We start from the raw sequence: 43,616 nt of genomic DNA, 5'->3' as shown, positions 1-43,616 counted from the left end.
GACAGGGCAAATCAGCCATACCAGGACCAGCGACCAGACCCCGTTCAGGGCCTATGAATAAATATAGGGGCACCCCCGTTACCTTTTAAGTAGCCCCACCATCCGTCAGGATAGAAGGGCTCGCTGGCCTGAGGACTCCGGCATGATTGATGCCCCCAGTCATCATGATCCGGGGGGTGTAGTCACCGGGGTTCGAAGGCACCAGGGAAATCGCTGATAGGGGCCAGAACCACTGGCAGAACACATGCCTTGAGCCCGACCGTAACGTGGATGCCGAACCCAGGAGCCACCCAGCACCACCGGCCAGCCGAACCACAACCAATATCCGGTCACATGAGTCGAAGAAGATGAGTGACATGATTACCAACCACGCTGACATCGACGTATTCATCGGCATCGATGTCGGCAAACACAACCACCACGCCGTCGCACTCGACCGTGACGGAAAACAACTCCTGTCGAAAGCCCTGCCGCAGAACGAAACGAAACTGAAGGCCCTGATCACCCGCCTGCGCAAGCACGGGAGACTGCTGGTTGTTGTCGACCAGCCCGCCACGATCGGGGCGCTGCCCGTCACGGTCGCCCAAGCCCAGGGCATCATGGTCGCCTACCTGCCCGGACTGGCGATGCGCCGCATCGCCGATCTCCACCCGGGTGAGGCGAAGACCGATGCCAGAGACGCCGGCATCATCGCTGAAGCCGCCCGGACCATGCCCCACACGCTGCGGGGGGATCCGGGTTGCTGATGAGAATGTGGCCGAGTTGTCGATGCTGTGTGGCTATGACGATGACCTCGCCAAACAAGCCATCGCGACGTCGAACCGGATCCGCGGGCTGCTCACCCAGATCCACCCCGGCTTAGAGACCGTCATCGGTCCCCACTTGGATCATCCCGCCATGCTGGCCCTGGTGGCGAAGTATCCGACACCACAGTCTTTGCGGCATGCCGGCAAACGGCGTGTCGAGACGCTGCTGCGTAATCAGGCGCCCAGGGCGTGGAAACGGTGGGCGGCAGCGATCTTCACTGCGTTGGATGGGCAGACGGTGGTGGTGTCGGGCACCGATGCGGCCGGACTCGTCTTGCCCCAACTGGCGACGTCGTTGGCGCAGACACGCCAGTCGCGAGACGAGGTGTTCGCCCGCATCGAGGGCCTGGTCCAGGCCCATCCGCTTTTCGGACTCCTGACGTCGATGCCGGCAGTCGGCGTCAGGACAGCGGCGAGGATCCTGACCGAAGTGGTGGGTAAGGACTTCGAATCAGCCGGGCATCTCGCGTCTTATGCCGGCCTGGTACCAGTGACATGGCGGTCGGGAACCTCGATCCGAGGAGATCATTCCTCGCGTCGGGGCAATAAGGTCCTCAAACGAGCCCTGTTCCTGTCAGCGTTCGTCGCGTTGAAGGACCCGTTGTCGAGGGCGTATTACGACAAGAAACGTGCCGAGCATAAGAAACACAATCAGGCACTGATCGCGTTAGCGCGCAGGCGCTGTAACGTGCTGTACGCGATGCTGCGCGATGGTGCCTACTTCCACACACCCGAGGTGGCCACTGCTGCCTGAACCAGCCTGTAGCGAGGTGCCCGATCAGTCTGAGAGGCAGTTCCCGGACAGAACATCCCTGCCCTTCGGGCCTCACCGAAGAGACTACAAGATTCTGCCCGTTGCCCATTGACTTAAACCATAGGGGCACCCCCCGGCAGTAGAGCTGGCGAGAGAGCTTGAGAACCCGACACGACGCCGCGACGGGGGATAACGACGGCGGAGAGCTCTCTCACGAGCGGGTAGAGCCTTTTGACGGCAACTTCGGCTGCGACAAGTAGGCGGCTGCCCGGAGGACGACTTTGTTCTATTGCTCTAGCAGGCGAGACCGTCGCCGTAGCGCGCGAAGCTGAGCCGACTCGTCGGTGGTGGTGCCGAACTTGTTGCCGGCATCGATCTCGGCCTGGCGGATCCAATTGTTGATAGTACCTTCGTGGATGCCGAAGTTCTTGGCGACCTAGAAGATCGTGGTGTCCTTGTCCCGGCCTACTGCTACGCGGATGACGTCATCGCGGAAATCTTTCAAATAGGGTCGGGGTATGGTGTTCATCCATCCAGACTTGCCTGTGAACAAGCCAGATCAAATGTCGCCAATTCTCACACCATTCCCTTCAGGATAATCCGCCACCGAGCGGTTGCAGACCAGACGAGCGGCTCAAAGGCACTGTGACAGAGCGCGCGGTCGTGCCGCAGGCCTTTTGCTGGCTTCGCCAGAACCTGTCCGCCCAGCTCCTCGACCTATGTTCGATCGCACTTTGATCAGAATGCCAAAAAGTATCCTGCCCGCAACTATATATTGAACATTTCGCCTGGGGCCGCCTGACCGGTGACGCTCATTCGTCACAACTGAATGTACTCCGCGCTGATCTGGTCGTTATCATTCATCATCGACACAACAGTGGGTCAAGGACCGAGGTACGATAGAATAGCTATGACGATAATTCTTTCGCACTACAATAACGATGCGCCGGAGCCAGCGGACGATCTTGTTCTTTGGCGCTACCTGGATTTCCCAAAGTTTCTTGATTTACTCACGACAAACACTCTCAAAATGCCTCGCGCTTCATCAATGGAAGACGGTTACGAAGGAGTACTCGGCGAAGCAGCTACCGACACACAATTAAAAGCCTGGAAAAGGAGGGGCGCGCCGAGCTATCTTAGGCATGCCCTCTGGAATAGGGAACTCAAGGAAACATTTTTCTGGCGCGAGCGCACTTATATTTCTTGTTGGAACTCTTTTCCGACCGAAAACGCTGGGCTCTGGAGGATCTACGGCGACGACAAAGGTCTTGCAATCAAGACCTCATGGAAGAAGATGAAGGAATCGCTCATCAAAGGCGATTGCGTCGACAGGGTGTTTTATGGCCGCGTTGACTACAAGAATTTCTCTACGGAGGGCGCAAATTCCGATTCATACACGGATCAATATTTTTCTAAACGAATTGAGTTTTCTCACGAAAATGAGTTTCGACTAGTAGCCCATGACGCCTCTAAAGACCACAACTACAACGATGAAGATCTGACAGCGATACCGAAATTCGCGACAGTTACCTGCGACTTGAATATTTTAATCGATGAGCTGATAATCAGTCCACGCCTTGGAGGGTGGGTCAAAGGGAGCGTCGAAGAGGTTTGTCGGCAATTTGGAAATGACTGGCGCATCCTCCAGTCAAACCTGTATGAGATGCCTGAACGCATTTCCAATAAATTCTAGTTTCAGAGTCTTCCTTTACGGTTCCGTTCTGGCTCCTAAGAAGGGGAGAATTACGGCTTCCCAACGCAGCCAAGCGGAAATTTCCAGTCTTCCGTTCTGCTCATTATAGTTTCCCTTTACAGGTTCTTCGCAGTTGAGGTCAAACAAATGCGCGATTACACACGCGACGACGCCACATTCGACCTTCGAGGAGAATTGACCAGGGATCCGGCGTGGCCGCCCCCGATCCGCGATAGCAGCGGGAGTATCGTCGCAGGAGTCTCGCTGTCAGCCACACGTCCCTATATGCCGAAAGATCGGATGCATGCGCTTGTCCCGGTGATGAAGGCCGCCTCGAAGGAGATCTCAGTGAAGCTGGAATACCAGCAGGAATAATTGCCCCAGCGGTCTACTTATCGTCAACCGGTGTATGAGGACACCGAATACACTTTGACCGCTCCCGCCTCATTGCCCTTCAGCAACAGGTGCGCTGCGTACCAGCTGTACTCATCGTCCGGGTCGATCGTCTCGCCTGGTCCCTTCAGTCCGCAGATGACGTCGCCGGGCTCGATGGAATCGGAGCCCAAACCGCCGATTGCTTCCATCAGTTCAACACCATTGCTCATGGTGTAGCCCCCGTATTCCTCGTCCACGACTCCGATGAGTTCGCAGGTATCGACTTCGGTCCCGTCCTGGAGAGCCACGTTGCGGTACGTCAGCGGTGGGTTCGCAGATGCGTCCCCGATGACCGTATCCAGATCTCGCATCACCTCATCAGTGGCCATCGCACCGGCGGTGTCATCGTCGCCTTTCGCGGCCGCGTCGATGAACTTCTGAACTTCATCGACCTCCGGGACCCGGACGGTCGCTCCGTCAGCGTTGAACAGCACATCCTGAGGTTCGTAACCTCCCTTCGACCATGCGAAGCGAAGCTCTGCCTCCCCTGTGCGCTCTGCCGCGTTGTAGTCCTCGTCGCCATAGACGGCGATATTGCTCAGCGTCGCTGTCATATAGGGTCCGGTCATATCGACGGCAGAGACGATGCTGCGGTTGAAATCGGCAAGCTGCTGAAAGTCCGAATCCGCGCCCCACGGCTCGATCGAGGTCACCAGGTCGAGCTTCTGATCATAGACACCGACCGAATCCGTCACCCAATTCCCACCCGGATAGCAGACGAAGTCGATCGCGACCATCGGCTTCGGTGCGGCCAGCGACGTTGTCACGTCATTGATGGCGATCGATGACCCGTACTCCCCTTCTGCGGCCTTGCCGTCTGTGAACTCCTGCTTCGCTCCCTCGGCCATAGTCAAGTCTGCACAAGCAGGAGGGACCTCCAACTTCGCATTCCGGATATCGTCCTCCGACGGAAGCTTCGGTGCCGGCAGGGCCGAAATGCTCTCATCGAATCCTTTGTCGGCCGTCACTGAATCGTCGTCCGATGAGTCTGTGAAGTCGAACGAGCTCACTGCCCCCTCGTGCTGGATGCGCAGCTGACTGCCGGTGACCGCGAATCCGTCGGTCGGTGCGGACACTGCCCACAATTGGTCACCGGTCGAGACATCGAGGCCTTTGACCCCGTCCGAGGTTCCGATGATGAGAACATCGTCGACCGCCGCCCACGACGGGGTGACGCGTATGTCACCGAGTCCGGTCACCTCGGCGGCGGAGGAATCGAGATCCTGCGTCCATAGGACGCCGTCGGAATCGACGGCGGCAAGAGTCTGACCATCGGAGACCACCCACGGTCCGGTCTCCCCCGCCTGAGCACCGGCGATCATCGAGGCGTAGGCCTCCGGATCGAGGTTCAGACCGTCATAGGCCTGATCGTCCGGCCCGGTCACTGCCCCTTCGTCATCGGCTTCGAGAGGGACCCGCGACGATGCGGGATCGGGGTCGACCTCGGCTGTGCTCTCTGCCTTCGTCATCGACCCGTCGCTGAGTGCGACCGTTCGGTTCCCGCACTGGACAGCGCCGCTGGAGATTCGGCACGCGGCAGGAGTGCCCGCCAGCTTCTCCTCTTCGTCGGAAGTGTCTTCGGAGGACTCCGGGTCGAGCGCCTCGTCGAGCGGCTCGGTGTCGCCGGTGTCGATGTCCTGGTGCGGGATCGACACCGTCCAGGCAGGCGTATCGTCGTCACCCACTCGGGTGAGAATCGATGTGGTCGATCCGATGAACCGCAGGATCTGAGAGGAGGTCTCAGTCGTTTCGGCTGAGGCGGTCAGCGGCGCACCGTTTAGATGCATGTCTTGGCTCAATCCACTGAAGTCCATGACATCGGACTGGCTGGGAGTCTGCGCGTAGTCGGGTTCCGGATCACCGAAGGGGTTGTACCCGGAGAAGTAGGCGAAGGAGCCTCCGGCGATGAGCGCCACGACCGCGACCGCGGCAACGCCGAGCAGGACGGGTTTGGATTTCGATTTCTTCGTCGCGCCCGGCTCAGTAGGGGGCAGCTGTGGCTCACGAGAATATGGGTGGTCGCTCATACTCAGAGAATCTAGCAGGAAGCCCTGACGCGACTACGTGAACTGTAGTGAATGACTGAAATGTTGTCAGATCGCAATTGTCGTCAACGATGTCGAGGAGCCCACGTCTTCATCGACTCGATGACACTGCGCTGCTTGACACACCCACGAACTCCCGGATCTCCGGCAACTCGCACCGCGCTTGGGAGAGACCCATACGGTGGGCGGCGGCCAGGCGCGAGAGGTCGCGGGTGCTGTTGTCGACCGGCATACGTTCCGGAGCGAACACGTGCGCCTTCCCTTCGGCCTCGAGTGCGAAGATGCGCTCACGGGTCTCGTTGTATCTCTTCCACCTCGTCAGCAGCGCCTCCCCCAGCGCCGGGTACCGGCGGAAGATGCCGCGGTAGATCGCAGGGAACCGCTGCGGGGCCTTCCGGTACGACCGCTCCTGAGTGAGGACGATGACGAATTTCTCGAACCCTTCGCGCTGGGCCTGGCTCAGTGCGATCCCGCCGTCGTCGCCCATAGCGCCATCGACGTAGACGTGCCCGTTGAGGTGCACCGGCGGCATGAGCCCAGGCATCGTCGACGAGGCGCGCACGCGGATCATGAGGTCGTCGATGCGCGGGGTGTCCTTGCGCGACCACACGACTTCGTCACCGGATTCGGCATCGAAGGCGATGACCCGCAGCTGGCTCGGATTCGAGTCGAAGGTCTCCCAGTCGAACGGCAGCGCTTCGTTCGGTCCGCCTGCCTTCTGGTAGATGTACTCCGCGTTGAACATACCCTGTCCGCGAGCGAAGTAGCGCAGACCGCCGAACTGCTCGTCGGCGGCGAACTCGACGAAGGACCTGCGGGCACGACGGGCATCGTCGGACAGATAGTTCACGGCATTCGACGCCCCGGCGCTGATGCCGGCGACCCAGTCGAAATCGAGACCGGCGTCGAGGAGCGTGACGACCATTCCGCTCGTCAGAGACGCCCGCATGCCACCACCTTCGAAGATCAGAGCCGTGTCGGTGATACGAGTCGTGTTCGTGGTCGTCGGTTCCTGCCCTTCTTCTGTCATAGTCGCCATCCTAACCAAGCCGCCTGCGTGGATCACCGACAGCCAGATCCGGAACGTTCGACGTCTTGCAGATGGTGGTGCACCCGCTTCGGGACTTGGCCAACCGCCGTGGAAGGTTGAAACAAGTCACCAGCCATCGATGGTGTCGATCATCTTCCCGAGGCCGACAGCACGAACACGGATGCGAACGGTGTCGAAGTCCGCGTCGGCGGCTGGTTCACCGTTCGCATCGTCGTCCGAAGCCCGACGGTCGAGGGGAAGCTGGTCGATCGTGAACAGATCCATGTGACTACCTCGGCGCTCGGCGAAGCCGGTGAGGCAGAAGGCCATGCCGGTGGCAACATCGTCCCGCTGTTGCCGGAGGCGTGCGGCCGATCAGAAGCACGCGATCTCAAACGCACGGCACACCCGACTGGATTCGCTCTCATAGCCGGACCGACTACGATCATCCGTCTGGTCATCCCGCTCCTGGGGCTCGGCGCTCTGCTGTCCTTACTCGCGAACCGGTCAAAGCTTGGCTGTCTCGACATCTCACGCCGCTTCTCGAGCCGGTCATGAACTGGCTGACGCGTATGCTCGAACCACTCGGATCCCTGCTGTCTGCCATCGGCCGCTTCTTCGGCTGGCTGTTCGATATCCTCTTCGGCTGGCTGCCCAGCATCGACCTCCCCTTCGATATCCCGGACTGGGTGTGGACGACAGCGAAGATCAGCGTGCTCGCGCTCATTGCCGTCTCGGTCAGTCGAGCCAGCCTCAAGCGCCGGAAGAAGCTGTTCGAGGAGGCGAGCGCAGAGGCCAGGCGATGACTACCAGTGACGTCCTGGGCCTTCGGCAAAGTTGGGCATCAGCGCCGTCGGAACCGTTCCGGACTGATGGAACGAGGGTCGACTCCCGACGGCGTTCCCGGTTGGCCCCTCATCTGTCGAAGAACAATCGCCGAAGTAATCGGAGCTAGAACCAACCCTTGCTGGCCGTGCCCAGTGGCCACCGACAGCCCCGGATCGTGGGTACGTCCGACAACAGGCAGCCCATCGGCAACGCACGGACGAAGTCCTGCCCAAGTTTCGATGACCTCGCGAGACGAGAGGCCAGAAAAGACACTTTCGCCGGCTCTGATCATCGCACCCACGCGTCTGTGGTCAACAGAACTGTCCGATCCTGTCAGCTCCATAACTCCGGCAAGTCGGAGGCGATCGGGATACGGAGTGGCGACGATCATCTCGTCCTTGATGCCTATCGGGAAATCCGGGTCGGTTGAGGACTTCGCGAGATCCACGACATATCCTTTTCCGTTGATCAGCGGCAGGTGCAAACCACTCGGCCTGAGTAATCGCTTCGACGGCTCGGCTGCTGCTACAACTGTATGTTCTGCTTTCAGATCGCGGTACTCGGTACTCACACCTGTGGTGACGTTGTTGCGTTGGATCAGATCTTCTGCAGGTTCATTGAAGTGGAACTCAACGCCGAGCTCGGCTGCACGCTCTGATACGACCCGGACATATCTGTATCCATCGCAGTGTGCATCTCCTGTGGTGAGCACTCCGACTTCCATACCGACAGCCGTCGGAAGCTTGTTGGCAAGCTGTGCGGCGTTCAAGACAGAGAACGCAGGGCGCAATGGGTGACGGTGGAGATCGTCGATCGTCGAGCGTGCAGTGGCAGGCTCTCGGTAGACATCGAGCAGACCGGCCTGTCGAAATCCGGTGGCGAGTCCTGATTCCGCCATGGTTCGATGAATAGCTGTGCTCGCCCCGCTCAGGCGACGTTGGGTGTCGATCGCTCTCCCGTGTTCACGTGGCAGAGAAGCCAGCAGAAAGCGAGCGATCCACCTGACATTCTCGGGGCTCGGGACCAGCCTGAAAGGGCCATAGGGATTCGCGATGTTGTCTAGGCCAGCGCGGACACTGCTGAACCCAGTCAGAGGATGTGCGTGACTGGGGGCGAGGAGGCCAGCGTTGGCATAGGAGCATCCTGCCCCCACCTCGGACCCCGCCTCGATGATCGCTGTCGACAACCCTTGTTCTGCAGCATCCTTGGCGATCGTGACACCGATTGCGCCCGCTCCGATGACAATGAGATCGTAAGTTCTCTCACTCATCGGCGGGGGTCCCCGTGCTGGTGTTCCCCGACCGTTTCCATTTCGGAATATCTGAAAAGCGTGTTCCAGCAGAAACGAAGCCCGAGTGCTCCAACGTAGGCAACCCAGATGATGATGGCGAGGGGGATGACGATGAATGCTGCTGCGAGAACGATCATGATGTGACCACCTTTCCTACCTCAGTCTGGATGTTCTTCGGCCTATCGATCAGCATGTAAGTAGAAGCAAGGACGGCGATGTTCACCGGTAGAGCCACGATGATGGCGTTGATGTCGTTCGGTGCGCCGAGTACGAAGGTCCACACGATCGCAACGGTGACTCCGGCCAGCATCGAAGAGACGATCGCAACGGGGGCCCGCCGCTTCGACATGATCGCGAAGACGAATGGTACGACGACGGTCGGACCCCACAGTCCATAGGTGAGCATGAGCGCATCTACGATGGTCTCTGCATTGAGAGCGAAGAGCAGAGCACCGAAGCCGATGAGGAAGTTGCTGGACCGTTCGACCCAAAGAAGCTGTCGCCCGCTGAGGTTCGGTGCGATGAAGCCTTTGACGAGATCATTGGACAGAACCACTGACGCTGAGTTGAGCAGGGAATCCGCCGTTGACATGATGACCGCAACGAGCGAGGCAGCAACGAGGCCTGCGATTCCGATGGGAAGCATGTTGATGATGATCGTCGGAATCGCATCATCGGGCGTGATATTCGGGTAGAAAACGAGTGCAACTAAGCCAAGGCTGGCGCTGACGAAGTAGAAGACCAAACCGAACGCGCCGGCGCGGGCATACCCTTTTCTCGCCGATAATGGGTTCTGCGCAGCCAGAGCACGTTGTGCATAGGGCGGAATGAGAGCTTCTCCGAGGGCGAAGGCGATGAAAATGGCGGCGAACTCCCAGAATCCGTAGGCACCGAAGAAGTCCAGATGCGTGTCCGGAATCCTTTCGATAAGACCCATCGGACCACCAGCGCGGAATACGCCGATGAGTAGTCCCACTGGAAGGAACAGTCCCAAAAGCACGAATTGGAACACATCGGTCTGCACGTCTGCCCACATGCCGCCGGCAGTGGAGTACACGAGAACGACTCCCATGCCGATCACGATCCCCAGGGTGGCGTCGAGTCCGAAGACAACTTGGAAGATCGAGCCCAAGGCGAGTCCTTGAGCACCCAGAATACCGACTGTCACCAGCAGTCCGAGGACACCGACGATGAGACGAGCCAATTTTCCCGAGTGCAGGTCGAATACATCGCCGATCGTCACGGACTTCGTATAGGCGTTGAGTCGAGGAGCAATGAACCAGCCTGTCAACACCGTCTGCACGGGGAAGGCGATCGCAGCAATCATGAAGGCGTATCCGACCTCATATGACTCACCGGCACGTCCGAGCGTGGCTCCCCCGCCGAGGAATGTTGCGGCCAAAGTCGAGAAGACGACTGGCCAGATAAGGCGACGGCCGGCGACCGAGAAATCGTCGGCATTTTTGATGCGTCGAGCGGTTTGGAACCCAATGAAGAGGATAACGAGGAAATACAGTCCGACGATGATCAGGTCGAGGGGCGAGAGAGTCATGATTCGCCTTTCTTTCAACGCTGGAAGATTCGACTTGCTCACCACTGTCGAACGGTCTATACGATAAGTCCAATACCGTTATTTGATGATCCCCATAGGATAAACATATGTCTGAATTGACACTGAAACGCCTTGAGTACTTCTCCACGGTCGCTGAGGAGGGAAACGTCACCCGCGCTGCACGACGTCTGCACATCTCACAACCTGCCCTGAGTCTTCAGCTCAAGATGCTTGAGGAAGCGGTCGGGCGTCGTCTTATCACGCGCACCCCCAGAGGCATTATGCTCACCTCGGCCGGATCCGCTCTCAAAGCCGAAGCTGAGACTCTGCTCAACCAAGCTCAACTGCTGAGGCAGCGAGTAGACACCGCTGGAGAACAGGGTCGCGGAACTCTGACTCTCGGAGTCAGCCCGGTGGCATGCGAAAAGTTCCTTCCCTTCGTTCTCGGGCGGTTTCGCCGCAGATTCCCCGGCATCGACGTACGCGTGTCCGAAGGCGATGCCGCCACACTCGCAGACAAGCTCCAGGCGAAGACGATCGACCTCGCGCTAACCAGGCAACGCCATGAGATTGTCGGCAAAAGGAGCGACTCCAGCTTCGAGACGACTGTGCTGCTCGAAGAGAAGCTCATCCTGGCTGTGCCACGGGACAATAGTTTGGCGGCTAAACGACCTGTGGTCCTTGCAGACCTAGCCGAGCAACGTTTGATCATGTACGGGCGCAGTCGAGGTGCTCGGTACTTTGATGCTCTGGTCACTGCCTGCCGAGACCGAGGAGGATTCGACCCAACCGACATCGTCGAGGCCGAGTCGATCGGCGCTCAGATCGCACTCATCGCCGCGGGTTACGGCGTCGGATTTGTCACCGATCTCAGCGCCCTTCGCGCCGGCGGAGACGTGGCTTTCTTGGAGTGCCAGGATCTCAATATCGGATCACCGACAGTGATGATTTCTCGCAGAGCAGCAGCCTCAGCATCTGCCTTCAGCGAAGTTGCTCTAGACGCTGCATCAGAATTCGTCGGCACGTTCAGAGAACAATTGATCGGTGGTCTCGCAACACCGCGAGACCACACTGGTCGAGGCGGAGCCAGGTAACGAATAGGGTCCGCGGTGCGGCCACCGGATAGCCCCGACTGCATTCGCCGGTACGAGGAATTGTCAGCTGCCTGCGCCCCTGTTCTGAGGCTGCTCGTCCCGGATATGTCCACACCCATGAATAGAGAGACTTGCTGCAAGCAGTGCACCGACTCGGACAGGAAACAGAACGGATTGCCGCAGATTCCGACCGTTTTCGAGACCGCGAACGAGGGGAATCTCGCGCCCGAGGAGATCTTTGTTCGCCTTCGTCCGTCTGTCCTATAGTCAACACGTCGGCCTCACCCGCCGCAGAACGATTCGAGTCGAAGGAGACTTCATGCGCTATGTCGTCGGCATCACCATGGACAAACGCGGACGCGACGCGGTCTCGCTCGCCCTCACCCTTGCCCAGTCGACGCTGTCGTCCCACCCCGTCGAACTCAACCTCGTCCATGTCCTCCGCGGAGTCCCGCCGGAACAGGCAGCGACGAAACCCGAACGGGAGTATCAGAAACTCTGCCTCGACGAGGCCGAACAATGGCTGGCCAAAACGCACGACCTCATCCCGAAGAGCATCCGCTCGACGACCTCGGTCCATTTCGCCGATTCCATGGCGGCAGGCCTGATCGACACCGCCACGTCACGTCCCTGCGATCTCATCGTCGTCGGCGCGGCCAGCCACGGCCCGCTGCGGCGCTTCACCGTCGGATCGGTGGCCAATGCGCTCCTCCACTCCTCCCCCGTTCCGGTCGCTCTCGCTCCCTCGGGCTACCTGCCGCCCAGCCGCCTCACCCGCCTCACCTGTGCCCTGGGCACGCGCCCCGGCGCCGAGGTGGCCCTCAACGTCGCCATCCAGTCCTCGGTCCGGCACGACGTCCCCCTGCGGTTGATCTCCCTCATCGGCCTCGACTCCCGAGCCGACACCGATGAGATCGCGGAGGAAGCCCGAACACATGCAAAGAACCTCCTCCTGCGCGCCTCTCAGTCCGTCGACGACGCCACGGAGGTCATGGTCGACGTCGCCGAGGGCCGCTCCATCGAATCGGCCATCGACAAACTCTCCTGGGACGAGGGCGAGATCGTCCTCATCGGCTCCAGCAGACTGGCCCGAAGCCGCTCCATCTTCCTCGGCACGACCGCGAACAAGATGCTGCGCAGCCTCCCGGCTCCCATGGTCGTCGTCCCCCGCTACCCCGCTCCCGATATCGCTCCCGACAAAGACCTCTCCGTCTGAGCTGCGACACCTATGACCTCCCACGACCACAGCACCGAACCCGCCACCGGCCGCACGGCCCGGTCACCGATCGAGATCTCCCCGGACTCGAAGGAGCCGCTCTACCGGCAGCTGCGCCACGCACTCGAACACCAGATCCTGTCCGGAGGGATGAACCCGAATGTCCCGCTGCCGTCCTCCCGCGACCTGGCGAACGAACTCGGTCTGTCCCGGAACACCGTCAATGCCGCGATCCAAGAACTCGTCGCCACCGGCCTCATCGAAGCCCGCCCCCGCAGCGGACACTTCATCAACACCACCCTGCTCGCCGACGGCCCGGAGAAGGACGAGACGACCCGCCTCTCCGACGGCTCCATCGACTGGGAGGCGAAGATCCGTCCGATCCCGGACCGGCATCTGCCGCAGATCACGAAGACGAAGAACTGGCACACATATCCTTACCCCTTCGTCGCCGGCCAGGTCGACCCGGACGAATTCCCCCGACTCGCCTGGGCCCGGGCCTTGCGCACGGCCATGGATCCCGAGCACCTGCCGTTCTCCGTCCGCGACGCCATCGACGAGGACGACCCGCTGCTCATCGACCTGCTGTGCCAACGGGTCCTGCCCAGCCGGGGCATCCACGTCGCCGCCGACAACGTCCTCATCACTGCAGGATCCCAGCAGGGGCTCGACCTGCTCGCACAGCTCCTCGTCGGACCCGAGACCACCGTCGGCGTCGAAGACCCCGGCTACGTCGATGCCAAACACGCCTTCACACGCGTCGGCGGCCGACTGGTTCCTCTGCCCGTCGACAACCAGGGCATGATCCCACCCGAAGACCGGCTCGACATCGTCTATGTCACTCCCAGCCACCACAGTCCCACCAATGTCACCCTCGATCCCTCACGCCGGCTGCGGCTGCTCACGCACATGCGTGAGACCGACTCACTCATCATCGAAGACGACTACGACTCGGAGTTCAGGTACCGGGGCAAACCCACCCCCGCGCTCAAAGCACTCCCCCACTCCGAACACGTCATCTACCTCGGCTCATTCAGCAAATTCCTCGCCCCGGGGCTCCGGCTCGGCTACATCGTCGCCGAACCCGAACTGATCGAACGAATGCGCACCCACCGGCGCTACTCCATCCGCCACGTGCCCGGCCACACGCAGCGCGCCATGGCCCTGCTCATCGACTCCGGACAGTTCCATCGCACGATCTCACGTCGCCGCAACCACCTGCGCAGGAAATGGGAGACGCTCACGGCTGCGCTCGAGAAGCACCTGCCGTGGACAGTGCCTTTCCCCGCCGGAGGCGTGAGCGTGTGGATCGAAGCTCCTGCCGGGGTCGACGGCCGTGCCCTGGCCGAAGAATGCCTGCGCCGAGGCGTCGTCATCGAACCCGGCGACCCCTTCTTCCTCACCCCGGAAGACAACCTCAATCACTTCCGCCTCGGCTTCGCTGCCATCGACCTCGAGGACATCGAACCCGGAGTCCGCCTCCTGCGCGAGGCGATCGACGAGCTCAGCTGATCGACTGGCACCAAAGAACTCGCAACGGACTGGGACTTCATTCGGAACCAGATCACCACGAGAGTGATGTCAAGCACACCAACGAAGGAGTGCCGGAGTCGGGACGCCTCGACGTACCGACCCAGACAGTTCGAATGGAGGGTTCGCGTGACGATCTCGGATTATGCAAATCGTGCCCAGCAGCATCTTTTTCCCCACTTCACCACCGGCAAAGTGTGGAATGACGACGATCTTCCGATCATCGTCGAAGGGCACGGGAGTTACCTCACCGACGAACGAGGCGATCAGTACCTCGACGGTCTGGCCGGACTGTTCTGTGCGAACATCGGCCACGGACGCCAGGACATCCCTCAGGCGGCCTACGAGCAGATGAGCAAGCTCGCGTACTGGACGAACTGGGGTTCGGCCCATCCGGCGGCCGTGGACGCAGCGACACGCATCGCCGGCCACGCCCCCGGTGACCTCGACACCGTCTTCTTCGTGAATTCGGGCTCCGAGGCCGTCGAATCCGCCGTGAAATTCGCCCGCCAGTACCACCGCTCCCAGGGACAGCCCGAACGCACGAAGATCATCGCCCGGGACATGGCCTACCACGGCACCACCCTTGGCGCCCTCGCCGTCACCGGCATCCCCGGCTACAAGGAGCCCTTCGGCGAGCTCATGCCCGGAGTCTTCCACGTACCCAACACGCTCGGAGAAGAGGTCCCGGCAGGAGGCACCGCCGCCGATCTGCCCTCGATCCAGGCAATCAGGGAGCTCATCGAGCGGGAAGGTGGAGACACCTTCGCCGCCCTCTTCGCCGAACCGGTCCAGAATTCGCGCGGAGCTCTGGTGCCGCCGGAGGGCTACTGGCAGGAGCTGCGGAAGATCTGCGACGAGCACGGAATCCTCCTCGTCGCCGACGAAGTGATCACCGGGTTCGGTCGGCTGGGCGAATGGTTCGGCTCGATCAAGTTCGACGTCGTCCCGGACCTCATCACCTTCGCCAAAGGCTCGACCTCGGGCTACATGCCCCTCGGCGGAGTCATCATCCGCAAACCGATGGCCGAGGCCCTGCTCGACTCGCCCAATGCCGGAACGTTCACCCACGGCGCCACCTGGGGCGGCCATCCAGTCGCGACTGCGGTGGCCACAGCGAACCTCACGGCGCTGGCCGAGGAGAACATCCCCGGCAACGTCCGCAGCCTCGCGCCCTACTTCCAGAACGGCCTCGACCGGATCACCGACTCCTACCGCTGCATCAAGGAGTACCGCGGCACCGGGTTCTTCTACGCCATCGAGATGATGGCCGACCGCGACACCGGCGCCGAACTGACTCCTGAGGCGTCTAAGCAGGTGCTCACCGAAGTGATCCCGAAGTCGATGAAGGAGGCCGGACTCATCACCCGCCCCGACAACCGCGGTGCCACGATGCTCGTGCTCTCACCGCCGCTGGTCGCCGATCAGGCCGTCCTCGACGACCTGCTCGACAAAGTCGACCACGTCATGGGCACCGTCGACAAGCACCTCGGCGTCTCGACACTGTCGGCCGCGGTCTGAGAGACGGATCATGTTGAAGACGCCGGCAGCGCGCGAAGGCACCGACCCCCAGGGCACGACCATCGGGACCGATCACGGGTCCGTCAAGATCGACCCGATGCTCCTTGAGCGGGTGCTCGTCCTGTGCGAGCAGGGACCCCGGCCGAGGGCCGTCCTCGCGGAGTCCCACGACGAGCGTGTCCTCCGCGCTGCCGGCGTCCTCGCCGAGGTGGGCGTCCAGCCCGTCCTCATCGGAAACGGTCCCGAGATCCGGGACCGTGCGAAGCGGCTGGGCATCGCCGACACCGACGGATGGTCCGTCGAAGACCCGGCAGTGCTCGCCGCCGGACCCGCCGGTGAGAGAATCCGCAGCAGCGCAGAGAGGAAGCATCCCGAACTCGCCGAACAGTGGCTCGCCGATCCCGTCTTCCTCGCCGCCGCAGCCGTCAAAGAGGGTCTGGCCGATGCCGCCGTCGCCGGGGCGGACCGCCCCACCGCCGATGTCATCCGGGCGGGGCTGTCCATCGTCGGACTCGCCCCGGGCTCGTCTCTGCTCAGCTCCTCGTTCCTCATGCGGCTGCGCGACGGACGGTACCTGGGATTCGGCGACTGTGCTGTCATCCCGGTGCCCGATGACGAGCAGCTCTCAGCGATCGCCATCGCCACTGCGCAGACCTTCGCCGCGATCACCGGCCAGCCCCCATCCGTGGCGATGCTGTCCTTCTCCACAGCAGGTTCGGCCCAGCATTCCGACATCGATCGGGTCCGAGCGGCCACCGAGCACATCCGCAGCAGCTGCCCCGAACTCGATGTCGACGGCGAACTCCAATTCGACGCGGCCATCGTCGAATCCGTGGCGAAGTCGAAATGCCCCGAATCCGCCGTCGCGGGCCATGCGAACGTGCTCGTCTTCCCGAACCTCGCCGCCGGCAACATCGGCTACAAGATCGCCGAGCGACTCGGCGGGGCCGATGCGTTCGGTCCTCTGCTGCAGGGGCTGGCCTCTCCGATCAACGACCTGTCCCGTGGGGCGAGCGTCTCCGACATCGTCAACGTCGGACTCATCACCTGCCTGCAGGCGCTCACTCCCACGGCGCGCGCCCCGCAACCGACGAAACTCACTGCCCATACCTTCACAGCGAAGTGACGAAAGTAAGGTGCCATGTCGAAATCAATAGAGAACCCAGCGCAGAATGTCGCCTCCGCGCCGTCGGGGGTCAGCGACGGTCAGCAGCCGGAGAGGATGGCGAAGACGCTCAAACCGCGTTGGGTCTTCGCCATCGCCCTCGGCTCGGCGGTCGGCTGGGGGGCCTTCATCCTCCCCACGGACTGGCTGGCGACGGGAGGCCCACTGGGCACACTCGTCGGCTTCGCCCTCGGTGCCGGGCTCATGCTCGTCATCGCCGTCAGCTATGGATTCCTCATCCGCACCTTCCCCGTCTCCGGCGGTGAGCTGGCCTATGCCCTCATCGGGTACGGCAGAGTGCATGCATTCTTCGCCGGGTGGTTCCTCACCCTCGGCTATGTATGCATCGTCGCACTCAACGCCTCGGCCCTGGCCCTGCTGTTCCGCAAGATCATGCCCTCGGTCATCGAACAGGGCTATCTCTACACCGTGGCCGGCTGGGACGTCTATCTGCCGGAGATCATCATCTCGATCACGGCACTCGTCGTCTTCGCCGTACTCAACATCCGCGGCACCGCACTGTCCGGACGAGTCCAGTATTGGGCCTGTGTGCTCATGATCATCGCGGTCGCCGCGATCATCATCTCCGTCATCGCCAGCCCGACAACCCATTTCGGCAATATGTCCCCGGCACTGCCCGACGGTGTCAGCCCGGTGGCCGCGATCATCGCGATCGTCGCCATCGCCCCGTGGGCGTTCATCGGTTTCGACAACGTTCCGCAGGCCGCCGAGGAGTTCGACTTCTCACCGGCCAAGGCGCTGCGTCTCATCGTGCTCGCCATCGTCACTGCCGCCGCGCTCTACATGGCGATGCTCGTGTCCGTGTCGATGGCCGAGCCCTGGCAGGCGCTGGCGAATTCGGGATCGGCCTGGGGCACCGCCGACGCCATCACCGGCGTCATCGGCGGCTCGGGTCTGCTCCTGCTCGCGATCGCCATCACCATGGGTGTGAGCACCGGTCTCAACGGCTTCTACGTCTCGGCCAGCCGCGTGCTCATGGCCATGGGCCGTGCGCAGATGATCCCACCGATCTTCGCCCGCCTGCACGCGAAACACAAGACTCCGCACTACGGCATCATCGCGGTGCTCATCGTCTGCCTCATCAGCCCCTGGTTCGGTCGGGCGGCGCTGACCTGGGTCGTCGACATGTCCTCGATCGGAGTGACCATCGCCTACCTCTACACCTGCCTATGTGCCTTCCGGATCTTCCGCCCCACCCATGAGGCACGAGATCCCGAGGCTCTGCCCGGAATGTACTCGACGACGAAGAAGGTGCTGTCCGGTGTGGGAGCGGTGATCGCGATCATCTTCATGCTGCTCCTGCTCATCCCGGGCTCGCCCGGTGCGCTGGGACCACAATCGCTCATCGCCCTGGCGGTCTGGATCGTCATCGGGGTCGTGTTCTTCCTCTCCCGCATCCGGCACAACAGGAAGCTCACCGATCTGCAGGTCGATCGCCTCGTCCTCGGTGACGAGCGTCCTGCCGTCACCCGATTCAGCGAACGCGCTCATCTGCGTCGCGAAGGACGGTTGACCACGGAAGGCTGAGCCGAATCCGGGATACCCGGACAGCACGGCTGTCGGCCCGCTGCCAAGACGTACCGGCAGCGGGCCGACCGCTGTCGTCGGTTCGACCACCGAACGAGACGAAGGTCATCCCTCGTCGGGGCCGTCTCTCGCACGGTTCATGTTCGCAGCGCCCGCAGCAGCCGAGGACTGTCCTCACGCTCGCAACTCCTTCATCGGACGGGGTAGGCAGACAGTTGTTCCCGCATCTCGACGGCTGCGTTTTGAATTTCGCGTTTGCTTGTCACAATGCTGATCTCAGACCGCTTTGGCAATTGCGGCTCAAGCGGAGGCGCAGCAGCTTCATGGCTCAGCACGATCGTTAACTCTGCCTGCGATTCTGAAAGGCTGACGACCGCCAAGCTCAGGTTCGGTTCAGTGAATGTCAGCCACTCGGCCACCTGTCCATCTGCGTCTGTATTCGCTGTCGCCGTTGTGGCTTCCGCCGCGGTCTGTTGCAGCCAATCAGACAATTTAGCGACTTCCCAGGTGGTCAGGCACGGGTCCCGGAAAGTCCACTGTATGCCATCGCTCGCTCGCACTGCCCCTTCCACAACTAGCCAGTTGGAATCCCAGGAAGCGTCCGCCGGTCCGTCTGCAGTCTCCTGAAGCACGAACTGGTACCCGGCGATCCGTAGTTCCAGCTCCGTGGTCTCGTCGTGAAGTCGCACACTATCAGGGTACGACCTCATACAGATCCGCAACTCTGGCACTTGCAGTGCAAGAATCTTGAGATCATCAAGCTCATGACCCACCGCCGGATAATGAAACGTAGACTAGGCTGAAATGCGATTTCAGAAGACTGCGCTTGGTGCTGCCGCACTTGCATGTGCGCTGGCCTCACTGGCTGGTTGCACACCGGAGTCGAACGGTCCGCCAATCGAGGATGCAGAGCCCACGGAGAAGCGGACGTACTCCAAACCGACCGAAGAACAACCGCCACCCACTGCTGCGGCCAATGCTTGCTCGATTTCAGGCGACGGTCTTCGCGAGCCGGTGTGGACTGACAGCGGCGACGTCAACGTCAACCTTTCGCCAGTATTCGCGGGCGAGCCAGATATGGATGCCGTGTCCTATGACGACAGTCGCGCAGACAGCTACGACAACTACTCAGAAGAATTTGATCCCGAACGTCTGATCGTTGTCGTTCTCAAGCAATCCGATCTTCCCCTCAAGGCCGACGACCTCACCGATTTCGAGTTTCAGCCAGCCGAGGCAGAGCCAGGCACCAAGGTCTGCGACGATCCACTTGACACCGATGTGCGTTACATCGGCGCTCGCGACGCAGGTGATGGCGAATCGGCCTCCATATGGGAGGTCTCATCCGACGAGCCGTTCTTTGACAATTCGAATCTCGCCAAAGTCACTCTGGACGTTCGCCAGGCCCATATCGAAGCGTGGCCGGATAGGTACGTCAAGCGTCAGGAGCACGTCGAAAACGATGACCCCAGGGGCCCGCGAAGAACTCCGGCGTTCGAGGATCTTGAGTTCTACTACGAGAACCGCTGACAAGTGAGGAAAGACCAAGGCGGAAGGTGAGCGGCAAGTCCGAGAAGCCATTTGCGCTCCTTGGAATAGCAATTCCGACACCCGTCGTTATACCGACCACTCCAAGGACGCGCTTGCTGGTTCAGTCGTCAGCGAGCGAGGACGGTGCGGAGTCCGTCGACGATCGCCCGCACCGAGGTCCGGTCCCCCAGAGAATCGGCATCGAGTTCGACGCTGGCGGGATAGATGAGACCGGGATCCGTGCCGATGCCGACACCGAGCATCCCGATGTCGCCGGACCGTCGCAGACCGGCCACCGTGGTCTCGAGGTCACGAGCGAGGTAGTCCTCGTCATTGGCGAAGGTGGTGGCGGAGTCGGCGGGCAGACCATCACTGACGACGACCACGGCCGATTTCGCCGCCTGTTGGCTGCGCAGTCGGCCGACCGCCCAGCGCAGGGCCTCGGCGTCGACGCCCTCCCGATACAGCGAGGTCTTGAGCAGACCGCCGAGGTGGGTGCGCGTCCGCCGCCACGAGGACGCTGCGGACTTGATCACGAGGTGATGGAGTTCGTTGAGCCGTCCCGGCCGCTCGGGTGAGCCGGCCTTCTTCCACTCGCTTCGCACGCGTCCGCCGTTCCACGCATTGGTAGTGAACCCGAGGATCTCGGTGTTCACATCCAACCGGTCGAGGGCGGTGACGAGCACGTCGAGGAGGGCGCCGAGTCCGAGCGCATGAGGTTTCATCGACCCCGAGAGATCGAGCAGGAAGGTCACGGCGCAATCGGTCTCGGCCCGCTGCGATCGTCCGCGGAAGACGCGCGGGTCGCCAAGAGACGTGATCAACCGTGTCAGACGGGAGGGGTCGAGGGCCCCGTCCTCGGAGTCGACGAGCTCGTGAGCGTCTTTCGCCGCCTCGACGACACCGTGCAGGCGGGAGACGACGGGTGCCAGCGGCACCGAGCGGCGTGCCGTTTCGGCGGCGATGGTGGTCCGGCCGCTGCGAAGGCTCTCCGTCCGGACCACCTCGGCGATGGTCGATTCCCGGTCGAATCTCCTCGTCCACGCCCGGTAGCCGCGGGCGAGGTGAAGCTGCCCGCCGGAGTCGTCAGAGGCGGGGGCGAACAGATCTTCGGCGATATCGAAGACCAGCGGCAGGCTCGGGGCGGCGCGACGCTCGCGCGCTCCGGACCGGGTTCCCTCTCGCTCTTCGACGGCGGCGATCCGGCCGGCGAGCGTGTGCGCGAGCTCGCGGGCCACCTCGGCGAAGTCCTGCTGATCGTATCGGGCATCGCGCAGCGGGAGGAGGAAGGGGCCGAGCTCGGATGAGAGTTCGAACCGGGATTCCTCGAGCAGGTCGGAGTCCGCTCGACCGATCGGGTCTCCGGTCAGGACCGACCGGGTGACGAGGATGACCGTGTACAGCAGAATGCCCAGGTGGGTCTCGTGCAGGCGGCTGCGCAGGTACTCGCTGCGCCAGTGCGCGTGCCGCTGGGACAGGTTGGCCCGGACTCCCGCCTGCCGGGCCAGGGATTCGCACCGGAACTGTTCGAGGACCTCGACGATGAGGCGCTCTTCCCGGGCCTGCGGCAGCATCTGCCGGTGGAGCTCGGGATCGCTCCACTTCCGGCGCATGGCCATGGCGTCCGTGGCTCCGCGCAGGGAGGGCAGATCCGAGCGGGAGGGGTCCGAATAGAGGTGGGGGGCGTTCATCGGCAGCAGGCCGTTCGCATCTGCCGGTCGGTGCGCCCACAGGTCGACCCCGGGATCCTGGCTCAGTGCCCGGAACACGGAGGCCAATCGCCGCTCGAGGACGAGTCCTTCCCGGTCGGAACGCTGTGTCGACTGCGAACCGTGCGCGGTCATCAGCTTGCCGTCGCCGCTTGGTCGAGGACGAGCTCACCGCCGAAGCAGCGCTGATAGTACTCCGCGACGAGCGGATGTTCGGTGGCGTCGCAGCGGTTGAGGAACGAGAACCTGAAGGCCAACTCGACGTCGCCGAAGATCACTGAGTTCTCGGCCCAGGAGATGACCGTGCGCGGGGACATGAGCGCTGAGACGTCGCCGGCGGCGAATCCGCTGCGCGTCAGCTGGGCGACCTCGATCATCGTCGCCACCGTCTCCTCTCCCAGGCGCGTCTCCGCCTCGGGCACCTGACCGGTGACGACGAGAAGCTCTTCGGCCGGGTCGAGGTAGTCGAGTGAGGCGATGATGTTCCATCGGTCGAGCTGAGCCTGGTTGAGCCGGTTGACCCCGTGGTAGAGGCCGTTGACGTTGCCCAGGCCGACCGTGTTCGCCGTGGCGAAGAGCCGGAAGTGCGGATGGGGGCGGATCACCCGGTTCTGTTCAGTGAGGGTGAACAGGCCATCGCGTTCGAGCAGACGCTGGATGATGAACATGACCTCCGGGCGGCCGGCATCGTATTCGTCGAAGACCAGCGCCATCGGCCTCGTCAGGGCGTAGGGGATCACACCCTCTTCGAAGGCCGTGCGCGGCTGCCCGTCCTCGATGACGACCTGGTCCTTGCCCACGAGGTCGGACCGGGAGATCTGCCCGTCGAGGTTGACGCGCATGAGCGGCCAGTTGAGGCGGGCGGCGATCTGTTCGATGTGCGTGGACTTCCCCGTCCCGTGCAGACCCTGCACGAGCACCCGGGATCCGTGGGAGAACCCGGCGAGCACCGCCCGCGTCACCTCAGGGTCGAACCGGTAGTTCTCATCGATGCGCGGGACCAGATCGCTGTCGTCCTCGAGCATCGGCACGGGCATGTCGGCATCGATGCCGAACAGTTCTCGCAGGGTTGAAACGTCGGCCATGATCGCCGTCCTTTCCTCGTCGTGGTTCAGCCTCACCGCAGCCGGTCAGCTCGGTCGCGGTTCAGGCCGAGTTCTCGTCGGCGCGGTCGATCTCGTCGAGAACGGCCATGCGCTGGGCGGCCTCTTCCACCACCGGCAGCAGTTCGACGAGGTCGTCGATCGACTTCCGGATCACGGGAGCCTGGACCGCCAGGGCCTGGTTCGATCGACCGATATCAGTGGGAATGAGCACCGCGAGACAGACGAGGCCTTCGAGGTACTCCTGCCGGTCCAGGGCATAACCGCAGCTTCGAGCCGAATCGAGCTCAGCCTCGAGCTCGGCCGGATCAGTGAGCGTGTGCGGGGTGAACTCTCTCAGCTGTGAACTGCTCAGCAGCCTGCGGCGCGGCGTGTCCCCGTATTGAGAGGCGATCATCTTCCCGCTGGCCGAAGCGTGGATGGGCACGCGGCTGCCGGCTTCGAGATGCACGCGCAACGGGTGTGAGGTCTCGACGCGATCGAGGTAGATGACCTCATCACCGGAGACCGCGGTGAGGTTGCAGCTCTCACCGATCTCCTCGGACAGCCGGGACAGGATCATCCGCCGCGCCCCCTGGCGGGAGTCATTGAGCAACACGTCCTCGGCCATCCGCCGCAGTCGCGCTCCGGTGCCGTAATGACGGCCGTCGCTGTGCCGGGTGAGCAATCCCGCACCCTCGAGTTGCTGGAGCATCCGGTGGAGTGTGGGTTTGGGCAGACCGGTCTGCACGACGAGGGATTGGAGGGTGAAGATCTGGTCGCGGGTGGAGATGAACTCCAACAGCGACACCAACCTCAGCGCGGGTGTCTCACCGGCGAGAGAAACGCGTTCCTCGGACCCCGGCTCTGCCAAGTCATCCATGGTCGCCTACCTTCCCGGCCGCCCGTCGGCCATGATCTTTTCGTCTCGGAATATCGTACCAAATGAAATCTTTTTCGGAACTCTATTGACACCTGCGGAGCTCGGACCATAAATTCGAGGTGTTCCGCTTTTCGAAGTGCAATGAACACAAAACCGAGACCACAAAGCAGTGGTCCTTTGACGAACAGGAGACGTTGCGATGACGGAACTGGCCGATCGAACCGATGAGGCGACGCTGAGCGAAGCGGTGAAGACCCAGAAGATCACCTCCTCCGAGGCCTTCGTCGAAACGATGGTGAACTACGGAGTCACCGACATCTTCGGAATCATGGGCTCGGCATTCATGGATGCGATGGACATCTTCGCTCCCGCCGGCATCGATTTCATCCCGGTGGTCCATGAGCAGGGAGCCGCACACATGGCCGACGGCTACGCCCGCGCCTCGGGCCGCTTCGGCGTCGTCACCGGCCAGAACGGACCGGGCATCTCGAACTGCGTGACAGCGATCGCCGCGGCCTACTGGGCACATTCGCCGGTCGTCATCGTCACCCCGGAGGCGGGCACGAACTCGATCGGCCTCGGCGGATTCCAGGAGGCGAATCAGCTGCCGATGTTCCAGGAGTTCACGAAGTACCAGGGACATGTGTCCAATGCGTCTCGCATGTCCGAATTCACCGCTCGCTGCTTCGACCGCGCGAGGTCGGAGATGGGACCCACCCAGCTCAACATCCCCCGCGACTACTTCTACGGCGAATGCGATCCGCAGATCCCGACGCCGCAGAAGATCGACCGGGGCGCCGGCGGCGCCGAGAGCCTGGAGGAGGCGGCAGACCTGCTCGCCTCGGCGAAGAATCCCGTCATCGTCTCCGGCGGCGGCGTCGTCATGGCCGATGGCGTCGATGAGTGCATCGCCCTGGCCGAGCGTCTCGGAGCGCCGGTGGTCAACAGCTACCAGCACAATGACTCCTTCCCCGCCAGCCACCCGCTGTGGGCCGGACCGCTGGGCTACCAGGGTTCGAAGGCCGGGATGACGCTGATCAACCAGGCCGACGTCGTCCTTGCTCTGGGCACCCGCCTGGGGCCGTTCGGCACGCTGCCCCAGTACGAATTCGACTACTGGCCCACCAACGCGAAGATCATCCAGGTCGACGCCGATCAGAAGATGCTCGGCCTGGTCAAGAAGATCGATGTCGGCATCTGCGGAGACGCCAAGGCCGTCGCCGAGGAGCTGCGCAACCGCCTCAACGACCGCGAGGTCGCCTGCGACGCCACGAAGGACCAGCGCGCCGAACTCATCCGGGCCGAGAAGGAGGCCTGGGAGGCCGAACTCGATTCCTGGACCCATGAGAAGGACGAGTTCTCCCTCGACGCCATCGACAAAGCGGAGAAGGAGGACGGCAACTGGCTGCACCCGCGCCAGGTGCTGCGCGAACTCGAGAAGGCGATGCCCGCCGACGTCATGGTCTCGACCGACATCGGCAACATCAACTCGGTCGCCCACAGCTACCTGCGGTTCGAGCGCCCGCGCAGCTTCTTCGCTCCGATGAGCTTCGGCAACTGCGGCTATGCCCTGCCGACGATCATCGGCGCCAAGCGTGCGGCTCCCGAACGTCCGGCCATCGCCTACGCCGGTGACGGCGCCTGGGCGATGAGCATGGTCGAGGTCCTCACCGCGGTCCGTCACGACATTCCGGTCACCGCGGTGGTGTTCCGCAACCGGCAGTGGGGTGCGGAGAAGAAGAACCAAGTGGAGTTCTACGGCCACCGCTTCATTGCCGGTGAGCTCGACAACGGAGAGAGCTTCGCCGCCATGGCCGAGTCGATGGGAGCCGACGGCATCGTCGTCGACGACCTCGACGAGGTCGGCCCCGCTCTGCAGAAGGCCGTGGACGCACAGATGAACGAGGGCAGGACCAGCGTCATCGAGGTCATGTGCACGAAGGAGCTCGGAGATCCCTTCCGCCGCGATGCGCTGCGGAAGCCGGTTCGGACTCTGGACAAGTACAAGGACTACGTGTGAGTCCTCGATACTGGTGAGCGCCGGTCGCCGGAGGTGGTGGTCGGGTCGGACCCGACCACCATCTCCGGGGCTTCCGGTGCCGCCCATCACGCACGACACAATCGATCAGCGGCCCGTCGACGATGACACTGCCGCAGAAAGCTGGCGCTCACGCGATGAACTCGCCCGAACAGATCATCTACCCAGCCCGTACCGTGCGGACCCTTGATCCCGCACGACCCACCGCCGAGGCGATCATGGTCCGCGGATCGCTGATCCGAGCCGTCGGTTCTCTCGACGAGCTCAAGGCCTACGGTCCCTCCCGCATCGACGACCGCTATGCGGATGCCGTGATCTTCCCCGGAATGGTCGAAGCCCACGCACACGCGGGCAGCGGAGGCATGTGGGAGAACACCTACGTCGGCTTCTATACGCGCAAGGATCCCGATGGTCGGATCTGGCCCGGCTGCACGAGCGTCGACGAGGTGCTCGATCGGCTGCGGGACGCCGACGCCCGACTCGGCGACGGTGAGCTGCTCATCGCCTGGGGGCTCGATCCGATCTTCTTCCCCGGCGAGCGCCTCGACAAACGCCACCTCGACTCAGTGTCGACGACGCGGCCGATCTTCGTCAGCCACCAGAGCGGACACCTGGCCACCGTGAACTCGGCGATGCTGGCCCATGAGGGAATCGACCGCGACTGCCCGGTCGAAGGCGTCGTCCGCGGTTCTGACGGCGAACCCAACGGCGAGCTGCGGGAGCCTCCGGCGATCGCACTGATCTCGAGCGCCTCTTCCCTCCTCGGCGGCCCGTTCGATCCGGCCGCTCTGCGCGGTTTCGCCGCCGACGCCCGCAACCACGGGGTGACGACCTCTGCGGATCTCGGCAACCCCTACATCATGACCGATGCCCTCGACGAGCATCGGAGCATCATCGACGATGATGACTTCCCGCTCCGACTCTCGCTCTTCCACCTCGGCGGCGGCATGGGTGCCGGCGGCGATCCGCACACGGCGTCGCGCACTCTGGCGGATCTGGCCGAGACCGGCAGCGAGAAGATGCACCTCGGCGGGGTCAAACTCTTCCTCGACGGGTCCATCCAGGGGTTCACCGCCCGGCTCCAGGCTCCTGGGTATCTGTCCGAGGACGGCAACGGCATCTGGCTGTCCTCACCAGAGGAGTTCTATCGGGCCTTCCGCGCCTATCATGCTGCCGGCTCGGTCATCCATGTCCACTGCAACGGCGACGAAGCCACCGAGCTCTTCCTCGACACCGTCGAGCAGGTGCTGGCCGAGGTGCCCCGCTGGGACCACCGGCACACGGTCACGCACAGTCAGCTGACGACTCCGGCGCAGTACCGGAGGATGAAGGCTCTGGGGGTGTGCGCGAACATCTTCTCCAACCACATCTGGTACTGGGGCGACCAGCATCGGGATCTCATCCTCGGCCCCGATCGCGCCGAGCGGATGAACGCCGCCGCCACCGCACTGCGCATCGGGGTGCCGATCTCGCTGCACTGCGATACACCCGTCACTCCCCTCGACGCGCTGGCCACGGCCTCCTACGCGGCCGAACGGGCCACACCGAGCGGCCGCGTGCTCGGAGTCCACGAGAGGATCAGTGTGGCCCAGGCTCTCGACGCCGTCACCCTGGGAGCGGCCTATATGCTCAAGCTCGACCACCTCGTCGGGTCGTTGGAGGCGGGCAAATTCGCCGACTTCGCGATCCTCGACCGGGACCCCTACGACTGCGAGCCGGCCGAACTGCGCGAAGTCACCGTCCACGGGACCGTCGTGGCCGGCCGGCACTTCCAGGCGGCAGGCTGAGCGATGATCGAGCTGACAGTGATCGGCGGCTATCTCGGGGCGGGCAAGACCACTCTGCTCAACGAGATCCTCGATCGGACCGACGGTGAACGCGTCGCGGTCATCGTCAACGACTTCGGCACGGTCAATATCGACGCGGAGATCATCGCCAGCGACGACGGCCGGACCTGGGAGATCGCCAATGGGTGCATCTGCTGCGACCTCTCGGACGGAATGGCTTCCGCGATCGAGAGCATCCGGACCGCCACTCCCCCGGTGACGCGCATCTTCGTCGAGGTCAGCGGAGTCGGACAGCCCGAGGTCGTCGCACGCTGGGGCGACCATCCCGGTTTCTCCCGAGGCGGTTCCCTCGTCTGCGCCGATGCCACCTCCATCCGCCGGGACGTCAACCGGAAATGGGTGGGAGAGACGGTGCTGTCGCAGCTGCGCGGTGCCGACCGGATCCTGTTGACGAAGACGGATCTGGTGGACGAGCTGCAGCTGCGCGAGGTCGAGGACTGGCTGACAACACAACTGGACATCGATGCCGAGATCATCGATCGGGAACGAGTCCTGGTAGGTGGACAGATGCGGCAGTCCGAACATCCGACGACGGCGTCCAGCACCGCTGATTCGAGTCATGCCGCTTCGGCGCACACCTCATGGTCGATCACAACTACCGCGGCAGTCGATCCCGTTCGGCTGTGCGCACTCGTGCTCGACCTTCCGGAGATCGTCGTCCGGGCCAAAGGCATCCTGACCGATAGTCGGGATCCCGACCGTCGGTTCCTCATCCAATACGACGGCACGAGATGCGAGACAGACGATGTCGTAGCGGCGGGCGCGGCTTCAGACGAACCGGGGCACCTCGTCGTCATCGCGGCCGGTGACCATGTCAAGACTCCAAGCTCAGTGACCGCGCTGGCTCAGACGCTTCACGGGTGGGTCGGCGACTAGCCGACCACGATCATCTGAAAGGGAACAATGAAGTTCACCCTCAAAAACAATCGACACCGCGAGTCGGCCTCGCGGCGACAAGGGCTGCCAATGTCGCACCCGCCCCGAGCAGTACTCGCGATCGTCGCGGTGCTCGCGCTCCTATTCAGCGGCTGCGCTTCTCACACAGCGCTCGTGGGAAGCGACGACGACACTCTGATCTACGGAACCGGCGAAGTGCCTCGCGTGCTCAATCCCGCTGTGCAATCGGGTCTCGCCACGGCTACAAGTGGAGCCCAGCTGTTCGCCAGCCCTGTTCTTCTCACAAAATCCCTTGAGCCGAAGCCCTATCTGGCCAAGTCGTGGGACGAGTCCGATGACGGGAAGAAGGTTACTCTTCATCTCGTCGACAGTGCGAAATTCCACGACGGCGTCGCCATCACCTCCGAAGATGTCGCGTTCTCGCTCGACGTGGTGAAACGCGAACATCCTTTCGGCGCCAACCTCTTTGGGCCGGTGACGAGCGTCGACACTCCGGACAAGCACACGGTGGTCATCAACCTGTCACGGAGGCACCCAGCATTGATGACTGCCATGAGTCCACCCTTCCTCCCGGTCATTCCCAAGCACGTCTATGGCACTGGCGACACTGTTGCTGATCACCCGCAGAATTCTCAGAAAGTGGTGGGATCGGGCCCCTATCGCCTTCGCAGCCACAGCGAAGGAAAGAGGATTGTCTTCGACAAGGTCGATGACTTCTTCATGGACAACTCCAAAGCACCGAAATCCGTGATCATCGAAATCATCTCGGACGAAAACACCTTGTCATTGGCACTGGAGAAGGGCGAGATCGACATGATGACCACCAACACCCCGTCCGTGACGCAACGGTTGAGTCGATCTTCGGACCTGACCGTCGCCGAACAGGGGTATGAAGGCATCGGATCCCTCGGCTGGCTCGGCTTCAATGTCAAGAGCAAGTACCTCTCGGATAAGAAAGTCCGCCAGGCGATCGCCTATTCGATCGATCGAGATTACATCATCAATGACCTGCACCGAGGAAAACTGTCAGCGGCCACGAGTCCTATTGCGAGTGGGAGCCCCTACCACGATGACGATCTGCCCGAGTACGACCGTGATCTCAACAAAGCAGGTGACCTTCTCGACGACGCCGGCTATCCGTCGTCAGAGGACGGAAAGCGCTTCGACCTGCAGCTGGATTACGCACCTACGAGCAATGAGATGTCCACCAGCGTGGCAGAAACCATCAAAGCCAATCTGAAAGAAGTTGGCATCAACGTCCGCATTCGCAGCTCCGCCGATGCCCCCACCTGGGGAAATCGGGTTGCCAACTACGACTACGACATGACCTTGGACAACGTCTGGAACTGGGGCGACCCGGTGGTCGGAGTCGAACGCACCTATCTGTGCAGCAACATCAAGAAGGGCGTCCTGTGGGCGAACATGTCCCAGTACTGCAACCCGAAGGTGGATGAACTTTTCAAGAATGCCGCTGCGGCACCCGACGAGAAGACCCGAAAGGAACTCTACTTCGATGTGCAGGAGATCCTCACGGACGAGCTGCCGATTCTGCCTTTTGAAACGCAGCAATTCAGGAACATCTACAGCGACACAGTCGTGAATCCTCCGAACGGCCCGTTCGGCATCATGTCGCCGTTGCTAAACACCTCGATGGAAGGTTGACCATGTCACTGACAGCTCCACCGAAGATCAAGCTCAAAGGGCGCAGAAACATGGCCCTGGCGAGGTCCCGTTCGATCGCCTCACGCATCGCCCAGGCCGTCCTCCTCCTGCTCGCCGTCATCATCTTCAACTTCGTGCTCATCCACCTCGCCCCCGGAGACCCGGCGACGGTCATCGCCGGTGAGTCGGGCGGCACCACCCCCGAGCAGCTCGAATCGATCCGAGAGGCCTATGGGCTCAACGACCCGATCTTCGTCCAACTCTGGCACTACCTCGTTCAGATCGCTCATTTCGACCTCGGCTACTCGTTCTATTTCGGCCAGGACGTCACATCGCTCATCGGTGAGCGGCTGTACCCGACAGTCCTTCTCGCGGGAACCGGAATGCTCGCTGGGCTCATCATCGGCACCCTGCTCGGAGTCATCGCCGCGATCAAACCTCGGGGAATCCTCAGCTACTTCGTCACGGTCATTGCCCTCGTCGGCTTCGCGGCTCCAGTCTTCTGGACCTCCGTGCTGCTGCTCTTGGCCCTGTCGATCACTATTCCGATCTTCCCGATCCAAGGAATGAACTCGATCATCGTCTCCCCGCACGCCTTTCCACAGATCTGGGATACGACGATGCATCTGATCCTCCCTGCCACTGCACTGGCACTTATCTATGTGGCGCTTTACAGCCGCACTGCGCGCACAAGCATGCTCGAGGTCCTCGACTCCGACTACATCCGCACCGCATGGGCCAAGGGGCTGGGAGGCAGGATCGTCATCTTCAAGCATGCGCTGCGCAACGCGGTGCTGCCTGTCGTCACTCTGCTCGGTCTCCACGTCGGTGCGCTCCTGTCCAGCGTGGTGCTCATTGAGGTCGTTTTCAACTGGCCGGGACTCGGCTCGCTGCTGCTCGAATCGATTCTCCGCCGGGACACTCCTGTGATCCTGGGAATCCTCCTGGCCAGCTCTGTAATCGTCATCGTCGCCAATCTGGTCACGGACGTGGCCTACCGCATCATCGACCCGCGGATCGCCATCTCAGGAGGGCCACAATGACCGACATCATGTCACTGCCGAGCACCGGCCAGGAACAACCCGAGCAGCCGCCCCAGGTTGCGAAGCGGAAGCGGCCGACGACGGCATGGACACTGTTCCGTCGTAACCGTGTCGCTCTCATCGGTCTGTCGATGCTTGCGGCGATCCTGCTCGCAATCACCTTCGGTCCGATGATCTATCCGAACAACCCCTTCGAGATAGTCGGCATCCCGATGGAGGCACCAGGCGAATCCGAGGTCCTGCTCGGGACTGATGCCCTGGGACGCGATCTCTTTGCCGAGTTGCTCTACGGCGGTCGGGCCACCATGCTCGTCGGCGTGGTCGCGGCCGTCCTGTCCACGGCGATCGGCATCATGCTCGGCGGGTTCGCCGGCTATCATCGCGGGTGGGCCGATTCCGTGGCCGTGCGCATCACCGAGTTCTTCCAGGTTCTGCCTCCGCTGCTGCTGGCCATGGTACTCGTCACCCTGTTCACTCCGAGCCTGATGACGATCACCATCGCCATCGGCGTCGTCAGCTGGCCGGCGACCATGCGCATCACCCGAGCCGAGTTCCTCCGCATCCGCGAGCTCGACTACGTCAAGAACGACCGTGTTGCCGGAGCCAGTGACTTCTGGATCATCATGAAGACCATCCTGCCGAACGCGCTACCGCCGATCGTCGTCATGTCGACCTTGGTCATTGGTCAGGCGATGCTCTTCGAGGCGGGGCTGAGCTTCCTCGGCCTCGGCGACCCCAACACGATGAGCTGGGGCCTGATCCTTGGCAACAACCGCGAGCAGATGCTCACTGCCTGGTGGCCCGTGGCTTTCCCGGGTCTGGCCATTTTCCTCGCCGTGCTGAGCGTCAGCCTCTCCGGCGACGGACTCAACGACGCCCTCAACCCCAAAGGTCGTGAACGATGAACACTGCAACGATCAGTTCGACTGCCACCGCCGACGCCGAGCGCGGACCGGAGCCTGCGGGTGCCGACGAGTCGCCAATCCTGTCGGTGAAGAACTTGTCGGTGAAGTTCCAGGACAACACAGCCGTCGATGCCGTCTCCTTCGACGTCAGGCCGAGAGAGGTTCTCGCGATCGTCGGGGAATCCGGGTCGGGGAAGTCGGTGACCTCCCTGGCGATCATGCGCCTGGTCGAGCTCTCCTCCGCGGGCAAGGTCACCGACGGTCAGATGTGCTTCACTCGGTCAGGCGGTGAGGTCGTCGACCTGCGCACGGCTCCGGAAGCGACGATGCGCGCGATTCGGGGCAATGACATCTCGATGATCTTCCAGGAGCCGCTGACCTCGCTCAACCCGGTCTATTCGGTGGGCAATCAGCTCGCCGAGGTGTTGCGCGTGCACAAGGGGATGGCCCGTCGTGAGGCGAGGAAGGGCGTCATCGAGCTCATGGAGAGAGTGCGCATCCCCGAACCCGAACGCCGGGCCAGGCAGTACCCGCATCAGATGTCCGGCGGCATGCGGCAGCGCGTCGTCATCGCGATGGCTTTGGCCTGCCAGCCGCGGATCCTCATCGCCGACGAACCCACCACGGCACTGGATGTGACGATCCAGGCACAGATCCTGGCACTGCTGCGTGAGCTGAAGAACGACCTCGACGCCGGCATCATCTTCATCACCCACGACATGGGTGTCGTCGCCGAGATCGCCGATCGGGTCCTCGTCATGCGCAAGTCGCAGGCGATCGAGACGGGCAGCGTGGAGGATATCTTCCACAATCCTAAACACCCGTATACGAAGAAGCTGCTCAGCGCGGTGCCGAAGCTCGGGGCGATGAACGGCACCGACTCCCCCGCACTGTTCCGACTAGACGAGGAAGAGGCCTGCTGATGACGAAGATCCTCGAAATCGACAATCTGGTCAAGGGCTTTTCGATCTCCGGCGGGATGAAGGTCCATGCCGTCGAGGACGTCAGCTTCCATGTCGACAAGGCGGAGACGTTCGCGCTCGTCGGAGAGAGCGGGTGCGGCAAGACCACACTGGCGAACCTCGCGATGCGTCTGCAGAAGCCCGACAGCGGAACGATCAGGCTCCTCGACACGGATATCACCGATCTGGGAACACGCGGTCTGCGCCCGCATCGCCGTCACCTGCAGATGATCTTCCAGGATCCGTTCGCCAGCCTCAATCCGCGCAAAACCGCGGGCAGGATCGTCGGTGATCCGATGCGACTCAATCGCACGGCCTCGAACGGAGACGTCGAGGCCCGCGTGGCCGAACTGTTCGAACTCGTCGGCCTGAGTGCCGATGACATGCGGAAGTACCCGCATCAGTTCTCGGGCGGTCAGCGGCAGCGCATCTGCATCGCACGAGCGCTCACGCTCAATCCGAGCCTCATCGTCGCAGACGAGGCCGTGTCCGCCCTCGACGTGTCCGTGCGAGCCACGGTGCTCAACCTCATGATCGAGCTGCAGCAGGAGTTCGAACTGTCGTATCTCTTCGTCAGCCACGACCTGGCGGTCGTCGAGAGGATCGCGCATCGGGTAGCCGTGATGTACCTGGGGCAGATCGTCGAGATGGGGCCGCGGCGTCAGGTGTTCGAGAACCCGCAGCACTCGTACACACAACGCCTCATGGATGCCGCGCCGATCGCCGACCCGAGCCAGAAGCGCGAACGAGCCCTCATCGCCGGTGAGATCCCCAGCCCTGTCTGGCCCGAGGACCAGGGCCCGGAGAGAGTGACCTTGCGCGACCTAGGAGGCGGACACCTGGTGGCGGCCGAGTGACGGCTCACTGCTTGCCGAGGATGCCGTCCCCGCCGTCGACGTTGAGCAGGGTGCCCGTGACGAAGCCGGCGTCGTCCGAGCACAGCCATACGGCAGCGGCCGCCTGCTCCTGAGGACTGGCCATCCGCTTCATCGGGATGGCCTCGGTGACCTTCCTGTACTCCTCTGGGGACGCTTCAGCCCACGAACTCAACGCCGCCGTCATCGTCGCCGCGGGGCAGATCGCATTGACTCGAATGCCCTGTGCGGCGTATTCCAACGCTGCCGTCTGCGTCATTCCGTTGACCGCCCATTTCGAGGCGTTGTAGGGCGACAGCCCAGGACTGCCGTTCTTGCCCGACATCGACGATGTGTTGACGATAGCGCCGGACCCCTGTGTCGCCATCTGCCTCAGTTCGTGCTTCATGAAGCCCATGAGGCCGAAAACGTTGACGTCGAAGAGCCGCTGCCAGTCGTCACGGTCCTGGTCACTGAATGGCAGGGCAGCGGCTCCGAGTCCGGCATGGTTGTGTGCGAAGTCGAGGCTGCCCCATCGTGAGACGACTTCCTCGACGACGGCTGCAGCATCGTCCTCGGAAGACGCGTCGACGATCCTTCCTTCGGCGGTGCCGCCCTCGGCGCGGATGAGTCGGCAGGTCTCCTCCACTGCCTCGCCGTCGATATCGGTGACCAGGACCGCGGCGCCCGCCTCGGCGAAGGCCATGGCGCTGGCGCGTCCGATTCCACTTCCTGCCGCCGTGACGAAGCCGTTCTTTCCCCTGAGATCTGTCATAACGTTCCTCTCTCCTGCCTGTGGCAGCGTGTGGTGGCGCCGGCATGTCGCCGACACCTGTCGACGGCAGCAGATTCTGCGCCGACTTCACCCACGTCGTTGCGGGAAAGCCTGGCAGCAGATTGCTGTTGCCTATGGTGAACTGTCATTAATCATAGAATTGATTCTATTGGCTGTGAACCGAATGCTTCCTTCTACCCCAGCCCGTCCCACACCATTCTCTGCCGCAGGGCTGGCGCCAGCACGAGGGCGGCGATGACGCTGCCGACCAGCAGCACCCAGGCACCGAAGTAGGTGAAGAGTTTGAGTTCGGGAGCCAGCTGCGGCCCGAAGTCGGCGGCCATGAGGATCACTCCCCCGAGGATGAGCGCCGTGGACACGATCACCTGGATGAACTGCTCGACGGTGGACTTGAGCAGGTTCTTGATCATCGAGATGTTCAGCCCTGATGTGCCGACGTCAAGCGTTCCGTCCTGCAGGTGGCCGGCGATGCGAGAGAGCTGTCCGGGCAGCTCGGCGATCTGCGGTGCAGTCGCGGCTGCATAGAGAGTGAATTCCTGCCGGTCGACGCCCAGTCCGCCGACCTCACGCAGCAGCGTCCTCCCGTTCTGAGTCACCAAAGCCAGCAGGTTGAGTTCGGGAACCAGCCGGGTGATCGATCCTTCGAGGGTGCTGATCGCGCGGAAGGCCGTCGCTACCGAGGCGGGCATCGGGAACCCGAAGTCGACGACGAAATCGATGAGCTCGCCGAACAGTGCCGCCGAGGTGGATCCCGGCAGTCCGTCACCGAACTTCAGCATGATCTGCCCGATCTCACGTTGCAGCTCCCGCAGGTTCACATCACTCGGCGTGCCCAGCAGCTCCAGGATCGCAGCTGTCGCCGCTTGCGAGTTCTGCGAGTCGAAGGCCATGAGCAGCAAGGCGATGGCACGCCGGTCACGTTTGTCGATGCGACCGACGGCACCGAAGTCCACGAGTCCGGCACGACCGGATTGGGAGATGACGATGTTTCCCGGGTGGAGATCGGCGTGGAAGATGCCTTTGCCGAGCACCTGACGTACGACCATGAGGAACAGGTCCTCAGCGATCTCCCTACGGGCCAGTTCGGAGAGGTTGTCGACCACCTCGGCGGCGTGGGACAGGGGGATGCCCTCGACGAGGTCCATGACGATGACGAACTCGCCGGAGAGTTCCTTGTGCACGTGCGGGATGTGGACCGTCGAGTCGGTCTTCGACGTCGAACGTCCGGTCTCGTCGGCGAGGCGGAGCGCTTCGATGTGCCCCAGTTCCCCGCGGTAGTCGAGTTCGCCCTGGAGTGAGTCGACGAAGCTGTGGGCGAGCTTCGCGATGCCGATCTTCTGCGCCCACTCCGTCGTCCGCTCCAGACGCTCGGCCAGGGTGAGGACGATATCGCAATCGGCGCGGACCTGTTTGCGGATCTTCGGTCGCTGCACTTTCACCGCCACCGCGCGACCTTCCAAGGTCACCGCACGGTGAACCTGCGCGACCGAAGCGCCTGCGAAGGGGACTTCGTCGAACTCGGCGAACACCTCGGCGACAGGACGGCCCCATTCGGCCTCGAGCTGGTCCTTGACCTCGGAGAAGGGAACGGGCTTCACGCCGGCCTGCAGGGTAGAGAACTCTTCGACGAACTCGTGCGGGATCATGTCACCGCGGGTGGCGATGAACTGGCCGAGCTTGATGAAGGTGACGCCTGAGGCGGCGAGGGCGTCGCGCGTTGTCGAGGCGATCTCACGCAGAGACACCCGCAGGGTCGGAATCCTCGGCTTGAGGTAGTGGGAGAGTCCGAACTTGATGAGGATCTTCTGGATCTGCGCGAGCCGGTTGAGTCGGCGATACCAGGTGGGGATCTTCGGAGCGTTGCGGATGAGTGAGCTGAGCGTGCCCGAGGGCATGACGAGTTCGATCGCCAGGAGGACGAACATCTGGATGACGATGAACCACGCGAAGAGCAGCAGGAAGACCATGATGGCCGGGAAGCTCATGTCCAGGGTCGGATAGTATCCGCCTGCGGAGATGCCGAGCATCTTGTAGGCCTGAAGTGTGATCGGCCAGATCGACAGACCCATGATGAGGGACACGATTGTATTGCGAGCGGCACCGGTGCCGGTGAACATCATCCGTCGGACGAGGAATCCGACGATGAGCGCGCTGAGGACGCCCAGTCCGATGGAGTAGAGGATCGTCATCCTTCATCCCTTCCGCCGTCTGTGGTCCCCGCCGAGGTTCGGAATCGTTCACCGAGGTTCGGGGCCGTCACCAGCCTAATAGATCAGGTGGGGTGGAGATTGAGAGTTCGCAGGGTGTCGACGGAAGGACGGTGCCTCCCACTCACTCCGGCCGATGCGCGGCCATCACCTTCTTGAACAGCTCGTCGCCGAGTTTGTCGTACGACGCGTCCTCCGGGTACCACTCGTCGAGTGAGGCGAATTCGCCCTTGTCGTCGAAGCCGAGCTCGGTCACGCTCTTCTGCCACTCCTCCCCCGCACTGCTCAGCGCCTTCGGGGCCTCGGCAACTCCGGCCTTCTCAGCGGTCTTGTCCGACAGCGTCTTCGCGTACTTCGCCATCTGCTTCTGGACATCGTCCTCGAACGGCTTGACGGAACCGCCGTTGTCCTTCGCCTGCTCGACGGCCTGAGCCTTCGCACCGATGACGACCTCCATCATCGTGGAGAACGTCGTCGACATCGCGTCGAATACCACCTGCTGATAGGCCACCGGAAGTTCCGAGTACTTCTTCCCGGCCGTGATCGCACCGGCCGAACGGGCGATTCCCGCATCGGAAGCGACACCGATGTGCGGTGCGACCTCGAAGGTGCCGGCCTCGACGTTCGGGGCCAGCTGACCGAGATCGCAGTCGACGGTGCCGCGCTGCAGCGCCTCATAGGTCTCCGGGAACGACAGAGACACCGGGGTCGCGCCGAGGTCGGTCACCTGCTTGCCGGCGGCCGCCGAGCCGACGCGGATCTGCTGTCCCTTCCAGTCCTTCGCGGCGGTCATCGGCTCGGAGCACATCGTCGAATACCCGCCCGCGGCGAGCATCGGAATGAGTGGGACGAGGTCCTTATTCTCGAACTCGGCAAGCACCTCGGGCGTCTCCCAGGCTGCTTGGACGCCGGCCGCATTCGCCGCCAGATCGCTTGCCACCGGGGAGCTCGGCAGGGTCGACATTGCGGTGCCGAGGGCATCGAAGGCCGGATACTCGGCTGGGGTGTAGGACGGCAGAGTGAACGCGAGGTCGACGCGGCCATCGGCCAGGGCATCATCGACGTCGGCATAGCTGGCGATCGCCTGACCCCACACGATGTCGACGGTGATCTTCCCGCCGGAGCGTTCCTCGATCGCCTTCTTCACATCGAGCCCGTTGGGCGCGAGGATTGACTTCTCCGACATCGCCGAGGGCTGGAACTTCAGAGTCACCGGGTCGAGGTCGGCCAGAGCCTCATCGATCTCATCTTGGGAAGCATCGACAGCGAAGCCCTCACCCGCGGCGGTCTCCGAGTCCGAACCGCCACCGCCGACCGATCCGGCACAGCCGGCGAGCAAGGCCAAAGATGCCGCCATTGCTGTGACAGTGGCGCGGCGGACTGCCGCCGTACGGATGCGCTGCATGGGACTCCTTTGAACGACGGCTGTGAATTCTCTTAGATCATAGATCCGAATCCGCTCGCCCCGACCTCGAAAGAACATGACTCCGCTCACACCGTGCGGAAGCGTTCCGACAGCACGTTCGTCGGTTCGGTGGGCCGCCTCGGCGGGGTCATCCGGCGGCCATTCCGCCGCTTGTGCGTTCGATGAGGTCAGGAAGCCACTCCGTCATCCCGGGGGCGGCGATCATGAGGACGAGGAAGACCACAGCCACGGGCAGGAACCACAGGAGTGAGGTGAAGATGTCCCGCAAAGTGACGGTGTGCCCGAGGTTGACGTCGGGGTGCTTGGCGATGCTGTGGACGATGTAGGGGATGATGCCGACCGGCGGGGTGATCATGCCGAACTCGCCGAGCAGGACGACGAAGACGCCGAACCACAGCGGGCTCACCCCCATCGTCTCGAGCGTCGGCAGCAGGATCGGGATGGTCAGCAGCATCATCGACATGGTGTCGAAGAACATGCCCATGATGATGTAGAGGACGATGAGCACGAGCAGGAAGCTCACCGTCGACAGCCCGAGGCTCGTGATGAACCCGGTGAGGATGGGGGCGAGCCCCGTGATCGCCAGCAGGCTCGTGAGCATCGTCGCGCCGATCATGATGAAGAAGATCGCCGAGGTGGCCGACACCGTTGCCAGCGCCGATTCCGCGACCTTGCGCCACGGCAGGTCGGCCCGTTTCTCCCACAGGCACAGCAGTACCGAGCAGAGAGCGGCGGCGGCTCCCGCCTCGGTGGGGGTGAAGATGCCGGAGAACATGCCGCCGAAGAGGACGACGAGGATGACCAGGAATCCCCAGACGCCGCCGAGCGAGGTGAAGCGCTGTCGCCACGTGGGGCGGGTTCGATCAGGGGTGGCGGCGTTGCGGCCGACGAGCGACGGTGCAACGAGGCCGATGGCGAAGATGAAGACGGCGAAGCAGAGGGCCAGGAGAATGCCGGGCAGGGCTCCGGCCATGAGGGCGGGGCCGACCGGCACCGAGGCGATGCCGGCGTAGACGACCATGAGGATCGACGGTGGGATGAGGTTGCCCGTCATGCCGGAGACCATGATCGTGCCGACGGCCATGCGTCTGTCGTAGCCGGCTTTGAGCATCTCGGGGATCCCGGCTCGGCCGAGAGCGTAGGTCATGCCGATCGTCGAGCCGGTGACGGCGGACAGTCCGGCTCCGGCGAAGGTGGTGCCGATGCCGATGCCGCCGGGCAACCATGAGAACCAGTGGTCGGCGACGCGGTAGATCTTCGCCGACAGCCCGGACTGGGTGAGCAGCATGCCCATGAAGATGAACATCGGCAGCACGCTGAGCGTCCAGTCCGAGACCGCGCTGAACGGCGCCGTGGCCAGGATGTTCATGGTCGCGGGGATGCCGGACACGGCGTAGACGCCGATGATCGACGGTACGGACAGGGCGATGGCCACGGGCACGGAGAGGAAGAGGAGCACGAGCATCATGGCGATGCACCAGGCTCCACCGACGGCAGCCGAGGGGCTGGTGAAAAGGCCGAAGAGGCAGACGGCGACGAGCCCGAAGCCGACGGTGAGTGCGAGCCAGCCGGGTCGCCTCCGTCGTGATCCGGTGGGGAAGAGGGAGGGGTGCTGTGTCGTGGCGTCCGGCGGCAGCGCCGCGGCGGAGGCATCGGTATTCGGGTTCACAGTTCGCTTCCGTCAGCGGGAGCACTGTCGGCAGATTGGTGTTCAGCTGGCCTGCCGGTCACGAGGTCGAGGTCGGGCTGACCGGTGCGGACGATGATGTAGGCGTCGAGCACGTAGAGGACGGCCAGAAGCACGAAGACCACTGGAACAAGAAAGTACACCGGCCAGGTGATGATGTCGGAGACGTCGGCGGTCGAACCGATCGCCATGTTCTCCATGGCCCGGTCGAGACCGAACCAGGCGAAGGCGAGGGACACGAGCGCACCGAGGACGCAGGCGAAGACCGTGAACACTGAGGCGGTGGCCGGGCGTGCACGCTCGATGACCATGGTGACTCGGATGTGTTCCTTCTCGAGCTGAGCGGCGGGGATGCCGAGCAGCGCCACGATCGGCAGGTACCAGTATTCGACGATCTCGTTCGTGCCGTAGATCGGGGCGTCGAAGAGGGAGCGTGCGAGGGCGTGGACGACGATGTGGACCATCATGACGATGACGGCTGCGGCAGTGGTGATCGTCAGGCACCTGTTGAGGACCCTCGCAAACCTCTGCATCACGCGTCACCTGAGCTGTCGGTGTCTGCGAGAGCGCTGGTCGACTGCGTTGTCCCTGCCGAGACGTCTGGTGATTCAGTGGTGACGGCCACTGCACGAAGCGCGTCGAGCAGGTCATCGACTTCCGAAGCGGAACTCAAGGCGTCTGGAATCATCGCGGTGACACGTCGTGCGCCCGCCTCGTCGACGGCGATCGGGTCGATGCCGTTCACCTGTGCGTAGCGGCGGGCGCTGCGGGGCAGAAGCGCCACGCCGAGGCCGTTGGAGACGAGTGACTGGATGGCGCCCGGATTGTCGGTGATGTGCCGGGTGCGCGGTTCGAAGCCGGCTTGTCGGCAGAGTCGTTCGGCAGTGGAGCGGCATCGCACGCATCCCATGATCCACGGCAGGTCGGCGACGTCGCTGAGGTGTTGGATCTGTCCGGCGCGGTTCCACCTCTCGGGGACGAGCAGGTCGAGATGGTCGTCACCGAGGTCGACGGTGACGTGGCCGGGGATCTCCGGTGGTTCTTCATCCTCGTGGTGGAACAGGAACGCCATATCGATGGCACCGTCTTCGAGCATGGTCATGGCTTCGGGTGGCTCCGCCTCGGCGACTTCATAGGAATGGTGCTGCGGTGATTCTGTTCCGGTGCCTGCATCCGCTTCGAGTCTGCCGAGCGCCGCGGACAGCGGGCCGATGACGAAGCTGGGGAATCCCGCGAGGCGGACATTGCGTCCGCCGAGTCCGAACGCTTTCGCCAGATCGCCGCGCAATCCCATCACCGAAGCGGCCACCTCGTTCGCGCGGATGCGGGCGAGCTGCCCGGCGGTGGTGAGGACGATGCCGCGCGGGGTGCGGTCGAAGAGTGTGACTCCGAGGTCCTTCTCAAGGGCGGTCATGTGTTGGGAAAGCGCGGGCTGGGACCAGCCGAGTTCGCGTGCCGCTGCGCCGATGCTGCCGGCTTCGGCGATGGCGCCGAAGATCAGCAGACGCTTCGTCTCCCCGACGTCGAGGGCTTGCTCGAACACATTTGCCATAAGGCCAGCTTATGCCAGGGCAGAGGGAACTGGGTCTACCGGGCGGTGCGGATTCGGCTCAGACTGGAGAGGACGGACAGTCGAACGAGGTTGAGGAGAGGGACAATGCGCAGGATCGGCCTTCTGGGTGGAATGAGCTGGCATTCGAGCATCGAGTACTACACGAAGATCAACGCGGCCGTGGCCAAGCAGCTTGGCGGTCATCATTCTGCGCAGATCCTCCTCGATTCCACAGACTTCGCCGATATCCGCGCGATGCAGGTCGCCGAGGACTGGGCCGGCAACGATGCCGCGCTGGCAGCGACCGGACAGCGCTTGGTCGAAGGCGGTGCCGAGGCTGTCGCGATCGCCACGAACCTCATGCACAAGTGCGCTCCTGCAGTGGAGACTGCGGTCGATGTTCCGCTCATCCACATCGTCGACTCGATCGCGACGACAGCCAAGCGCCGGGGATACTCGACGCTGGCAGTGCTGGGCACGAAGTGGACGATGCTCGACGGCTTCTACACCGAGCGTCTGGAGGCTCAGGGCATTCGCACTCTTGTTCCAGATGAGGAGACCTGCCTCGAGGTCGACCAGATCATCTTCGACGAGCTCACGCAGGGAGTCTTTACTGATGCGTCCCGCGCCCGGTATGTCGAGATCATGAACGACCTCAAGGCTCGCGGAGCCGATGCCGTGGCGCTGTCGTGCACGGAGATCGGCCTGCTGGTTCCGCCGGAGACCGCTCCCCTGCCGGCCATCGACTCCGTAGACGCCCATGTGGCTGCGATTGTGGAGTGGATGATGGCGGAGGAGCCTGCTCTGGCAGCAGTCTGACCGACTACGGGTCTCAGCGATCGTGCCCCTTCGCGTACGTCGCGTCATCGGTGATGTCACTCCGCGACCGGTCCTTGAGGAACCTCAAGGCAACCAAAGTGATGACCGCCGAGATCAGGATGTACACGGACACTGCATACCCAGTTCCGAACTGGTGGATCAGCCACGTCGCAATCAAAGCGGCAGGACCGCCGGCGATGATTGACGAGAGCTGGTAGCCGAGACCGGCACCCGTGTACCGGAGGTTTGTCGGGAACGACTCGGCGATGATCGACGCCTGTGGCCCGTACTGCATAGCGTGAGGCACGAGGCCGAGGCACAGTGCGAGGAACGCCAACCAGGTGACGCCGCTGTCGAGGAGTGCGAAGTAGACAAAGCCCCAAACGCCCATGATCGCAGCGCCCCAGGCGTAGATCTTCTTCCGACCGATCGTGTCGGAGTAGAGACCGAACAACGGAACCAGGATGAACTCCACGCCCGCCGCGACCAGAGTACCGATGAGCACGAAGTTGTACGTGTAATCGTGCCCGTTTGAGCCGCTGGTCATGTACGACAGCACAAACGCTGTAACTACATAGAACGGCATCTGCTCGGACATCCTCAAAAACGCCGAAAGGATGATCTCCTTCGGGAACCGACGGATGACCTGCATGAGCGGCGCGGCCGTTGTGGTCTGTTCCGCGACTACCTTCGAGAACTGTGGCGTCTCCATGATCTTCAACCGAATGTAGAGGCCGATCGCCACCAGCACCAGGCTCAGGAGGAACGGAATACGGAAGCCCCAGGTGATGAACGCATCTTTGCCCATAATCCCATTGAACAGAGACATCAGCCCGGTGGAGAGAATGAGACCGATGGCAACGCCGAGTTGAGGCCAACTGCCCATGAGGCCCCGCCGCTTCTGATCGCCCCATTCCATTGACAACAACACAGAGCCGCTCCACTCGCCACCGACCGCAATGCCTTGGAACACGCGGAGGAGGATGAGGATGATCGCTGCCGCGTCTCCCCATGTTGCTGAGCCTGGCAGGATGCCGATGAGTGCGGTGGAGATTCCCATCATCAGCAAAGTGACGATGAGCATGACTTTCCGGCCGATTCGGTCGCCCCAGTGCCCAAAGATCGCCGCGCCGACTGGGCGGGCTAGGAATCCGACGAAGTAAGTGGCGAAAGCCGCGAGGGTGCCGATATACGGCGAGACGTCGGGGAAGA

The 43,616-nt window shown here is 62.8% G+C and carries 35 protein-coding genes and 1 pseudogene; 19 read left to right on the top strand and 17 right to left on the bottom strand.

Annotation, left to right across the window (positions count from 1 at the left end; genetic code table 11):
- Positions 1-356: 356 nt before the first annotated feature.
- Positions 357-1,560, top strand: a pseudogene (locus IHE57_RS15535) (IS110 family RNA-guided transposase).
- Between the two features lie 910 nt (positions 1,561-2,470).
- Entirely contained in the window at positions 2,471-3,253 is a 783-nt protein-coding gene (locus IHE57_RS15530; protein WP_209374493.1) for a DUF2971 domain-containing protein, read from the top strand.
- Between the two features lie 398 nt (positions 3,254-3,651).
- Here IHE57_RS15530 and IHE57_RS15525 read toward each other — a convergent pair whose 3' ends face one another.
- From IHE57_RS15525 to IHE57_RS15515, 3 genes are all read right to left on the bottom strand, one after another.
- On the bottom strand, positions 3,652-5,715 hold the full coding sequence (locus IHE57_RS15525) for a PQQ-binding-like beta-propeller repeat protein (RefSeq protein WP_209374491.1): 2,064 nt from the start codon (positions 5,713-5,715) through the stop codon (positions 3,652-3,654).
- A gap of 109 nt (positions 5,716-5,824) precedes the next feature.
- Positions 5,825-6,763 (bottom strand): patatin-like phospholipase family protein, encoded by a 939-nt coding sequence (locus IHE57_RS15520; RefSeq protein ID WP_209374489.1) that lies wholly within the window; start codon positions 6,761-6,763, stop codon positions 5,825-5,827.
- A gap of 126 nt (positions 6,764-6,889) precedes the next feature.
- Positions 6,890-7,048 carry a hypothetical protein gene (locus IHE57_RS15515; protein WP_209374487.1) on the bottom strand — a complete coding sequence of 53 codons (159 nt, stop codon included), beginning with the start codon at positions 7,046-7,048 and terminating at the stop codon, positions 6,890-6,892.
- Positions 7,049-7,335: 287 nt separating this feature from the next.
- Here IHE57_RS15515 and IHE57_RS15510 point away from each other — a divergent pair, with 287 nt between their 5' ends.
- Positions 7,336-7,569: a hypothetical protein gene (locus IHE57_RS15510; RefSeq protein WP_209374485.1), complete on the top strand. Its 234-nt coding sequence runs from the start codon at positions 7,336-7,338 to the stop codon at positions 7,567-7,569.
- Positions 7,570-7,607: 38 nt separating this feature from the next.
- Here the strand turns inward: IHE57_RS15510 and IHE57_RS15505 are convergent, their stop codons facing one another.
- From IHE57_RS15505 to IHE57_RS15495, 3 genes are read right to left on the bottom strand one after another with little or no spacing between them, the layout of a single operon-like run.
- Positions 7,608-8,861, bottom strand: a complete 1,254-nt coding sequence (locus IHE57_RS15505) for an NAD(P)/FAD-dependent oxidoreductase (protein ID WP_209374483.1) — start codon at positions 8,859-8,861, stop codon at positions 7,608-7,610.
- Positions 8,858-9,019 carry a hypothetical protein gene (locus IHE57_RS15500; RefSeq protein WP_209374481.1) on the bottom strand — a complete coding sequence of 54 codons (162 nt, stop codon included), beginning with the start codon at positions 9,017-9,019 and terminating at the stop codon, positions 8,858-8,860. Before IHE57_RS15500 ends, IHE57_RS15505 begins: the two co-directional genes overlap by 4 nt.
- A complete protein-coding gene (locus IHE57_RS15495) occupies positions 9,016-10,434 on the bottom strand; it encodes a sodium:solute symporter family protein (RefSeq protein WP_209374479.1) in 1,419 nt (472 codons plus the stop codon). The genes IHE57_RS15500 and IHE57_RS15495 overlap by 4 nt, the downstream gene beginning before the upstream one ends.
- Positions 10,435-10,541: 107 nt before the next feature.
- Between IHE57_RS15495 and IHE57_RS15490 the strand changes: the two genes are divergently transcribed.
- The 6 genes from IHE57_RS15490 to IHE57_RS15465 all read left to right on the top strand — a co-directional run bounded on the left by IHE57_RS15490 (position 10,542) and on the right by IHE57_RS15465 (position 18,508).
- On the top strand, positions 10,542-11,528 hold the full coding sequence (locus tag IHE57_RS15490) for a LysR family transcriptional regulator (RefSeq protein WP_209374477.1): 987 nt from the start codon (positions 10,542-10,544) through the stop codon (positions 11,526-11,528).
- A 319-nt stretch (positions 11,529-11,847) separates the two neighbouring features.
- On the top strand, positions 11,848-12,744 hold the full coding sequence (locus tag IHE57_RS15485) for a universal stress protein (protein WP_209374475.1): 897 nt from the start codon (positions 11,848-11,850) through the stop codon (positions 12,742-12,744).
- Positions 12,745-12,756: 12 nt separating this feature from the next.
- Positions 12,757-14,256, top strand: a complete 1,500-nt coding sequence (gene pdxR / locus IHE57_RS15480; protein ID WP_209374474.1) for a MocR-like pyridoxine biosynthesis transcription factor PdxR — start codon at positions 12,757-12,759, stop codon at positions 14,254-14,256.
- A gap of 147 nt (positions 14,257-14,403) precedes the next feature.
- The gene (locus tag IHE57_RS15475; protein WP_366933990.1) at positions 14,404-15,795 is read left to right on the top strand and encodes an aspartate aminotransferase family protein; all 1,392 of its coding nucleotides are present in this window, start codon (positions 14,404-14,406) and stop codon (positions 15,793-15,795) included.
- A 10-nt stretch (positions 15,796-15,805) separates the two neighbouring features.
- Positions 15,806-16,921: a phosphotransacetylase gene (locus IHE57_RS15470; RefSeq protein WP_216630072.1), complete on the top strand. Its 1,116-nt coding sequence runs from the start codon at positions 15,806-15,808 to the stop codon at positions 16,919-16,921.
- A 15-nt stretch (positions 16,922-16,936) separates the two neighbouring features.
- The gene (locus IHE57_RS15465) at positions 16,937-18,508 is read left to right on the top strand and encodes an APC family permease (protein WP_209374472.1); all 1,572 of its coding nucleotides are present in this window, start codon (positions 16,937-16,939) and stop codon (positions 18,506-18,508) included.
- Between the two features lie 191 nt (positions 18,509-18,699).
- Here the strand turns inward: IHE57_RS15465 and IHE57_RS15460 are convergent, their stop codons facing one another.
- Positions 18,700-19,197 (bottom strand): WapI family immunity protein, encoded by a 498-nt coding sequence (locus tag IHE57_RS15460; protein WP_209374471.1) that lies wholly within the window; start codon positions 19,195-19,197, stop codon positions 18,700-18,702.
- 115 nt (positions 19,198-19,312) lie between these two features.
- Between IHE57_RS15460 and IHE57_RS15455 the strand changes: the two genes are divergently transcribed.
- A complete protein-coding gene (locus IHE57_RS15455) occupies positions 19,313-20,035 on the top strand; it encodes a hypothetical protein (RefSeq protein ID WP_209374470.1) in 723 nt (240 codons plus the stop codon).
- 128 nt (positions 20,036-20,163) lie between these two features.
- Here the strand turns inward: IHE57_RS15455 and IHE57_RS15450 are convergent, their stop codons facing one another.
- The 3 genes from IHE57_RS15450 to IHE57_RS15440 all read right to left on the bottom strand — a co-directional run bounded on the left by IHE57_RS15450 (position 20,164) and on the right by IHE57_RS15440 (position 23,709).
- Positions 20,164-21,879: a cobaltochelatase CobT-related protein gene (locus IHE57_RS15450; protein WP_209374469.1), complete on the bottom strand. Its 1,716-nt coding sequence runs from the start codon at positions 21,877-21,879 to the stop codon at positions 20,164-20,166.
- A complete protein-coding gene (locus tag IHE57_RS15445; protein ID WP_209374468.1) occupies positions 21,879-22,829 on the bottom strand; it encodes an AAA family ATPase in 951 nt (316 codons plus the stop codon). Before IHE57_RS15445 ends, IHE57_RS15450 begins: the two co-directional genes overlap by 1 nt.
- Positions 22,830-22,890: 61 nt before the next feature.
- Positions 22,891-23,709, bottom strand: coding sequence for an IclR family transcriptional regulator (locus IHE57_RS15440; RefSeq protein ID WP_209374467.1), 819 nt, complete (start codon positions 23,707-23,709; stop codon positions 22,891-22,893).
- A gap of 199 nt (positions 23,710-23,908) precedes the next feature.
- On the opposite strand from IHE57_RS15440, the gene xsc reads away from it, so the two are divergent.
- From xsc to IHE57_RS16625, 8 genes are all read left to right on the top strand, one after another.
- Positions 23,909-25,729 carry a sulfoacetaldehyde acetyltransferase gene (xsc, locus tag IHE57_RS15435; protein ID WP_209374465.1) on the top strand — a complete coding sequence of 607 codons (1,821 nt, stop codon included), beginning with the start codon at positions 23,909-23,911 and terminating at the stop codon, positions 25,727-25,729.
- Between the two features lie 155 nt (positions 25,730-25,884).
- Entirely contained in the window at positions 25,885-27,534 is a 1,650-nt protein-coding gene (locus IHE57_RS15430) for an amidohydrolase (RefSeq protein ID WP_209374464.1), read from the top strand.
- A 3-nt stretch (positions 27,535-27,537) separates the two neighbouring features.
- Positions 27,538-28,470, top strand: a complete 933-nt coding sequence (locus IHE57_RS15425) for a CobW family GTP-binding protein (protein WP_209374463.1) — start codon at positions 27,538-27,540, stop codon at positions 28,468-28,470.
- 27 nt (positions 28,471-28,497) lie between these two features.
- On the top strand, positions 28,498-30,153 hold the full coding sequence (locus IHE57_RS15420; RefSeq protein WP_209374462.1) for an ABC transporter substrate-binding protein: 1,656 nt from the start codon (positions 28,498-28,500) through the stop codon (positions 30,151-30,153).
- A gap of 2 nt (positions 30,154-30,155) precedes the next feature.
- Positions 30,156-31,196 (top strand): ABC transporter permease, encoded by a 1,041-nt coding sequence (locus IHE57_RS15415; protein WP_209374461.1) that lies wholly within the window; start codon positions 30,156-30,158, stop codon positions 31,194-31,196.
- A complete protein-coding gene (locus tag IHE57_RS15410; protein WP_209374460.1) occupies positions 31,193-32,101 on the top strand; it encodes an ABC transporter permease in 909 nt (302 codons plus the stop codon). Before IHE57_RS15415 ends, IHE57_RS15410 begins: the two co-directional genes overlap by 4 nt.
- On the top strand, positions 32,098-33,024 hold the full coding sequence (locus tag IHE57_RS16240) for an ATP-binding cassette domain-containing protein (RefSeq protein WP_216630071.1): 927 nt from the start codon (positions 32,098-32,100) through the stop codon (positions 33,022-33,024). The genes IHE57_RS15410 and IHE57_RS16240 overlap by 4 nt, the downstream gene beginning before the upstream one ends.
- Positions 33,024-33,920, top strand: a complete 897-nt coding sequence (locus IHE57_RS16625; protein ID WP_216629482.1) for an ABC transporter ATP-binding protein — start codon at positions 33,024-33,026, stop codon at positions 33,918-33,920. Before IHE57_RS16240 ends, IHE57_RS16625 begins: the two co-directional genes overlap by 1 nt.
- A 4-nt stretch (positions 33,921-33,924) precedes the next feature.
- Here the strand turns inward: IHE57_RS16625 and IHE57_RS15400 are convergent, their stop codons facing one another.
- From IHE57_RS15400 to IHE57_RS15375, 6 genes are all read right to left on the bottom strand, one after another.
- The gene (locus IHE57_RS15400; RefSeq protein WP_209323200.1) at positions 33,925-34,692 is read right to left on the bottom strand and encodes an SDR family NAD(P)-dependent oxidoreductase; all 768 of its coding nucleotides are present in this window, start codon (positions 34,690-34,692) and stop codon (positions 33,925-33,927) included.
- 194 nt (positions 34,693-34,886) lie between these two features.
- Complete coding sequence (locus IHE57_RS15395) at positions 34,887-36,902, bottom strand: ABC1 kinase family protein (RefSeq protein ID WP_209374459.1); 2,016 nt, start codon at positions 36,900-36,902, stop codon at positions 34,887-34,889.
- Positions 36,903-37,044: 142 nt separating this feature from the next.
- Positions 37,045-38,325: a TRAP transporter substrate-binding protein DctP gene (dctP, locus tag IHE57_RS15390; RefSeq protein WP_209374457.1), complete on the bottom strand. Its 1,281-nt coding sequence runs from the start codon at positions 38,323-38,325 to the stop codon at positions 37,045-37,047.
- A 148-nt stretch (positions 38,326-38,473) separates the two neighbouring features.
- Positions 38,474-40,015 (bottom strand): TRAP transporter large permease, encoded by a 1,542-nt coding sequence (locus tag IHE57_RS15385; protein ID WP_209374455.1) that lies wholly within the window; start codon positions 40,013-40,015, stop codon positions 38,474-38,476.
- Positions 40,012-40,566 carry a TRAP transporter small permease gene (locus IHE57_RS15380; protein WP_209374453.1) on the bottom strand — a complete coding sequence of 185 codons (555 nt, stop codon included), beginning with the start codon at positions 40,564-40,566 and terminating at the stop codon, positions 40,012-40,014. The genes IHE57_RS15385 and IHE57_RS15380 overlap by 4 nt, the downstream gene beginning before the upstream one ends.
- Positions 40,566-41,585: a LysR family transcriptional regulator gene (locus IHE57_RS15375; RefSeq protein ID WP_209374451.1), complete on the bottom strand. Its 1,020-nt coding sequence runs from the start codon at positions 41,583-41,585 to the stop codon at positions 40,566-40,568. Before IHE57_RS15375 ends, IHE57_RS15380 begins: the two co-directional genes overlap by 1 nt.
- 105 nt (positions 41,586-41,690) lie before the next feature.
- Here IHE57_RS15375 and IHE57_RS15370 point away from each other — a divergent pair, with 105 nt between their 5' ends.
- The gene (locus IHE57_RS15370) at positions 41,691-42,404 is read left to right on the top strand and encodes an aspartate/glutamate racemase family protein (RefSeq protein ID WP_209374449.1); all 714 of its coding nucleotides are present in this window, start codon (positions 41,691-41,693) and stop codon (positions 42,402-42,404) included.
- A gap of 13 nt (positions 42,405-42,417) precedes the next feature.
- Here IHE57_RS15370 and IHE57_RS15365 read toward each other — a convergent pair.
- A partial coding sequence (locus tag IHE57_RS15365) for an MFS transporter (protein ID WP_209374448.1) occupies positions 42,418-43,616 on the bottom strand: 1,199 nt, incomplete at its 5' end.

This window comes from Brevibacterium renqingii, from assembly GCF_017808105.1.
GTDB lineage: Bacteria > Actinomycetota > Actinomycetes > Actinomycetales > Brevibacteriaceae > Brevibacterium > Brevibacterium renqingii.
Note: the sequence above shows the minus strand (reverse complement) of the source record. Positions and strands in the feature narration are given on the sequence as shown.

What these genes read in the sequence shown, in the direction of transcription:
- IHE57_RS15530 (WP_209374493.1), top strand. Translation starts at nt 2,471, where the DNA reads ATGACGATAATTCTTTCGCACTACAATAACGATGCGCCGGAGCCAGCG.
- IHE57_RS15525 (WP_209374491.1), bottom strand. Translation starts at nt 5,715, where the DNA reads ATGAGCGACCACCCATATTCTCGTGAGCCACAGCTGCCCCCTACTGAG.
- IHE57_RS15520 (WP_209374489.1), bottom strand. Translation starts at nt 6,763, where the DNA reads ATGACAGAAGAAGGGCAGGAACCGACGACCACGAACACGACTCGTATC.
- IHE57_RS15515 (WP_209374487.1), bottom strand. Translation starts at nt 7,048, where the DNA reads ATGGATCTGTTCACGATCGACCAGCTTCCCCTCGACCGTCGGGCTTCG.
- IHE57_RS15510 (WP_209374485.1), top strand. Translation starts at nt 7,336, where the DNA reads ATGCTCGAACCACTCGGATCCCTGCTGTCTGCCATCGGCCGCTTCTTC.
- IHE57_RS15505 (WP_209374483.1), bottom strand. Translation starts at nt 8,861, where the DNA reads ATGAGTGAGAGAACTTACGATCTCATTGTCATCGGAGCGGGCGCAATC.
- IHE57_RS15500 (WP_209374481.1), bottom strand. Translation starts at nt 9,019, where the DNA reads ATGATCGTTCTCGCAGCAGCATTCATCGTCATCCCCCTCGCCATCATC.
- IHE57_RS15495 (WP_209374479.1), bottom strand. Translation starts at nt 10,434, where the DNA reads ATGACTCTCTCGCCCCTCGACCTGATCATCGTCGGACTGTATTTCCTC.
- IHE57_RS15490 (WP_209374477.1), top strand. Translation starts at nt 10,542, where the DNA reads ATGTCTGAATTGACACTGAAACGCCTTGAGTACTTCTCCACGGTCGCT.
- IHE57_RS15485 (WP_209374475.1), top strand. Translation starts at nt 11,848, where the DNA reads ATGCGCTATGTCGTCGGCATCACCATGGACAAACGCGGACGCGACGCG.
- pdxR (WP_209374474.1), top strand. Translation starts at nt 12,757, where the DNA reads ATGACCTCCCACGACCACAGCACCGAACCCGCCACCGGCCGCACGGCC.
- IHE57_RS15470 (WP_216630072.1), top strand. Translation starts at nt 15,806, where the DNA reads ATGTTGAAGACGCCGGCAGCGCGCGAAGGCACCGACCCCCAGGGCACG.
- IHE57_RS15465 (WP_209374472.1), top strand. Translation starts at nt 16,937, where the DNA reads ATGTCGAAATCAATAGAGAACCCAGCGCAGAATGTCGCCTCCGCGCCG.
- IHE57_RS15455 (WP_209374470.1), top strand. Translation starts at nt 19,313, where the DNA reads ATGCGATTTCAGAAGACTGCGCTTGGTGCTGCCGCACTTGCATGTGCG.
- IHE57_RS15450 (WP_209374469.1), bottom strand. Translation starts at nt 21,879, where the DNA reads ATGACCGCGCACGGTTCGCAGTCGACACAGCGTTCCGACCGGGAAGGA.
- IHE57_RS15445 (WP_209374468.1), bottom strand. Translation starts at nt 22,829, where the DNA reads ATGGCCGACGTTTCAACCCTGCGAGAACTGTTCGGCATCGATGCCGAC.
- IHE57_RS15440 (WP_209374467.1), bottom strand. Translation starts at nt 23,709, where the DNA reads ATGGATGACTTGGCAGAGCCGGGGTCCGAGGAACGCGTTTCTCTCGCC.
- xsc (WP_209374465.1), top strand. Translation starts at nt 23,909, where the DNA reads ATGACGGAACTGGCCGATCGAACCGATGAGGCGACGCTGAGCGAAGCG.
- IHE57_RS15430 (WP_209374464.1), top strand. Translation starts at nt 25,885, where the DNA reads ATGAACTCGCCCGAACAGATCATCTACCCAGCCCGTACCGTGCGGACC.
- IHE57_RS15425 (WP_209374463.1), top strand. Translation starts at nt 27,538, where the DNA reads ATGATCGAGCTGACAGTGATCGGCGGCTATCTCGGGGCGGGCAAGACC.
- IHE57_RS15420 (WP_209374462.1), top strand. Translation starts at nt 28,498, where the DNA reads ATGAAGTTCACCCTCAAAAACAATCGACACCGCGAGTCGGCCTCGCGG.
- IHE57_RS15415 (WP_209374461.1), top strand. Translation starts at nt 30,156, where the DNA reads ATGTCACTGACAGCTCCACCGAAGATCAAGCTCAAAGGGCGCAGAAAC.
- IHE57_RS15410 (WP_209374460.1), top strand. Translation starts at nt 31,193, where the DNA reads ATGACCGACATCATGTCACTGCCGAGCACCGGCCAGGAACAACCCGAG.
- IHE57_RS16240 (WP_216630071.1), top strand. Translation starts at nt 32,098, where the DNA reads ATGAACACTGCAACGATCAGTTCGACTGCCACCGCCGACGCCGAGCGC.
- IHE57_RS16625 (WP_216629482.1), top strand. Translation starts at nt 33,024, where the DNA reads ATGACGAAGATCCTCGAAATCGACAATCTGGTCAAGGGCTTTTCGATC.
- IHE57_RS15400 (WP_209323200.1), bottom strand. Translation starts at nt 34,692, where the DNA reads ATGACAGATCTCAGGGGAAAGAACGGCTTCGTCACGGCGGCAGGAAGT.
- IHE57_RS15395 (WP_209374459.1), bottom strand. Translation starts at nt 36,902, where the DNA reads ATGACGATCCTCTACTCCATCGGACTGGGCGTCCTCAGCGCGCTCATC.
- dctP (WP_209374457.1), bottom strand. Translation starts at nt 38,325, where the DNA reads ATGCAGCGCATCCGTACGGCGGCAGTCCGCCGCGCCACTGTCACAGCA.
- IHE57_RS15380 (WP_209374453.1), bottom strand. Translation starts at nt 40,566, where the DNA reads ATGCAGAGGTTTGCGAGGGTCCTCAACAGGTGCCTGACGATCACCACT.
- IHE57_RS15375 (WP_209374451.1), bottom strand. Translation starts at nt 41,585, where the DNA reads ATGGCAAATGTGTTCGAGCAAGCCCTCGACGTCGGGGAGACGAAGCGT.
- IHE57_RS15370 (WP_209374449.1), top strand. Translation starts at nt 41,691, where the DNA reads ATGCGCAGGATCGGCCTTCTGGGTGGAATGAGCTGGCATTCGAGCATC.